We start from the raw sequence: 53,783 nt of genomic DNA, 5'->3' as shown, positions 1-53,783 counted from the left end.
TTCGCCCTGCAGAGGGTACAACAACAACTGACGTAAAATTGTTTGTAGAAGGATATATTCATAAAAATATCCAATATGTTGAAGACTGTGACGGATATGTTAAAGACTATATGGTAAATGTTCCATTCAAGTGTTTCACTCGTGTAACTTTGCCTGTTGCTATTCCGATTCCTGCTTTAAGTTCAAAGAATAGTGATGCCAGAGAAATTAGAGAATTGGCCAAAGACGGTATGGGCGCTAACCGCTGTACTTTTGGTTCCAATACTTTTGAATTCTTGAATGAGCCTATTCGCTGTAAATTGGTAAGCTGGAATTTAACTGAAGCTAACTTTTTAAGTAACTTTGATAAATGGGGAAGATTCAACAAAATTACTGAAAAAGATGATATTAATCTTGTACTCAGATTATCGCAGACTCAATTTACTGCAAATGGGGCTTAATTGCAGAGGTTGGTCATAAACTTATAAAGAAAAAGGCACCGATTTCCGGTGTCTTTTTTCTTTGAAGGACTGCGGGATATATCTGGTAATTGCTAACTAATGATTAGCTAAAAAAAGGGAAACGGTCTTTTTTGGAGTTACCCCCATTTTAAATAGCTTCCGGTGATAATCAACTGTTAAGTCAGCTTTCCACAATTATTCTCAAGCCCTCATCTTTCGATAAATCTCCATACCTGAGTAACCAGGATCGTTTTCAATTTACAAGTAATATCATACAAAGGTTGCTGATAGTATTCTATACCTAATCGAGTTATTTTCACATAATGGAAGCGGCAATTCAGGGTCACAAATCGCATCCAGCTTGATGGACTCTCTATTTAAGATTGCTCTTCTAATGCTTTACGCCGTTTATCCTCATGGAACATAATATTAATAGAGAAGGGAAGGAGAAAGATATGGCGGCGTGTGTGGAAATGGACATATGTTTGACGCTCGATTGTTAGGAGTGAAATAAGATGTGAAAAATCAGCCTTCTCCGCATATGCTGTTTTTATTGCAAAAATGATAAATTGATTATTTGACCTAATGAACTTGTCCATTCAAATCCATTACTCCTTACATATATAAGTAGTAAGTCAGAAGATATTAAGCTTTCTGAAACAGAACAGAGCTTAATTGAATTTGACTAAATAAAATGATAAGGAGTTTATAATATGAAAAAAAATAATAGTTGCGGCTGTGGCAAAGGGCATTCTCATGGTAAATGTCCAGATATGCCAGTTTGCGATACAGCTAAATCACATGATCACTTTTGCGAAGTTTCAGGTGCGGTAGTAGCAGGTACAGAAGTAGATGTTGTAATCGGACAAGTCCCTATTCAAGCTCTTACTGAATCCGATATTCATCTTCCGGATTATGCATCAGAGATTAAAGTGATCAGAAAAAATATTTTCCTTACTCAATGTGAAGCCATTCCTCTTCGCCCTGCAGAGGGTACAACAACAACTGACGTAAAATTGTTTATAGAAGGATATATTCATAAAAATATCCAATATGTTGAAGACTGTGACGGATATGTTAAAGACTATATGGTAAATGTTCCATTCAAGTGTTTCACTCGTGTAACTTTGCCTGTTGCTATTCCGATTCCTGCTTTAAGTTCAAAGAATAGTGATGCCAGAGAAATCAGGGAACTTGCAAAAGATGGTATGGGAGCTGACAGATGCACCTTTGGTTCCAATACGTTTGAGTTCCTGAATGAACCAATTCGCTGCAAATTAGTCAGCTGGAATTTAACAGAAGGCAACTTCTTAGCGAACTTTGATAAATGGGGTAAATTTAACAAATTTACTGAAAAAGATGACATTAACCTTGTAATCAGATTATCGCAGACTCAATTCACTGCAGCTCCCGCCCCAGTTACAGAGGAAGAGTAATAACTTAAAAGGAGAAAAGGTACCGATTACAGGTGCCTTTTTTCTATGAAAAGCAGACAGGGTAATCAGTTAACATGAATTGCTAAGAATGAGGCTGAAAAAAGGAAAGGGTCTCTTTTGAGATACCCTCTTTTAAATTTGTATAAATTGCTTCTGAAAAAAATCGACTGATAAAATAGCTTTACCCAGTATTTCTATACCCGCATCTCCCGATATATCTCCGTGCCAGAGAATATGGATTTTATTCAGGTTACATGTGATTTCCTCGGAAAATTGCTGAAAGTACTCTATATGGTAATCGTGTGCATTTCCATGTTGAAATATGAACTCATTTATACGCGAAGGAAGCGGTAATTCCGGAGTGCAAATCCAATCCAGCTTGATGGATTCATCTATTGAGAGTGGTATCCTGATGCTTTTCACCTGTTTATCAGCAGCGAACATAATATCAGCTATGAGTATCCCTTTAACAAAAACCGTTTGTGAGGGAAGAAGAACCTTACAGCTCAATGATTCTACTGACCATTCCATTTTAGTTATATGCTTTGCATGTATGTTCATTGGAAAGCAATCAAAGATTTGAACCTCCATATCTGTTTTGCCAATTAAAACAGGAAGTTTAACAATAACCCCTTTCCGGAAAGATTCTTTAGTAGATCGCGTGTTTTCTTCTATAATGCTGCTGGAAGAGGACTCCTCCAAATGATCATAGAGCGCATCACTGAGTCGATTTGTACTTTCGCATTCGGCTGAAAATTCATTTTTGCTTACTTCTTCACTCCCAGATTCTGATGGGAGTGAAGTGGGTTCGGCCTTTTCAGAATTGGGAATTTCATTTGAAATAACATCTTGAAGCATAGCCGAAAAGTGTTCAAGCAAAGATGATACTTTATTATATTTCACTTCCTCTCTGTCATAAGGTGATTCGGATTCTCCGCATTCACTGGATGAGAAAAACTCCTCATTTAATAATTCAAGAAACTTATGATTACTATCAGATGACTCCTCCAATAAAGCCAAAAACCTCTCCTGTAGTGGTATTGTGTCTGCGCACTTCTCATCAAGTAAGCTACAGGCTTTTTTCAGAAGGAGGGAGAATTCTCCTTCATAACTGGATGACTCTTCACTGAAATTTCCTTGCCATTTAGGGTTAAGTGAATCTTCTAAAGTTGGATGTGAATCATCTGGTTCAAGTGAATCAACTTCAATTTTATGGCGGTCATAGTCCATGTTTTTATGATTATAGGAGGAAGATTCGCTATGGTTATAAGAGGCATCTAAAAGCAGCGCAAATGCTTCATCTTGACGGTAAGGAATGTTAACTGACTCATTATCCGAAGAAGAAGACTCTTCCAGCATCGCTGCAAAGTCCTCCTCAAAGAAATTCGCGGGTTCTGATAAAATATTGCCGTTTTTAGCAAGAGTACTTACTTCAAGTTTCCCATCTTCTGATTTAAATTTTTCCATTTCAAAGCCGAATGAGAGATCATCCGTGGATTCAGCTTTCTGGAGAGTCTCTGAGGATTCTAGCATACTGATAAATTCCTGAGTCAGGTCCGTGTCTTCTATTAGAGCATTCTCATTTGTTAAATTTTCATGGTTTAATGATGATTTGCTTTCGTTTTCAGATTGTATCAATTCCTGATGAAAACGCATGATTGTTTCTTCAGCTTGAACTGCCTCAGCAGATGATATATTACCTTTTCTTTGAGTGGATTTTGTATCGTTAAGAAAAATATTATGGTTAGTATACGTACTTGGTAAAGAAGGGGTCCAGCTCAGCATAGGTGAAAAGGGCGTCAGCATTTCATTTAGGTATTTAGGCAGTTTTAATTTTTTTTTCTTGGCCATCCTTGCTTCTTCTTTAGCAGGTACAATATTCTTCCCTACATTACCCTTATCGGATGTTTTTTCAGGCAGTATATTAGTTTGGCTTATTTGGCGGGCTTCCACTGCAGGAGGCGGTAAAATTAATGGAAATGATTTTGGTTTTTTTTCGGAAATAGACGTACCATATCCTTTTTGGTTTTCTTCAAAGTCCATTTCTTTTATAGGTTTTTCTAAATTTGGGCTTTTTGATTTATTCCTTGAAAGAAAGATTAACTGCTGATCCGACAAATTTTCTGATTCTGTATCAATACGAAAAATTCGGTTATATGCACTTCTCATATCACTCATCTTCTTAGGAAGGTGCTGCAAATTAAGAGCATCCTCACCAGTCCCCTCCTTACCATGAATCTAGAAAGCTTTATCAATTTTAATTAGGTTTATCAGTATACACTTATGGGCAGATGTCCGGGAGTCTTGTTAACACTGAGAGATTGTGGTTCTCCCGCGACGTTTTTAGAAATTAATGGCTGCTTCATGGGATTAACCGTACTAATATATTTTTAATCGCAGTCGTAACAGTCATCGTGATCATTCGTAGTTGAAGAAACTCGTATTTGCTGTTTTTGAAGGACTTTTATGACTAATTCTAAAACCATTTTTTCTTCCAATTTTGTGAAGACACCTTCACCAATCGGTGAGCAGTTAGGCAGAGGACGGCGATCTATCGCCTCATCCCATTCAATTATTCTGCTTGAAATCAGTTCACAGAAGGGCAATTTGTTGTAGTGCTGCATGCTCTCCTGATGAAATTTGGAAAGGTCATTCGATTGAAGCTCATCTTTTTCAGGAAACCCGCAGTGCATTGGCTTTGATACATGAAAATCGAAATTGTATCGCTTGTTTATTTCCGGCATGATTGGGCAGGTAAGGAATTTCTTTATTTCAGTAACGCATTGAAAAGGCACATCGACTGTATAAGAATGTATATCAGATGCTACACTTTTATCAGAATGCATTTCAATTTCTGGACAAGGGGCAGCATATTGAATATTTTTTCGAACGAATCCTTTGACAAATAACTGGTTTGCAGGGAGTAATAGCCTGCATTGTGTCAACTTTACTGATTTTTTTATATCTTTAATTTCTAATACAGGTTCCGGAAACTTTATAATGGCATTTACGTTTAGGTGGAGTGAAAGTTCAGCTAGCACTACAGGAACCTCAGCTGTGATTTTTCCAATACTTACATGAGGATGATGGAAGGTACTCTCACACTCACAGTTTTGAGCAGAAATCTGGCATTCCGCTATATCTCGATCTTTTTGTTCTTCTGACATTTGGGCTCCTCCTGAAATCATGATAATCCCATCCTATGCATGATAATCGTCTATGTTTGGGCGTTTACCTATAAAAATCGGAAGAACTGAAAATACGAAAAATGGGTATTTAGATTTTGTTATATATGGATGAGGCAAATGAGGATAAAGTGAAATCTTTTTCAGCGTTTTTTTCACACTGCTATTTAGTTCAACTCAGGTATTTGAGTCCTTCAAATCCTCTGTTCCCTGCAATAAAGCTCTTACTGACTTGTAAAACGAGATAAAAACTAAATAGTACGGGCACAATTGGACTTCTATCACGCATAAGATTCAAAAGGAGGAGTGAGGAGAAATGGATAGACACAATTTTCTTGCTGTAGATATCGGAAACAGCTGGTATAAGGCATTAGCTTCTGAAAATGGTATTCTGTCAGAATATCAAATTCCAAATGCTATTGCTCTTTTTGATGAAGAATTTTACGAAAAGCCATACGATGATGATGATATAGTGTTTGAAGATAATTTAATTGTGGAGGTAAAGAGCCAGGCCGTTGTGGATAGAAGGGAAATTTTCTATATCGGAAAAGCAGCGGCTAAACAGCGGGACGTGAGCCTGACTGCATTCAATAACCAGAAAGTTGATGAAGACAGAACCTATTTGCTGCTGTTCGGCCTGGCAGGCTATCATGCAGTTCTTCAGCATCCGGAAGAAACAGAAATCACTTATTCTATTGATCAATTAGCTGTTTCTCTTCCGACAACACAGTATAAAGAAAGAAAAACCCGCCTAAAAGACAAACTGGCTGGAACACATACGATCATCTTTCATAAAGTTCCCGGGCTTTCTGAGCCTAAGGAGTTAACCGTTAAAGTTATAATCAATGATGTCATTGTCGGTGCAGAAGGTGCTTGTGCCTATTTGGGATTAACAAGAGATCAGGAAACTTTGGGAATCAAGGATGAAGAACTTGTTAAAGAATCACAAAAAGGGATTATCATCGGAGACCTTGGGGGAGACTCTGTCGACTTTGTCGGAATAAAAAATAATAAGCCTGTCGCATCTGTAGAGGGCGAGCCTTTCGGGATCAATCAGTTTCTTGATCACATCATTCAAAGGGTGAGTAAAAAGGAAATGTACCGATTTGACTCCCGTGCCGAACTGGAGGAAAAGTTGGCAGAAGGACCCGCAGGGTGGTATGTCGAGCCTTTTGCAGGGGTCAGAAAGGATATCAGCAAATACATTTTGCCGCAGCTGAAGTCAATGGCAATTAAATACCTGGAGCATTTTGATCGGGTGAGGAGCAGTTCATCAGAGATTAAAGGAGCTGTCCGTTATATTGCTGTTGGAGGAGCAGCCAAACTCGCCCAAAAGCAAATTCAGGAAGCTGCAGCAAAATGGTCGGATAGAGGAAGGCCAATTGAATTAACGTTTCCTGAAAATATGGAGAAATTAAATGTCCTTGGTCTTATGATTCTGGCAAAAATGAATCAGCTAAAAAGAGATAAAGGAAGTAATCATATTATGACAACCAAAGGTTAAGGATGATGGAAATGTTCAGAACCTATACCGACTATGTTAATAAGACCGCATTAACAATCCCAGATCAGTTCATTGATGTCAAAACTGGGGCATCTGTAAAAGTCTCAAAGAAGATACAGGATCAAGTCGACTATCATTCCAATAATAATACGCTGATCCATTTAGTTTTATCAGCTTTAAACAGCTATCTCCATCCCAAAAATATGAACAGCGACATCATACTCGCAGAAATTAATGAAATTAAGAAAATGATGCAATCAGGCTATGTTCCAGTCCAGACGCCAGCATATAAAGAGAAGAAGGCTCTTCATGAGTCAATTTCAGATGAGGTTGATATAAAAGAAGTAGAGGATGTGCTGGAGGCTTTTGGAGGCTAATCTGCTTAATGCAAAAAAGGTGCGCCATGCCAGAATGGTGCACCTTTTTTACTGGGCTATTCATAGTGTTAGGAATCGGCGAATCATTTAGCAAAGCCCATAATACAAGCAGGAATAGTAAAGTTCTATAAGCGGATGGCAGGCAGACAGGTTACAGCACAAAAACAGGAAAGATCCACATTTATGCATATACCTGTAGGAATGAGATCTTCTACGTTTTCACAATCGATTTGGCTGCAAGGTGAACAAAAATCTTTTGTATGTGATTTAAACGGGTCTTTAGAAGTTTTACATTGCTTGAAAGTCAACAATTCCAATACAGCACATTTGCCATCAAATTCTTTAATTCTAAAAATGAATGATGTTATACAAGCAAATTTCTTTTCCTTGGAATGATGAGTGAATGTGGTCACACCTGTAGCTTTAAATGGTTCACAGCTCCCGCAATATAAAAGGAATGGAATTGTATTCTTTTTTGGTTTCTTTTGTCCTCCCATGAGGTCATCAATGGATTCCCGGCAGGAACTTCTGCATTCATCATCTAACCCTGCTTTTTTCTGGGCTTTAAAAATGGCCTCCAAAACCTCTTCAACACAATTTTCATAGAAATTTTTCCGGTGTTTACCTTCGTCCCAGTCTGGTTTTATATGACATTCACAGTCGCAATCATGCTCATGGCAAAAATCATGCCTCTCAAACTCTTTATTGTTTTTCTTCCCGCACAAACCCATGATTTTTCACTCCCCGAAAAATTAGTTCCACCATTAGCATACGGCTGCACCTAAGTTTTTGAATGAGAATGTCGCCTATTAAAAGACAATTTTTTATGATTCCTGCTATGGAAATCAATATTGCCTGGTCATGCGTACAAGCCATTTCTGCTTTTAAACATACACTATTACATGCAAGTACTTGCTGTGTTAAATTGATTTATAATGAACTGGGAAGCTCCAAACTTTGAAATATAAGACTTCAATAATAAAGGAGTGAGGACCATGAAGCTTTATTTAGACCCTGGACACGGAGGTACTGATCCAGGAGCACAGGGAAACGGAATAAGAGAGAAAGATATTGCGCTTGATATCGCAAAAAATATAAAAAATATCTTATTGGCCGGCTATCAGAATATAGAAGTTAGAATGAGCCGTGAAAATGATACGACTAAGAGTTTGAGCCAAAGGACATCTGAAGCTAATAGCTGGGGGGCTGATTTTTACCTCTCCATACACTGTAATGCCGCGAATGGTGCAGCGAGGGGCTATGAAGATTTTATTCATAACAGCCTTGGCAGCACTTCCCAGACAGCCAGCTATCAGAATATTATCCATGCTGAAGTCACTAAACTGAATAAGCTCATCGATAGAGGTAAGAAGAAAGCTGACTTTCATGTACTGCGTGAATCAGCCATGCCAGCCCTTTTAACAGAAAATGGGTTTATTGATAATTCTGCAGATGCCGCTTTAATGAAAGATCCGCTGTGGAGACAAAGGGTGGCACAGGGACATGTTAATGGAATTGCAAAAGCCTTTAGCCTTAAAGCGAAACCGGCAGTCCCGCCGCAGCCGCCAAAGCCAGTCGATCCCAGTAATCTATACAGAGTGATTGCCGGTTCATTTACAAATAGAAAAAATGCTGAGGAAAGGTCTGCCGCTCTAAAAAATAAAAGCATTGAATCGGTTATAGCCACTGCTGAAATTTCAGGCACGGTCTGGTACAGGGTACAGGCCGGTGCTTTCAGTACGAAGGAAAATGCAGAAAAACAACTGGAAACAGTAAAAAAAGCGGGAATAACAGATGCCTATATACTGTCAGACGCTCCGCCGGCAGTGCCTTCTGAACCCAAAGGCTATTCCATTCTGGGAGTAACGCATTTGTCACCAGAGCATATGAATCAATATGCAAAACAGGTAAACCCGAATGCTGCCAATTTAGATTCATTCTATTCGGCTATTGGAGAATATTATGGTATCAGAGGGGATATAGCTTTTGCACAGGCCATGCATGAAACCAACTTTCTCCGATTCACTGGTGATGTTAAACCTGGCCAGAATAATTTTGCAGGAATCGGCGCAACAGGGAATGGTGCGGCAGGAGCAAGCTTTTCCACACAGGAAGAAGGCGTTTTGGCACATATTCAGCATTTATATGCCTATGCTTCTACACAGCCCCTGCCTCCTAAATATCCACTGGCGGATCCGCGTTTCAGCCTTGTGAAAAGAGGTTCGGCAAAGCTATGGCAGGAACTGAATGGCAAATGGGCTGTGCCTGGAACCAATTATGCTGAATCTATCCTGAACATCTACAAAAACATGGTCAGATTTTCTGATCAGAAATTAGAAGCCGTTTTGAAGGATGTAGAAGGCAGCTAATCAAAAAAAGCGGACATGAGGGTGTCCGCTTTTTTAACTATCTGTCAGATCACATACATGAACACACAAAGAAAGTGTGCCATGCTTCCCATCATAATGAAAATATGAAAAATCTCATGAAAACCCAAATGTTTGAACTCCAGGAACTTTGGTTTAATCGCATAAATCACTCCGCCGACCGTGTATAGGATGCCTCCCAGCAGAAGAAGCATTACACCAGTACTGCTTAAAGACTCGGAAAGCGGCGAAAAAGCAAAAACAATAATCCATCCCATTGCAATGTATAAGGCTGTTGATAGCCACCGGGGACAGCTGAACCAGATCATCTTAAACAGAATCCCCGATAAAGCAACAGCAGAAACAATGGAAAACAGAACCCAGCCGGTCACACCATTTAAAGTAATAAGGCAAAAAGGTGTATAGGAACCTGCAATCAATACATAAATCATGGAATGATCAAGCTTTCTTAAAAAGGCAATGACTTTATCTTTAGCTATCACCATATGATAGGTAGCTGAAGCTGAATAGAGCAGCATCAAACTGATTCCAAAAATAGCAACAGCAGTAATGGCAAGCGGTGAAGATGTCGTCAGTGAGGCTTTGATAACCATGGCAAGCAATCCGGCAAAGGATAAAATGGCTCCTGCTAAATGGGTCAGTCCATTTATGGGCTCCCGGATGTATGAATTCATAATATCTCCTCCTAATGTTATTTTATGTAGTTTTAATAACTACTTAATATAATATATACAAAACGTCATCTAGTCAATATTTACAACTTATGCTTTTTTAAGTAGAATTTATATAATAACAGGTGAGGATTTGAGGGATAAATATGGAAATGGGAAAACTCATTGCGGATAATCAAATTCAATTGGAAGATATCCCGCAGATAGATTTATATATGGATCAGGTAATCCAGCTATTTGAAAATACTTTTGGCAGCACGACGAGAAACGAAGAGGAAAAAGTGCTAACTAAGACAATGATAAATAACTATGCAAAAGGGAAATTGTTTTTTCCTGTCAAAAATAAAAAATATTCAAAGGAGCATCTTATTTTAATTGCTTTCATTTATCAGCTTAAAGGGGCTCTATCCATAAACGATATTAAAAGCCTATTAAATGGCGTCAACACCCGAACTGCAGAAGGAAAGATGGATCTGGACCATTTTTATCAGCTATATCTCGATTTAACTAAACTTAATGTTGATGCATTTGTGAACGATCTGGAAAATCAGGCATCCAGGGCAGCAGAGGAAGCAAAAGAGCTTAATGAAGATCAGCCAGCTGAGCTTGAAAAAGTCCTGCTGGCAACATCACTGGTTCACATGAGCAACTTGTACCGAAAAGCAGCTGAACGCATTGTAGACGATGTAAAAAATGAAGCGGATCAAAAATAGGAAGGCGGGAAACTCCATTAAGAAAAGCGAAAAACGAAAACCAGGGCTGCTGCGTGAGATTTTGAATGAATTCCTGGATTCCATTGTGATCTCAATATTTATTCGGATCGTACTGTGGATTCCGAGGGTAATTTTCAACTTCCTTAAAAATTTGTTTTAAAGATAAGCAATTGGTTCGGACAGGAGAAAACGACATGACGCTCATAGAGTCCGTACCTGCCACAACTTCGGATAGAAAAAGGTGTAACTCACGTGCCAGAGTCCGAACCCGCTACGACTTCGGACAGAAAAAGGAAAAATCCCTGTGCCAGAGTCCGAACCTGCCACGACTTCGGACAGAAAAAGGGAAAATCCCTGTGCCAGAGTCCGAACCTGCCACGACTTCGACAGAAAAAGGGAAAATCCCTGTGCCAGAGTCCGAACCTGCCACGACTTCGGACAGTAAAAGGAGAAATCCCGTACCAGAGTCCGAACCTGCCACGACTTCGGACAGTAAAAGGAGAAATCCCCGGGCCAGAGTCCAAACCACTCCCGTCTTCGGACAATAAACCAAAACAAAACCCGGGCTGTAAAGGCCCGGGTTCATTTTTTAAAGGAATATGAAATATATAACCCCTGCCAGTACAATTCTGTAAATGGCAAAAGGAATAAGTTTAACTTTATTGATCATTTTCAAAAAGAAGCGGATTGAAATCAAGGCAAAAACAAATGCACTGATGAAGCCTGCAATAAAGAAAGGAAGCGCATCGACTGAAAAGTACTCAAGATTTTTTATTAAGGATAGAAAGCTCGCGCCAGCCATGATGGGCACAGCCATGATAAAAGTAAAATCAGCTGCAGCACGGTGTGACAGGCCGAGCAGCACGCCGCCTGAAATGGTTGAACCTGAACGTGAGAACCCGGGCCAAAGTGAGAAGCACTGAATCAATCCAATAGATAGAGCCTGTTTATAGGTGATTTGATCAACTGAAACTGTTTTCGGGTCTTTGCCTCCAAAAATATCAGCAAAAATCATCAGAAATGCACCAATTACCAAGCCAATCAGTACTGTCTCAGTTGAAAACAGGTGTTCATCAATATAATCCTCAAATAAAACGCCAAGAATCCCGGCAGGAATTAATCCGACAATCACTTGAGACAATTTCAGACGGCTCTGTTTTTCTTCAGAGTTTTTGCTCTTTCCCCCAAGACCGAGCATTTCCATGAACCGTTCCTTAAAAATAATTACAACCGCTAAAATGGAACCGAGCTGAATGACAACTTTAAAAGTATTAGCTTCATATTTTGACAAAAACTCTTTTGTATTGAGCCACATATCATCCACAATAATCATATGTCCAGTAGATGACACTGGAGCAAACTCCGTCATTCCTTCAACAAATCCCAAAATAATCGCTTTTAAAATCATAATAAAATCCATCTTTTAATTAATTCTCCTTTTATTCTATCTGATTCAACTAAACTCCATTTAATGATTATAAACCATTTAAGATAGATAGGAACAATTTTTTACAAAGTAATATAGATGTAAAGTGTCCATTAATTAGCTGAGACGCACTTATGGAGCCGGCATGATTGAAACACCTGGCGATTAAAGTAATAACTCTTCTATCCTTTTAAACAATAGAAAAGTGATCACTAATTCACAAACTCTTCACAGAATTTCAAAGTCTTGTGAGAAAAATCACCAAAATCGGTCCATATTTACCATATGATAAAAGCAGATAAACCAATCAATTATAAGGAGGAAATCAAGATGAAAAAAGGAGTAAAATATCTGCTTACTTCGGCTATAGGCATAGGGTTAATATCGGGATGCAGCCAGGGGGCATCACAGGAAAGTTCCCTTCAGCCTGAAGAAAAGGTTCTGGCAGCAGAAACAGCTCAGCCCGAGGCAATCGCACCGCATAAAGACTTAAATCAGGAGCCCATTCCATTGAAAATTGATAGAGTCGGGCCAAAAGAAGTAAATGTAGAAATGACTTCCCAAATCACGGATATTGAAATCGACAAAGGAAAATTCTATAAAGCATGGACGTTTAATGGTGAAGCGCCAGGTCCTGTAGTTGTCGTTAATGAAGGGGACACAATCAATTTCACCTTAAAAAACATGGATCCGGCAATACCGCACAGCATGGACTTTCACGCTGTACACGCAGCTCCTTCAAAAGACTTCTCCAACGTTCAGCCAGATGAGACGGGAACATTCAGTTATCCTGCAAATAAACCAGGAGTGTTTATGTATCATTGCGGAACTTCACCGGTATTATCACATATAGCAAATGGAATGCACGGAACTATAATTGTAAAGCCTAAAGACGGCTATCCGACTGATAAAGAGATTGATAGAGAATATACAATTATTCAAAACGAGTGGTATAAGTACAACGATCTGGAGGATTTTACAAACGGCGTTCCCAGTCATGTGGTTTTCTCCACAAAAGCTTTAAAAAAAGGAGACCCTAATACTAATGGGGATACGTTCACACTTAAGGATAATCCGCTTCTGGCTAAAGTAGGGGATAAGGTGAGGATATATATAAATAATGTAGGGCCAAATGAAGTTAGCTCTTTCCATGTGGTGGGTACTGTGTTCGATGATGTTTACATTGATGGCAACCCTTATAACCGCTATAAAGGTCTCCAAACGGTCATGCTCCCGGCAAGCGGCGGTGCAGTAGTGGAATTTACAGTTACCAAGGCAGGCAGCTATCCAATTGTTACTCATCAGTTTAACCATGCACAAAAAGGAGCCGTCGCCATCCTGAAGGTAACTGAGACCGGAGAAGACGACGGTAAGGCTACAATGAGCCATTAAATATAAATAAAAACTCAACTTAAAATAAATTATACAAGATACAAATTAAAAATGGAATCCTTTTTCCGGCGGTCTATTTAGAATTAATAGGCGGCGGCCAGAAATCATATTTCCGGGCAGGTGAGCGCTGAGTGTATAAAAAAATCGGATGGTTCCTATTATTTTTAAGTTTGATCCTTGCCGGAAAAGCTTCCGCTCAGGAAATGACAGCAGCTTCATCAAAAGAGCTGAAAGCGGCCTTGTCAGACCCACAGGTATCAGTCATAAAATTACAATCCGGAATATATGAAGGAAACATACTTATAGAGAGAAAGGTTCACATAATTGGGGATAAAGGAACAAGAATATTGGGAACAGAAAAAGGCCATGTGCTGACGATTGCAGCAGATGATGTCATTGTGGAAAATCTGGAAGTGGAGGGAAGCGGATCACAGAATGCTGGAATATATGTGAAAGGAGACCGTGCCTATCTCCATCATATTGCCCTAAGAAATGTATTTCACGGCATCTATGCAAGGAATTCCTATGGACACAGGTTTGAAAATAACCTCATTACCAGCTTCCATGGCAGGAATCGGCACAGCGGCTTTGGCATTTATTTAGTTGAAGCACCCAATACTGCAGTAAAGGAGAATTACTTCTATCACACACAGGATGGTGTTTATGTGTCCTATTCAGATTTTTGTGAAGTCACAGGGAACATCATGTTTAAAGCACGGTATGGTGTTCACACGATGGATTCGCGAAATATATTAATAGCTGACAATCAGGTAACCGAAAGTATCAACGGCCTTATGATCATGCAAAGCTATGAAGTTTTTATACTTGAAAACTACTTCTTTAAAAATACAGAGATTGACGGAGCAGGAATTTTTATTTATGACACATTCGATTCCAAAATATCCTCCAATATTGTAAAAGGCAATTTCAGAGGGATTATTCTTGAACATGCAAAAAGAAACAGACTTGAATTTAACAATGTTCTGAGAAATGATACCGGACTTGAAATTGGGAAGAATTCAAATGATAATACCATTTATTTAAATAATTTTTCAGGGAATACAAGACAAGTCATCTCGGAAAAAGATAACAGGAATCTATTCAGTAAAGACAATTATGGAAACTATTTTGATGATCATCATTTATTAAATTTGGATAATGACCATAAAGTGGACTTTGCCTATAAAAGCGGAGATGTATTTTATCAGATGGCAGATGATGAGCCTTTATTGCAGGTCTTTTATCAAAGTCCATCCGTAGAGCTATGGAATATGATTGAACAATACACCCCAATTCCATCACAAGCATTTATCATAGATGAATCGCCGCTTGCTGAACCTGTGCCTGTGAAACAGAAAAAATTCATTTCAGAAAAAAATCATATCAATCATAGCCGTGAATTTCCTATAATCCTATTCTTTTTCCTGATCACTTTGGCAAGTTTGCTTATATTTAATTTTGGGAGGAAGCACAATGAAATATAGAACTATTCTCCTAATGGCGATTCTGGTGATATTGTTAAGTGCCTGCTCATCATCAGCGACGGAACCGACAGAAATTAAACACAATCGTGATAGCTGCGATAACTGCAATATGGGTATTGCAGAGCTGGAGTCAGCAGCACAGCTCATTTTGAAAAGCGGGGAGCCTGTTTTGTTCGATGACATTGGCTGCATGACTCAATATATACAGACTGAGAATCCTGAATATGATGCTGCCTTTGTGCATGATTATCTCAGCAGGGAATGGATATCGTTTGAAACAAGCTCTTTTATACAGAACGGCCATATAGAAAGTCCCATGAGCTATGGAATTGCAGCCTTTGAATCATTAGAAAAAGCCGAGGAATTTCAGAAAAAAAACGGAGGTACAGCGTATTCGAAAGATGAGCTTCTAAAAGCAGATATTAAGAGCTTTAAAGGAGAAGGAATGAAACACAGCCATTAAAGCTTAATTTTCCCTCAGCATGAGGAGGAAACGATATGAATCCCAAACTATTGTATTCTATGACTAAATATGAGCTTCGGCTGCTGTTAAGAAGCAGGTGGCTTTTAAATTTTATGATTCATTTTTTCTTTCTGGCAGGCCTTCTTTACTTGTATGGTCTTCAATCTGTCAAATCAGAACCAGCTGAAGTTTCCTATGGACTGGAAGGTGTGAATGCCAATATCGAAACCATGGGTGTTAACCCGGAATATTACGGCCTCAAAGAAATAAAGCCGGAAGAGGGGGATACGGCCGATTTTAGCCAGTCTGCCTACAATCGTTCAATTGCCATGCTGATGAATCTTTCTCTTTGGATGCTGCCCATCATATGTATGATCCTTGGCGGCAGTTCCATTATTGCCGATAAAGAAAATGGAAGATTATCCTTATACAGAACCTATCATGAATCTTCAGGATATTACCTGATCAGCAAATTCCTTTCTTTGGTTCTCTCATTATTCTTTGTGATAGGCCTATCATATGGTCTCTTCGGCTTCATTTTCTCTTTGGCGGGCAGTTCCATTGTAGCACATATTTTTCAAGTATTTTTATTGGTTAATATGTTTTTAATCCTTGTATTCTCAGCAGTATCTTTACTGATAGGAGCAATTTCCAAATCAAGGATGCAAGGACTGTCAGCAGCAATCATTTTATGGATCCTTATGGTGTTTGTATATGAATTCATCATCTTTTCAGTCACCGGGTGGATTCCTTATTCATTGAAGCAAATCAGTCTATTCTTTTTAATCCTTCTAAACCCTGTGGAATCCGTTCGCGTCTGGTCGATTTCAAAACTGAATTCCGAATATGTATTTGGTCCGGAATACTTAATGATCGAGAAGTGGGGGGCAAATGGATCTCTCACACTTGCCCTGACATTATCCATTATCCTCATTATTTTTATAACTTTCATAACATCAGCCCGGCTTTTAACGAAGAGAGGTGTGTAAAATGATTTTGGAATTGAAGGATTTATCCAAATCATATAAAAAAAAGACAGCATTGGCACCGTTGAATCTCCACATTGAAAAGGGGGAATGTATTGTTTTGTGCGGAGGGAATGGAGCCGGAAAAAGTACGATGATTAAAATGCTTACAGGCGTTGATAGTCCTTCCAAAGGAAGTGTCGTATTCCATTCGAAACAGCAAAAAACATTTGCTTACATGCCTGACCAATTGATTTTCCCATCTGAACTTACACCTTACGAAATCCTTGATTATTACAGGCGATTTCTAAATAAAAACAAGGAATCCATCAAATGGGTATTACAAAAAACAGGCCTTTGGAGCGAACGGAACCAAAAAGCTGGAGGATTCTCAAAAGGGATGTCCCAGCGGCTTAATCTTGCTCAGTGTCTGCTTGCGGAAACGGACATTTATATTCTCGATGAACCGACAGACGGATTGGACCCCTATTGGGTAATTCAGCTAAAAAAAATAATAAAGGAACTGAAAGAGCAGAATAAAACAATCATTGTCAGCAGTCATATTATGAGAGACGCCATTGAGATCGCAGACAAGGTAATCATTTTATTTAATGGGAAGTTAAAATTCTATGGAGCACTTAAACAGGTGTATAAGGAATACGGATGCACATCATTGGAGGAAATATTCCTTTTCATTCACAAGAATGAACAGCTATCAGGATAAGTCCAAAAGGCGATTCCAATTAGGAACCGCTTTTTGGCCAGCTTTTTATTTTACATAAAACGAATATTGTTCAACATCCTTTGCCCACACCTTCGCATTTTTACCGTTGAGATCTGCAATCCATAAATCTCCTTTTTGCTGGGCAAGCTTTTTTCGGACCCATATTAATTTACGGGCATCCTTAATATAAAGAGGTTCATAATCCCCAATTGTTTTTTTGGGATAGGTGATTCTGGTTTGCTGGGTCTTGTTTAGCTGAATCAAACAAAGTGTTGGTTCGGGCCGCCTCTGAGGATCATTGGACCATTCACTTTCATCCACCCGTGATGCAACCAGCCTCTCATTATCCACCCAGGTAAAGCCCATTTCCGCAGATTTTGCTGGTGTAAGGTTCATAGTTTTAAAAGCAGGCAATTCAGTCACCTTCAATTTTTTGTTTTTAAAGCCCATCACAATTCTGCCCCCGCCAGCAATATAGCCCAATAAATTTCTGCCGGGTGCCCATTTAGGGACGTCCAAATGAAGGATCATCTCATCAAGAACTTCAAAATTTTTTCCATTTGCAGAGATGACACAGACCATATCACTGTCCATGGACCATGATGCAGTTGGATTAACAATGAATGAGATCCATTTTCCATCTGGTGAAAATTTAAATGTGGTTGCATTAATGGACATAATGGAAGCTTTGCCGTTGCCAATTTCCTTAGGAATCGTGAAAAGAGGTTCAACGTAATCGGTCAAATTTAGCTTTTCAAGATCGTTGGGCAGCTGAACCTTATATAGGATAGGACTTGTCCAGCCATCAGGCCTTAAGACAGCGCTTGAAGACACAATAAAGCCTTTTCCGTCAGGATACCAATTAAAATCATCTACTCCTAAAGCTACGTTATGGAATTCTTTCAAATCTGAAATATTTAAAACACTGTTGCTGGTAAAAGCAATCTTATTATCGGACGGTGCCCATTTAGCATTCCCGCCACCTTGAAAGATCTTTATATGCTTTTTTACCTTTACATTGTATACCCATATCTCTGTGCTTTTTTCAATCGAAGGCAGTTCTTTCGCTTCCTTTTCATATAAAAGCCATTGGCCGTCATAGGACCACTTTGGCGTATGATTGAACTTAGCAGGGTCAGCTGTAATCTGTTCTTCGATATTTCCTGTTTTTAACCACAAATAGCCATTGCGTATAAAAGCTGCCTGCACATTATTTTCTCCCGTATCTCCCCATGCAGCTGACGGAATAATAAACAGGAAGCACCAAAGAATCAAAAAAACCTTGCGCATATCTTATCCTTCTTCCTTTAGGTAATTTGCTCAAAGTATATTATGGGCAACGAGACTTATTTTATTGAAATAGGTTCAGCCTATTCGAAAATGCTTATTATTTTCGATAAGCTTTCATTTACCTTATAATGAATGGATAATTATTCAATTTTGCAAGGCACAGTTTTTGCGTGTGCAAATTGGGTAAAAACAATTACAAATGAATGTATATAAAAAATGGAGGAAACCAAATTTGTTTATTGCTATTATGTTTTTTATGTTTATGTCTTTTTTCCTGTCGGGAAGTGAAACGGCACTGACTGCCGTTAACAAAATGAAATTAAAATCCAGAGCTGATAACAACGATAAGAAATCGCAAAGAATATTAGAGGTTGTCTCGAAACCTGATGAGATGATTACTTCAATTTTAATCGGCAATAATATTGCAAATATCATGCTGCCTACACTGGTTACCATCATTGCGCTTGATTACGGATTTAACGTGGGTGTGGCAACAGGTATTTTGACTGTAGCACTTATCTTATTTGCAGAAGTTCTGCCAAAATCAGTTGCTGCAAGCTTTGCCGATAAAATTGCCTATCTAGTGTTTCCTGTAATTCGAGTCCTCATGATTATCTTAAAGCCGGTCACTTTTTTAATATCCAAATTCACTAGAGGCATCATTAAATTCCTTTCTAAAAATCAGGCAGATTCTGTTTCTGTATCAAAAGAAGAGCTCATTACCATGGTTGATATCGCTACAAGCGAAGGGACCTTCCATGAAGAAGAAACACAACGAATTAAAGGGATCATTGATTTTTATAACTTAGATGTCAGCGACGCACTGAAAACCCCTCGAATGGAAATTGAAGGAATTCCTTATGACGCGACAATAGAAGAGGCAAAAGATATTGTAATGAATAACCGTTTTACAAGGTATCCAGTATATAAAGACAATATGGATAATATTGTCGGAGTATTTCATTCAAAAATATTGCTCGCCTGGTCCAGTCAGCCTGAAAAAACATTGAAAGATTTTACTGACCTGGAGCCCTTGTTTGTATATGAATTTCATAGCATAGACAAGGTCTTCAAAATGATGATGAAAGAAAGGAAGCACCTCGCAATCGTTCTTGATGAATATGGCGGAACAAAAGGGATCATCTCACATGAAGATATTCTTGAAGCCATGCTGGGGCAGGAAATAGAGGATGAAACGGATGAAGGCAGCGAAATCCTTATTGATGAATTAACTGAAAACCATATTATTGTACACGCAAAACTCTCAATCCGCAGAATTAATGAAGCTTTTAAAACAAAAATCCCTGAAGATGAGGATATCCTTGCCGGATTCTTATTGAAAGAAATAGGTCATTTTCCTGCAGAAGGGGAAACACTGGATTATCATCACCTGCATTTTGAAATAAAATCAATTGAAGACAACAGGCTTAAACTGGTGGAAATCAAGAAAAAGACGCCCTGATGAAATTTGAGCATTATTTCCTATTGGAAATAATGCTTTTTTATTTTTTAAGAAATCAGAATAAAAATGGATGTTCAATAGGGACAATAGAACCAGGAAAATAAAGATATAATTTTTATATTTTTCTGACAAAATAGGTCCTTTTCAGTATATAATAAATTAAAACAAACTATTAGGAGTGATCTTCGCATGGAAAATAAGCCATTCCATTATGATGGAAGTGTGCAAATCAATTATGAAAAAGATGATAAAGCAAGTTTAAGCATTCCTTTTGAACTGACAGACGAAATGAGAAAAAATATCGGAACCAATCCATACTCAACTGAAGAACAAGAATAATGGGAGGACCCGTAGTGGGTCTTTTTTATTTTTGATGGATAAGCATGAGCAGATAATTTGAATTTCTTTTTTATTTTGAATATGATTATCTCGGATTAAGAATAAAAATGTTCATACTGCAGATGAATACATACTTTATTTCTGATTCAAACTAAAATGTCAACTCAAAATGGAAAGGTGATTGAATTATGGCTCAAGTTTTGTATATTACAGCACACCCTCATGACGATAAGGTGTCATATAGTATGGCAGCAGGAAAGGCTTTTATTGATTCCTACAAGGAAGCCAATCCAAATGATGAAGTAGTTCATATTGATTTATACAAGGAAAATATCCCGCAAATTGATGTGGATGTATTCAGCGGATGGGGTAAACTTCAGTCCGGCAAAGGTTTTGAGGAACTATCAGAAGATGAAAAGGCGAAAGTAGGCCGCTTATCCGAATTAAGCGAACAATTCGTTGCAGCCGATAAATATGTTTTCGTTACACCGCTTTGGAACTTCTCGTTCCCTCCAGTAATGAAAGCGTATCTTGATTCTGTGGCAGTAGCCGGCAAAGCTTTTAAGTATACGGCAGAAGGTCCAATTGGATTATTGTCTGATAAAAAAGCGATTCACATCCAGGCTCGCGGAGGCATTTATTCCGAAGGACCTGCAGCAGAGATGGAAATGGGTCACCGCTATTTGACAGTATTAATGCAATTCTTCGGTGTCCCTTCATTCGAAGGACTTTTTGTGGAAGGGCACAACGCAATGCCTGATAAAGCCGAAGAAATCAAAGCAGATGCTATTGCACGTGCAAAAGACAAAGCGAAAACATTCTAAACTAAAAGCAGCGGATTCCGCTGCTTTTTATTTTTTTCTAGGCATGTGTATGAAGAGCTCTTGTCCGTGATGAATAGTATAATAAAGGTAAATATTAGCTAGGGTGAAAGGGGGGGAGATGTGTGAAAATCTCAGAATTCAGCCCCAGTCATTTAAGTGAAGATGATATATCCAGGCTTCTGTACTATGGCATTGAGGATAATCTTCAAAAAGGGGATTTGATCTTTGTGCCAGGAAGCAGCAAGGCAGCAGAATATCGTCTTCCTGAGGCCATCAGACTTTATCAAAAAGGCAGGGCAAATAAATTACTTTTCTCCGGCGGTGTAAAGTGGTCTGGACATGAATTGACTGAAGCAGAAATGCTAATGAAAAAAGCAATAGGGTTCGGAATTCCTCCAAAAGACCTTTTCATTGAAAATATCTCTCTTCATACGAAAGAAAATGTACTTGCCTCGATGCTGGTTATGGATCGGATGTGCGGGCTGGAGAATATCTCCAATATCATCATTGTGACTGCTCCTTTTCATATGAGAAGGCTGCACATGACATTGTTGACGTATATGCCGAAGTGGATTCACTATTCTCTTGTATGTTCTGATGATGGTGCAACAGGGAAGGAACAATGGATGCAGGATCCTTATGGGAGAAAAAGAGCATTTGATGAAGCCCGGAAAATAATTGACTACGTGAAAAAGGGCATTCTAATGGATTTGGAAATCTAATCTCCCGGACTAACCCCCGCCAAAATCAAGTAGCAGTGATAATTTTTAAACGTCGATAACTTACTAGCACCTTGCCCCCCCTTGAGGAGGCCCCCAGGATGGGGGTCATGCAGATGTTGCCACAGGACGTGGCGTTCTTAGTCTGCGATCCTTTAGTGGGCAAGGCGCTTCCGCTTTTCTTAAAAAGTATTGTAAATGTTCTCGCATTCTTCCGCTGTTGGCTCATAAAAGCAATGAAGCTTGAATCTTCCTACTAAAGGCTGATTATACCATGTAGCTGGACAATCCCCAGGAGGCCTGAAATACCATAGAGCAAATTTGGCCGGCCAAATCCGTTCCCCTCTTACAGCCCTCCTTGCGAGTCTTCTTTCCACTTCTCTTGGCCTCTGATAAAAATAGCCTTTCTGGACAGCTTCAAAAGCATGCGGCTGATAAATCATTTCAGGTATAGTACGAATTCCAATGAAATCCGAACAATTGCCCCTGACTCTGTTAATTCCCACATTACCCACCATTAACATGCCCTGCTGGCCTTCCCCTTCTGCTTCAGCCCGAAGGAGGCGGGCCAGCAAATCTATATCTTGTTCACGTGCCTTCACAACTGCCATCTGTATCACCCTCGTCTCCCTAATTTTATATAGGCTGATATATGGTATGCACTGAAGGGGGGAAAGGTTAAATGCGGGATTTTGCCATAAGGCTGAGGAATATAATAATTTAGAGGGGAACAACTATAACAGCCACGAAAAAAAGCTCCTGCAGAAGCGGGAGCTTTTATTTGGCATAAAAGTTTTCTGTATAATAAGGCTGTGACTTTGAATTAAAAGCAACGCCAACACCTAAAAATTCATAATCGGCACGCAGAATATTTTTGCGGTGGCCAAGTGAGTTCATTAATCCTTCATGAGCAAAGATACTGCTGAATTGACCGGAAGCAAGGTTTTCCCCGGCGACCATAAATGAAACTTCATCCGCCTGCATTCTGTCAAAAGGGGATAGGCCCTGCAGGTTGGTATGATCAAAATAATTGTTCTGCGCCATGTCGCTGCTGTGCTTTCGCGCCGTTTCCTTAACAGTATCATCCCATTCCATAACTGGAACTCCGTGATTTACTCTCTCGGCATTTGTAATATCGAAAAGCTGATATTCAAATCCTTCCTTTAGAGAGCTGCTGGCATTGGCATAAAAGGAATCTTTTTGCTCTTCAAGTGATTGACTGATTATTTGTATTGAAGTTACCGTATTGTCACGATGCTTATCATAGAATATGGTTACATAATTCCCATCCAATTCGTATAGATCATAATCCCGATTCTCTTCGAGCTGATAGATAACAAATCCCTTTCTCATTTTGTCCAGCGGTTCTCCAAGCTGCTCCCTAACTGAAGACTTTGGCGTTCCATAGGCAATCTCTTTTGATGAAGAAATCAAATCCTGATTTGTATAGATGCCGGCAGCTTTCTCTTGCTTGTCATAAGCGACCATTACAAAATTTTGATATTGATCATGATAAGCATGCCAGTCTGTTCCAAATTCATTTGCGGAGGAACGTTTCGAGGAGCCAAGCTTGCTCTCGATTTCAGACTTGTCATCGCCTATTTCTATATTATGAATAGAAAAGGTTTGCTCTTCTGGGGCTTCTAAAACCGGCTTTTCGGCTTTATCCTCTGGTGTATGATTTTTATCGCCGGTATATTGCCTGATTGTAAGAAGGAATTCATCTGCCCAGTTTTGTGCCTCTTCCATCACACCGTTTATTATAGCCAGCACTTCTTCATTGTCTTTAAAAAGCTGAATATCAGATTTTATGTTATCAATTACAGTTCCTGAACTAGATTCATCTGCCAATTTCCCTTCAGGCTGTGAAAAGGCGAAACCGATAAATAACAGGATAAAAATAAATAAAAACTTCCTCAATAAATCTCCTCCCATATACCTTTCAACCCCTATCAAAGGTATGCCCATTCATTATAAGATTTAAAAATGCGGAATTGCAAAATATTGATGCCTTCCTTATTTTTCTACCCTGTTTACCATATTCTCTAACTCTTTTGGCTGCGTGATTAGATATTTTCCGTTTTTAAAAGGATAGTTTGGGTAACATAATTATAAAAATGAACAGATGCATAGCTGCTGCAAAGGGGGAAGCATGTTGAAATTAACACCGGAACAAAGAATTGAACTCCATGGTTTTAATAATTTGACGAAATCACTAAGCTTTAATATGTATGATGTCTGTTATACAAAGACGAGGGAAGAGCGTGAAGCCTATATAGATTATATTGATGAGCAATACAGTGCGGAGCGGCTTACAAAAATATTAAAGAATGTTTCCGACATCATTGGTGCCCATGTCTTAAATGTGGCACAGCAGGATTATGTCCCACAAGGTGCAAGTGTGACCGTCCTGGTATCTGAAGGACCGGTAGTGGAAGTCCCGGATGAATCCTATGATGAATCTCCTGGCCCGCTGCCTGATAATGTAGTCATGCAGCTGGATAAAAGCCATATTACCGTCCATACCTATCCTGAATATCATCCGGACGAAGGAATCAGCACATTCAGGGCCGATATTGATGTATCCACATGCGGTGAAATCTCCCCGCTAAAAGCCCTTAATTACCTCATCCATTCCTTTGATACGGACATCATGACAATCGACTACAGAGTCAGGGGATTTACACGGGACACGGACGGAAGAAAACTTTATATCGACCATGACATCAGTTCAATCCAAAATTATATTCCTGAAGAAGTAAAAGAAGATTTTGATATGATCGATGTGAATATTTATCAGGCACATACCTTTCACACCAAATGTAAAATAAGGGATTTTGACTTAGATAATTATTTATTCGGATACACGAAGGAAAAGCTGGATCCTAAGGAAGCTGAAGAGATCACTGAGCGGCTTACAACGGAGATGGACGAAATTTTTTACGGAAAAAATATTAACCCCGGATCTTTATCAGAGTGATCCTGAAGGCTCTCAGTTAATCGGCCTCTATTAAACCAAAACCAAATAGTACCAGATGGCGGGGAACATTAAAAGAACCAGGAGAAGTTTATATTCTCCTGGTTCTTTTAATAAATGTACATACATTAACGGCACAAACTTAAAAATAATTACATAATCTATTTCCAGAACTCCCACCATTTTTTCTCGGGTTCCTGTGCTGCAGCCGCGCTTCGGAAGGAGACGATCATATCCTGAAAAATCTCTTCCCGCTGCTTTACTTCATGCCAGTATTGTTCACGTTCTTTATTAATGGTATCGATATAAATTTCTCTGTCTGTGTTTAACGTTTCTATCAGCGAGCTGATTTCGGTGCTGGTCACCTCAGCTGAAGATGAAATGTAATGAATCATGGTTTTGAACTCTTCAGAAGACGCTTCCGAGGATTCTGCCAGCTTGTTTGTCAAATGGTGAATTTGATCAGAAGTACGCTTCGTACTTTTCGCCACCCTTTTTGAAAGGGTTCCGAACGCTTCGGAAGTATTCTCAGAAGACTGCTCAATCCTTGCGCCAAGTGATTCAATTTCCGCTTTGGTTTTTTCTCCTGATTTATAGATCGAATCCGACAGGCTTTTAACAGTATGCAATGATCCTTTGCTAATTTCTTTCTTCACTTCGTCTAAAACTTCCTTTCGAACACCGCTGCGAATTTCATTTCTGACATCTGCAATTAAACTGTCCCTGAAACCATCCATCAATGCCATGAACTGTTCGGCGTTCATGACAGCCTGTTGCTCTGTATGTAATGCTGTTTCCTGATTGACTGCCGCCAAGGATGTTTCATTTGCTTCAATACCAGTTTCAGAAGCAAAGTCCATATGTTTTTGCATTAATTCGCGGATCATATCCTTGCTTAAATTTTTATCGCGCATCTGCTTTACCTTTTCAAGCAATGCGATTTCATGGTCTGTATAAAAGCGGGCTCCCTGTTTTGAACGGGGAATTAGCAGAAGTCCGTTTAAATCCTTTTCCCATTGCCTTAATGTTCCAGGAGGCACATTCAGCATTTTCGAAACCTCTTTGATTGTATAAGCTTTCATATATTGCGTATCCATTTTACTCAGCCCTTTCATATAAAATAGATTCTGAAACTTTCGGATGCCAGTTCCGAAACAACTTCTAACTAACTATTCAGCATGATATCCCGTGTTTTCCTGCCGCTTGACAAAAGCTATCAAAAGAAGACGATATTCATCAGAAAAAAGCAAAAAGGAGCCATTCTGACAAAAAACATGAAGAATTTGACAGCCAGCAAGTTATTTGTCATATACGGACGTGTATGTCACAATGAAAGCTGTGTTTAGCAAACTAGAATATTGAAAAACTGCAAGTATTTAAAGGGAGTAGGTAAAGTGGCTAATAGAATTATTGCTTTGTCTGTTGCTGCAGGGGTTGGATTGACGCTGACCTTTGGAAGCATAAAGATGGGGAGCAGTGAACCTTCAAAAAAAAATGAAATACACTATAGTGCAATTCCGCATGCGGAGGCAAACCATGTACCGATTGTGAAGCAGGAAATTCAAAAGAAATCCGTTCTCCTGGATGTGCCATTGTACAATCAAATGGATAGTCCCCGTCTGTATAATGGATGTGAGATTACTAGTTTAGCAATGATTATAAATTATGAAGGCATTCAAGTATCTAAAAATAAATTAGCACAGGAAATTAACCGGGTGCCGCTTAGATATAGCGGAGGTGAATACGGGAATCCAAATGAAGGCTTTGTCGGCAACATGGAGGATGGACCAGGATTAGGCGTTTATCAGGGGCCAATTTTCGAACTCGCGAAAAAGTATTTTCCTGAACGTGCAGAGAATCTGACTGGCAAGCCCTTTCAAGTGCTCCTTGAAAAAATTGCAGAAGGTTCGCCGGTCTGGATTATAACAACTGCAAGCCTATCACCCGCAGCATCCTTCGAAACCTGGAATACACCGGGCGGACCAGTTGATGTGACATTCCAGATGCATAGTGTTGCAATTACCGGATATGACGAGGACTATATCTATATTAACGACCCGTATGGCACAAAAAATAAAAAGGTGCCCAAACAGCAGTTTATTGAAGCCTGGGAGCTGATGGGTTCACAGGCCATTGTCATTAACTAGAATAATAGCAAAAGAAGGGGCTGCCGCTTGCAGTCCCTTCTTTTTAGCTTGAGGATGCTAATTTCTTAAACTTTACAAAGATCCATTTTAAAAATGGAGGTACTACAAAGAATATAAAAAACAGCCGAAATAGTTGATAGCCTGTTACTATGGCTAAGTCTGCGCCGGTTTCATGGGCGATTATGGCCATTTGGTCCATGCCTCCGGGTGCAAGACTCAAAAAGCTGGTGGCAGGGGAAAGGTGAAAAAAGTGCATAATCATAAAACTAAGCAGCACCGAACCCGTAATGAGAAGCAGGCCGCTTAAGGCAGCCAGTGAAATGGTTTTAAATTTATTTGCCAGCTTTTCAGGCTTCATCATCATGCCGATGTGAGCCCCGATTAATAGCTGTGATAAATCCAAAACAGGTGGCGGGAGTTCGGGTCCGTTTATACCGGAAATGACAAGGGCCGCTGTTCCCATAATCGGACCAAGAAGGTACGGGGTAGGGAGCTTCAGGCGTTTGCTTAGGATAATGCCGGTAAAAGAAACGAAGACAAAGAGTAAAATACCAGGGAATAAATCACCCCATAAAGGTTCTGCAGCTTCAAAACCGGGACCGACAGAGACATTCAGCCAAGGTCCGAATACTAGGATAGGGACGATGAAGATAATCATGGTCAGCCGTGCGACCTGCATAAAGGTAACAACCGTGATATCGATTCCTTTGACTTCCTCTGCCAGAAGAATCATTTGGGACAGACCTCCGGGAATACTGCCGATCAAAACTGTGGGATAGTCGATGCCCATTAATTTCGCAATAAGAAGTGCAGATATGGCGCTAAAGAGAACCATGCAAACGGTAATGAGCAAAATAAAAGGGAGCTTCTGCAGGATAAGCAGGACCGCTTCCTGTGTAAAAGAAAGGCCGATGCTGTATCCGACGATGATAATCCCGGCATCGCGAAATCCTGCTGGCCAATAAAACGGAATCCTGCTGAGCCGGCTCCCAATCATAACGGCAGTCAATGCACCAAGCAAAAAGGCGACCGGAATATGCAATAAAGAAAATAATACTGCACCAAATACAGCAGATAGAAAGGTGATCAATAAATTCTTATTCACAAAACAACCTTCTTTTTATTTAGTATACCTAAAGATATTTATACCATATAAAAACAATGAATGAATTACAAGTTTTATATAATCAAATGTTTTCATACAATTTATTAAAGAGAAGATCATTTTAGAGAAGGGGGACTAACCATGCCGGAAAAATTAAGCCATTTTGTTTTCATCTTATCGTTTATATGTCTCGGGTTATTTTTGATGCTGGGTTTTTCGCCTCTGTATGATATTTATCTGAATAAAATAGGTCATCGTCCATTTACGCTCCTCCTGCTCCTGACAGTCCTTGTCTTCTTCGTGAGTGTTTTTGTCTTAAAGAAAGTCCAAAACTGGCAGGCGGGCTTTCATGTATTATTTTCCATTATCCTCACCCTGTTTCTTTCATCCGTATTAGCCATCATCGTATTCTTTGGAGGCCTATTTAGGTAAATGTAAAGAGCCTGCACCATCAGAGGTACAAGCTCAGCCAATTTATTGGATTGGCATCCAGTTTACTTTCCATATTCCTTCACTGTTTTTGCTTAGGCCGAAGCCAAACCCATCCTCTTCAGATATGGAAATATAAGCTGAAGAGTCATCGATAATGACTTCTTCTAAACGGGCGTTCTTCACTCGATGCAATAATGTCTGTTTTTCTGGGATAGATGAAGACTCGTTTATAGCATCAAGGTAATGATTCAGGGAAGGAAACGGTTTTCCGATATCCTGATCATGGTTAAACAATGCATATTGAGTATAATAATCCTCAATTTCCTCTGCAAACAGATAGAGCTGGAATACTTCTGCCGGGCTTAAACCTCTTAAGATTTCATCCGTTCCTCTTAAAGAAAATTCTTTAAACACATGGTTTAATGGCTCCCGAAGGACCAGTTCCGTATTATTATTTAGGGCCAGCTGAAATGGAACAGCTTCCACTTGAGGATCTTTTGGAGTTGCCACCTCTAAGACTTCAGCCTGATGTACAGAGCCTTCCCCAGCGCGATATCCACCTATAATTAAAGAAGCATTCTCTTCTGTAATTGGTTCGGTTACACCGAACACCTTTTTTAGCTTCTCCTGATCCGTCTCATTAAAAGTTATTTTTATGTTCTTGCCATCCATGAGCGGCAGTACTTTTAAGGAATCATGATCAGGCAGAAAGTATACAATTTCTTCCTGGAAATCCAGAGTGCCTGTGACCTCTGCCTTCCCAGTAAAAGCTGCAGAAAGGTGCCCGTATGAGTCCTTCTCGAAACTGTTCAATTTCCAGTTGTTTAGCATAGCGCCATCTGCAAGGCCGGGATAAAAACCTTTATCTGCAATGGCGGTCTCCTGTCCATTTTGCTTGTTCAATACATCTGTCTGAATCCCGGCAATCCCGCCTATCAGTATGACAAACCCGGCAGCTGCAGCTGCAGAAAGAAGTTTTGGAACATAGTCTTTTTTTCTGGTTCTAACAGCAGAAGTGCCGATCCGGTTTCTAACTCTCTGTTTTTCCTCTTCTGTGAAAACAGATTCTTTCGTCCATGCAGCCTTCAATACTTTCTTCACTTCCTGATTCAGTTCAGCCATGCTGTTCACCTCTTTCTGAAGCAGATAGTATCTTCTTCACTTTTTCCTGTCCTCTGTACAGCCTTGTTTTAACAGTAGAAATAGGGATATTAAGGGTCTCACTTATTTCTGCCAGACTGAGATCCTGGTAATAATGGAGAAGGAAGACTTCCCGGTATTTTACTGTGAGGGATTCAATCGTTTTCAGCAATTCTTGATGTTCATCCCGTTCAAGAAATGATGCTTCCGGATCTTTTTCTCTAGCCTTTTTCAGGAAAAAAACCTTTTCATTCATGACCATATTGCGGTAATGCCAGCTTTTCAGATAGTCTTTGCTTTTATTAATAGCAATTGTGAAAATCCATGTTTTAAAGGAGGATCTTTGCTGGAAACTTTCCAGCTTTTCATAAACAGTAATAAAGGTATCCTGTGTTAAATCACTGGCCGCATTCCAATCATTCACATAGCTGTATATCAATCTTTTCAAAACGGTACCATACTCATCCATGATCATTTCAAGAACGAGAGCACGGTCTACTTGATCAGCAATTGACCGCTTTACATACTCATCAGAGCTCACATGACTGCCTCCTTGCTAAAATGCCAGCTGCCTATTCCGGCTGCCTTTTGTTTGACTGACAGTTAGACGACAGATGCAAGAAAATCGCTTCAACTTTTTGGCATTTATTAAGCTTATACAAAAAAAGCGGAAACCATTAAGTAGGCTCCTATATAAATAAATCTACATCAATGCATAGGTTAAGAACAGTAGGAGCAAAAATAGTATGGGAGGCATTCATCATCACCTCATTTATTGAGTAATTCCAGCCTTTACATTTAGATTGGGAATAATAATCCCTATATTGAAAAAATGATTCTGCTCAAGTGCTTTGTTTTTGATGGAAGGATTGTTTATTTATATAATGGCTATATTGTGCAAGAAAGAAGGGAGATTATTATGTCACAATTAAATATTACTCCACAGATCAAATTAATCGCTCTTGATATGGATGGAACCTTGTTGAATTCCAGAGGGGAAATTCCTGATGAAAACCGTAAGGCCATACGAGAGGCAAAGGAAAAAGGAATTGAAGTTATTTTGAGCACTGGAAGATCCAGGCTTACGGCAGGCGACCATTCCGATTCTTTGGAATTGAACTCCTACTTGATCACAGTCAACGGCAGTGAAATATTTGGCCCTGATGGTGAATCAATCTCAAGGACTCCAGTTGATTCAAAAATAATGGAGTGGATGTGGAACCTATCCCAGTCACATAAGACTAATTTCTGGGCAACAAGCTGCGAACGGGTTTGGACGAATGAAATGCCTGAAAATATTCATGACCATGAATGGCTTAAATTTGGATTTGATATATCAGATGATGAAATCAGGGAACTCATTCATAAAGAGCTTCAAACAAAAGGGGATCTGGAGATTACAAATTCCAGCTTAACTAATATTGAGGTAAATGCTCTTGGAATCAATAAAGCCAAAGGTATCCAGAAGGTAACAGAGCTTCTTGGCATTTCGATGGAAAATGTAATGGCGATGGGTGACAGCTTAAATGATATTGCCATGATCGAGGAATCAGGCTGGGGTGTAGCAATGGGAAATGCGCAGGATATTGTGAAAGAAACAGCGAATGCTATTACGGGAACTAATGATGAAGCTGGTGTTGCACAGGCAATCCGGAAGTGGGCTCTTTAAAGAATAAAAACCGGCAATCATGCCGGTTTTTGGTTATTTCGAAGGATTTTTGGCAGTTAGAATCGTTTCTTCCAATTCTACCTCTACATTACCTTTAATCGCCCTGGAAATCATACAGGATGCTTCAGCTTTTTGCGCCAGCTTGCGCGCAAGTGAATGATCCTTTTCAGTCGCATCCCCCTGTAACAAGATAACAGGGCGATGAATAATTTTCTTGTATGTAATCACACCTTTAGTTACATCTACAATACCGGTTGATTCCATCGTAAGGTTTTCTTTCTCGAGTTTACTTCGTTCCATCATAGCTGCCAGGGTAATAATATAACAAGTTGCCGCTGCCCCCAGCAGCATTTCATCCGGATTTGTTCCGATTCCGGGTCCTTCCATTTCTGGCGGAATGGAAACCTTTGTTTTAAGCCCGCCTGTTTCAATTTCTCCAACATCATTCCGAAGTCCTGGCCAATATGCTTTTAATTGGAATTGGTGTTCAGCCATTCTTTAATTCCTCCAAGTTATGTATTTCTATTTACACCTTAAAGAGGAACAGGCAGAATTGCAAGACTTTACAGATTTAACGTTTCAGGCTAAGATGAAAACAGCCAACTTAATAGTTTTACTGCTAGGGGTGCCCGATGCGCGGGCTGAGAAAGAAACCGGACTGTTTTTTACCCTTCGGACCTGATCTGGATCATACCAGCGTAGGAAAGTAGTAATTGCGGGGAACGACTAATTCTCTTAGATTATTCAGCCAGGTCCAATTGCGGATCTGGTTTTTATTTTGTTCTCTAAAACAGATGAATTGGCTATCAATAAGGGGGATTTTCTATGAATCTTAACGATCAGATTGTCATTATTACAGGCAGCAGCAGAGGGCTGGGCAAAGAAACCGCAAAAGCATTCGCGAGAGAAGGAGCGAAAGTTGTCATTAACTATTTCCATAGCGAGGAAAAAGCCCATGCTTTGCAGAAGGAAATTGGCGAAAAAGCCATTGCCATTCGTGCTGATATTCGGGACAGTGTTCAAGTGAACTCCATGTTTCAAGAGACGAAGGAACACTTTGGAGCTCCCATTACAACCATAGTCAATAATGCACTGGTAAACTTTCAATTTGACCCTATTTCGAAAAAAGATGCAGAAACAATTAAATGGGACGATTACAAAAGCCAGCTGGAAGGTGCAATTCTGGGAGCATTGAACACAGTTCAGGCAGGTCTTGAAGATATGAAAAAACTGGAGTTTGGCAGGGTAATCTCGGTCGGCACCAATCTATTCCAGCATCCAGTTGTACCCTATCATGACTATACGACCAGCAAAGCTGCTTTATTAGGCTTCACCAGAAATATGGCGAATGAGCTGGGCCAATATGGAATTACGGCAAATATGGTATCGGGAGGTTTGTTAAAAACGACAGATGCCAGTGCTTCGACCTCTAAGGAAGTCTTTAAAATTATCGAAAACTCGACTCCATTAAGAAAAGTCACAGATCCTCAAGAAGTGGCTGATGCGATAGTCTTCTTCGCTTCTCCATGGGCAAGGGCAGTTACTGGACAAAATCTGGTTGTAGATGGCGGATTAGTTATGAATTAAAGGAGGATTTTAGATGAACATTCAGGAGTTTAGCAGTCTATTGGAAAAAGTAAGAGTGTCAAACCCTCTTGTACATAACATTACAAATGTGGTGGTAACAAACTTTACTGCAAATGGCCTGCTGGCAATTGGGGCATCACCAGTAATGGCATATGCACATGAAGAGGCAGCTGAAATGGCTAAAATAGCTGGTGCATTGGTTCTCAATATGGGAACACTGACAGAAAAAGAAGTAAAAAGTATGCTCATAGCGGGTAAATCAGCAAATCAGCATGGGGTTCCAGTCATTTTTGACCCGGTTGGTGTCGGGGCCACGGCTTATCGCACAGATACAGCTAAAAGAATATTAGAAGAGTTAGATATTACCATCATAAGAGGGAATGCTGCAGAAATTGCCAACGCGGCAGGACAGAAATGGAGTATAAAGGGCGTAGATGCAGTTGAAGCAGCAGGTAACACTTCAGAGCTTGCTAAGTCGGCAGCAAAAGAACTTGGTGCAGTAACCGTTATTACAGGAAAACAGGATATCGTTTCAGATGGAAGATCCACTTTTGCCATTAACAATGGCCATCCTCTTCTAACGAAAGTAACGGGTGCCGGATGTCTTCTTACTTCAATAATAGGAGCTTTCGCTGCTATTGAAAAGGATCCTGTAAAAGCGGCAGTAACTTCATTGGTCGTTTATGGCTCTGCAGCCGAAATCGCAGCAGAAAAATCGGATGGCAAAGGACCAGGCACTTTCCAAATAGAGTTTTTGAATAGCTTATATAACATTTCAGCTGCAGATGTTGAATCATATGGCTCTTTTGAAAAACACCAGTTAGGAGGCAATATAAATGAAAGTGAACAAAGCTTTAACCATAGCGGGTTCTGATAGCGGCGGCGGCGCGGGCATTCAAGCTGACTTAAAAACATTTCAGGAACTCGGTGTTTTCGGCATGTCTGCTTTAACTGCGGTAACGGCTCAAAACACCAAGGGTGTTCAAGGAGTTTATCCAATGACAGCAGAGGCAGTTTCTGCTCAAATTCAGTCGATAGGAGAAGACCTCAGACCTGACGCTGTGAAGACAGGAATGCTTTTTAGTGCAGTTATAATCGAGAGTGTTTCCAATGAAATTGTGAGATACGGCTGGAAAAATGTCGTCATAGATCCAGTAATGATTGCAAAGGGAGGAGCAAGTCTTCTTCAGAATGAAGCGATATTAGCGATGAAAAAGCATCTTATACCTCTCTCTCTGGTGATTACCCCGAATATTCCAGAAGCAGAGGTTTTAACGGACATAAGAATTCGTTCACTAGAGGATAAAAGAGAAGCAGCAAAAAAACTGCATCACCTTGGAGCGAAAAATGTCATCATAAAAGGCGGCCATGATGAAGCAAAAGACATAGCAGCAGACCTTCTTTTTGACGGAGAAAGGTTTTCGGAATTTAAAAGCAGCAGAATACAAACAGCCAACACACATGGAACAGGCTGCACTTACTCGGCTGCCATAACCGCTGGCCTCGCTGACGGTCTTACCGTGCCAGAGGCTGTTGATCGGGCAAAAAAATTCATCCAGGCAGCAATTGAAAATGATTTAGGAATTGGCAGCGGTCATGGACCTACCAATCACTGGGCGTTCAATAAAAGGAAGAAGGAGGCTGAAGGATATGGCTGTTAATCCGCAGGCAATGAGAAGCTTATTAAAAGTATACTTCATAATGGGCAGCACAAATTGCTGCCAGAATCCTGAAAATGTCCTTCAAGCAGCCATCAAGGGAGGCATTACGTTATTTCAATTCCGTGAAAAAGGAGCAGGATGCCTTCATGGTAAAGAAAAGGAATCGCTCGCAAAAAAGCTTCAAGCAATCTGCAAACAGAGCAATATCCCTTTTATTGTCAATGATGATATTGAATTGGCAGTTAAAATAAATGCAGATGGTGTCCATATAGGCCAGGACGATGAAGCAGCCGATGTGGTCCGCAGGAAAATTGGCAGCAAAATCCTGGGAGTCTCAGTGCACAGCATGCAGGAAGCGGAAACAGCGATCCGTCAAGGCGCAGATTACATTGGCATAGGGCCTATTTATCCGACATCCACAAAGGCAGATGCCAAAGCAGTACAGGGACTTACTTTTTTGACAGAATTAAGATCTGCCGACATCCAAATTCCTGTTGTAGGAATAGGCGGAATTACTTCTGAAAATGCATCTCCCCTAATTGAGGCAGGAGCAGACGGTGTTTCTGTCATTTCTGCAATCAGCCAGGCGGATTCACCAGAAAAAGCAGCCGCCAAGTTATATGATTCAGTAAATAGAATAATGAGAAATGCCCATTGATTTGGGCATTTTTTATTGTATGCATGTTTGAAATTCTAAGGTTTATCCCAATCTATTGAGGATAGCTCACTAACAAACAATAGAAACAGAGGGATGAACAATTGAAAAAGTGGATGGAATCAGGCCTCTATGTTCAAGTGGCAGCTTTCATGCTGGTCGTCTATTATGGCTTCATTTCAGGTCTTGTGGCTGAGGAAACTCATATCGCAGAATTCGAAGGTAGAATAGAGGAAAAATATCGGCAGACCTCGGTTGATAATTACTTGAGCAACTTCAGCACGCATGAAGAATATTGGATTCGGCTGGATAATGGCAAAGCCTTTGAGCTGACGGCATCATTATATGAAAGTATTAAGCGGGGTGAAAAGGTCAAATTAGTGCAAATGAATGCCGGTACCATGATATTCAGGCAATAGAGCACCGCTAATTAAAGTATGCTGCATTTGCCAGTAATTTTTGTTGTTTGCCATTCCCGTTACAGTACTTTAACTGTGCAAGTATTGAATATCCGTGGTAATGTTGTATTCAGACAGAGTTTTTAACATAAGGAGATATAATAGCAATGAAACTCGTTTCATGGAATGTGAATGGCATAAGGGCATGTGTGAAAAAAGGATTCATGGATTACTTCAAAGAAGTGGATGCAGACATATTTTGCATTCAGGAATCCAAACTGCAGGAAGGACAGATCGAGCTCATACTGGAAGGCTATCACCAATACTGGAATTATGCGATAAAAAAAGGATATTCCGGTACAGCTGTATTTACAAAAAAAGAGCCGCTCTCTGTTCGCTATGGATTGGGCGATGACGAAACAGAACCTGAAGGCAGGATTCTCACGCTTGAGTATGAAGGCTTTTATCTTGTTAATGTCTATACTCCGAATTCACAGCGTGACCTGGCCCGGCTTCCATACCGTCTTGAGTGGGAAGAGCGGATCCGGGAGTATTTACTCGGCCTGGATCAGATTAAGCCTGTGATCATGTGCGGGGACTTAAACGTGGCTCATTTCGAAATAGATTTAAAAAATGCTAAATCCAACAGGGGCAACTCAGGCTTTACTGATGAAGAACGTGGAAAAATGACCAGACTGCTTGGATCCGGGTTTGTTGATGCATTCCGCTATAAATATCCCGAAGCGGAAGGAGCATATACCTGGTGGTCCTACATGGCCAAGGTAAGAGAGCGGAATATCGGCTGGCGGATTGATTATTTTATTGTGTCCGAAAAGCTAAAAGAAAGAATACTAGATTCACAGATCCACTGCGACATTATGGGCAGCGATCATTGCCCGGTAGCTCTTGAATTGGAAATATAAAGCGAAACCCCTGCCAGTTGCAGGGGTATTGTTTTAGTAAAAAAGGCAATAATTGAATTAACGTTATCATAAAGGATGGGGTAAATGAACAAAACAGAGATGCTGAAGCTTTTTGTTCTTATTGAAAGAATATATCCGCCTTTTCGGATCAAAAACGAAATCGTTAATTATTATTTTAATTATTGCCAGCAATTCGACTATGAGATGGCTCTGAGCTGCATAATAGGTCATATAAGAAAAAGCCCCTATCCGCCATCACTCAGTCATATTGCATCGAGATGCTCATTGCATTCTTTATCAGCTGAAATATCAGACAGCCGGAATTGGGAAAAAGAATATGTCCTTGCTAATCATGTGTCTTGATATCTATTTCCATTCATTATTATGGAAAAGGGGCTTTTATTTTGTTATAATGCCAGTAAATCTAATAAAAAGGTTTTCTAGGGTTCCGCAGCAGCTGCTGGCCTGGTCCGAGAGAAAACTCATAGCTATAAAAGCTATGCCACGGAAGGATAAAAGCCTGGGAGATACTGTTCATCAGATATCTTCCGGGCTTTTTTCTTTTTTCCGGGAATAATATTCGTAAAAAAGGGGCTGATTTCATGCAGTGGCTGAAGGTATTTATAGCCGCATTTTTTGAAGTGTTTTGGGTGATTGGGTTAAAGCATGCGGATGATCCATTATCATGGGCAGGGACCATCCTATGCATAGCAGTCAGTTTTTATTTGATGATAATGGCTGGCAAAGTCCTGCCTGTGGGAACGGTATATGCGGTCTTTGTGGGCTTGGGCACTGCTGGTACAGTTTTATCTGAAATTGTATTTTTCGGAGAGCCTTTGAAATTATCTAAAATAATTCTTGTTCTTATTTTGTTATTAGGTGTTTTAGGCTTAAAGCTGGTGACAAACGAAGATAAAGGAGCTGAAGCTTCATGAGCTGGGTGTTTCTTATTCTGGCTGGGCTTTTTGAAATGACAGGTGTCACCATGATTAACAGCTGGCACAAAAAAAGGAATTGGCAATCATTTTTCCTGCTGATTGGCGGTTTTGGCGCCAGCTTCATATTTCTTGCGCTGGCCATGAAAGAACTGCCGATGGGGACAGCCTATGCGGTCTGGACTGGAATTGGTGCCGCTGGAGGAGCCATTCTTGGCATGATTCTGTACGGAGAGCCCAAAGATGTAAAACGGATATTTTTTATTGCAATGGTATTAAGTGCTGCAATCGGACTTAAACTTGTATCTTAGATGTATAATGTAATTAAAATTGGTTTAGGCAGGTAGGAAATGAAAAAAAATACAATTGTTTTTACAGGGGGCGGCTCTGCCGGCCATGTGACTCCAAATATCGCCATAATAAATGAACTTTCCCAAGGAGAATGGGATATTCACTATATCGGCTCAATAAAGGGAATCGAAAAAGAATTGATTTCTGAAATGAACATACCTTATTACGGAATTAACAGCGGAAAACTCCGCCGCTACATGGATAAAGAAAATATAAAAGATCTTTTTCGTGTATTAAAAGGGATTATCGAAGCACGAAAGCTGCTTAAAAAGCTGAAGCCAAAGCTTGTATTTTCAAAAGGCGGATTTGTATCGGTCCCTGTTATAATTGCGGCAAGCTCATTAAAAATACCAATATATATTCATGAAAGTGACCTGACTCCAGGACTTGCAAACAAAATTTCTCAGCGGTTTGCAGACAGGATTTTTACTTCATTCGATGAAGCTGCGTCGCATTTTCCTGCAAGAAAGACTACGGCTATAGGATCTCCGATCAGAAGGGAAATCTTCTCCGGTGAAAAGGAGAGGGGAAGGGCGCTTCTAGGGTTCACGGATGAAAGGCCAATCTTGACTGTAATGGGCGGCAGTCTGGGGGCTAAGAAAATGAATGAAACGATCCGGGAATCCCTTCAGGAGCTGACTTCTATATACCAAATTGTTCATCTATGCGGCAAAGGTCAAAAGGATGAGAGTTTAATAAACATTAAAGGCTACAGACAATTTGAGTACATCAGCAACGAGCTTGCTGATATCCTCGCTGCTACAGATACAGTCGTCACCAGAGGAGGATCCAATGCCATTTTTGAATTTCTTGCTTTGAAGCTTCCTATGCTCATCATCCCGCTAACCAAAAAACAAAGCAGGGGGGACCAAATACAAAATGCAGAATCCTTCTTAAAAAAAGGATTCTCCCTTACATTGGAAGAGGAGAAATTAACAAAAGAAAGCCTTCTTGAATCCCTGGATAAACTTGAAAAAAGACGAGGACAAATCATCAATAACATGCAAGCCTCGCCAATGAGCGATGCACTAACGGTTTTGATAAAGGAAATTAACAAACACCGCAGATAATTTTGAGTGCAGGCTTTTATATGATCTTGGCGACGAAAATTCAGTGGCTTATTACTGAATGGGCGACATAGAACCTTCATGAAGACGAAAATTCAGTGACGCACCTTAAAATGGTTCACATAGAGCGTTTATGAAGACGAAAATTCAGTGGCTCATTAAAAAATGGGCGACATAGAACCTTCATGAAGACGAAAATTCAATGGCTTATCAAAAAATGGTCGACATGGACCATTCATAAAGACGAAAATTCAATGGCTCACCAACAAATGGGACCATAGAGCCTTTATGAAGACGAAAATTCAGTGGCTCACCAACAAATGGTCGCCATAGAGCTTTCATGAAGACGAAAATTTAATGCTTCACCAACAAATGGTCGCCATAGAACCTTCATGAAGACGAAAATTTCAGTGGCTCACCTTAAAAAGGTCTCAATGAAGTGTTCATAAAAAAACAAAATTTAGTGCCACACAAAAAAAGGTCGACATAGTCCGTTTATGGCGACAAAAACTGGTGGGCTCACCAAAAAGCTATTAATATCCAAGACAATTTCCCATAAAAAAATTCAGCAATAAAATAAACCTCTTCCAAACGACAAACAGTTAATAATGCTGTTTGTTTTTCTTTTTATGCATTACAATAGAATGCGAATTCTAAATATTGTGAAGGTGATTCGATGGATACAAAATTAATTTTAATCGAGGGTCTGCCTGGTTCAGGCAAATCTACTACTGCAAGATTGGTTCATGAAATTTTGATGCAAAACGGTATTGAGTCAGAGCTGTACTGCGAAGGGGATCTGAATCATCCGGCAGATTATGAGAGCGTCGCCTATTTTGAAAATGACCAGTGGCATCGATTACTGGAAGAATATAGTGCATTCAGAGACCAAATTATCGAAAATTGCATTCCGGAAGATAATGGCTATTTATTGCCTTATAAAAAGCTTGTACCTGACATTCCAGACACATTTTATGAGAAAGTATCTAAAAAGGATATCTATGAGCTTCCTTTGGATCAAAATATGAAACTTATAATCAATAATTGGGAACGATTTTCAACGCGAGCTGCCAGCGGCAAAAAAGTACATATTTTTGAATGCTGTTTTATACAGAATCCTGTTACAGTCGGTATGATTAAATATGGAGCTCCGCTTACAAAGGTTCGGAATTATGTATTGGCATTGGAAAATTCCGTGAAAAAGCTGAATCCGATATTAATTTATATCAGTCAGGATAACCTTGACTACTCTTTCAGGAAAGCGATAAAAGAACGGCCGCAATCCTGGTCTGAAGGTTTTATCCATTATTATACCGATCAAGGATATGGAAAGAAAAATCATTTAAGCGGGGAAGATGGCACTTTAAAGGTTCTTAAAGCCAGGAGGCAGGCAGAAGAGGAAATCTTGAAGAAGCTGTCCATTCGAAAGGCTGTAATCAATAACTCTGCATTTGATGAGCATTCACATAAAGCCGCTTTGGAGAAGTTGTTGATAAATCACCCCGCAAAGAAAGGAAAAAATTAAATGCCGCATCAGGATCATTGTCCTTTTTGCAGTCCGCACAAGGACCCTCTTCAAAATATCATTTTTGAAAACAGCACTTGTTATTTTCTTCAGCACGATAAAGAACAGGACGTATTGGAGGGTTGTGGGGTCATAGTGCCAAAAGCGCACCATTCCGATGCTTTTCACCTGACAGCGGAAGAATGGAATGATACATATGTACTTTTGCAAAAAGCTAAGGATTATTTAGATAAAAAGTATGCACCAGATGGATATACGCTTGGCTGGAATGTGGGCGATGCTTCAAATCAATCCATTCTTCACAGCCATCTGCACGTCATTCCCAGATATAATGATGAACCACACGCAGGAAAAGGGCTCAGGCATTGGCTGAAGCAGCCCGATAATAAAAGGGGGATTCTGAAAAGATGAAAAAACACACAGCGGGACTGTGTGTTTTTAAATTACTGAATTTTCGGCGGATTGCTCTTGACTTCAAGAACATCCAGCATAAATACAAACACTGGTATACCGACGATTAATCCCCAAACACCGAAGAAATGTTCAGAGAAAATCAGGACAATAAAGGTATAAAAGACCGGCAAATCCGTTTTGGAAGACATAAGCTTCGGATTTAAAATATACGCTTCAATGGCGTGGATCACCATAATGACCAGTACTATATAAAATACTTGGATGAATCCGCCGAGAGAATAGGCGATTGTACAGAGCGGGACAAGCGAAATAATGACACCTGCTACAGGAATTAATCCCAGCAGGAAAATCAGAATTGACAATCCCATCAGCTGTGGAAAGTCCATGATCCATAGAGCAAGTGTTGTCAGGATGCAATTGACTGTGGCAATGACAAACTGCGCCTCGATTACTTTCCCGAATGTTTGCACAAATTTACTTCCAAAATACTCGATTTCATTATAAAAGTCAGCGATTTTGCTGTGCTTAAATTTCAAGGTGAATTCAATCAGTTTCGGTTTTTCAAGCAGGAAAAACAAGCTAAGGATTAGAGACAGCAATACCTGTACGGCAATATGACTAATATCGGAAAAATATTGAAGCAGGAACGCAAAGCCCTGTTCAAGATATTTCGTAATTTCATTTGTTTCGAGCATTTGAACAATATATGTAATTACGATATTGTCATGTTTTTGGGTGTAAAAGCTTTCAACCTGTTTAAACAGCTGTGATATTTCAGATACAATTAAAGGGAGGTACTTGATAATCCCTATAGAAAGCAGGCCGATAATTCCCATATAAAGGGTTATGACCGTCAGTTTCCTATTCAGTTTAAATCTCGAGAGGACAAGCTTCACAAGCCTATCCATCAAAAATGAAAATATAAATGTAATCAGAATTAAATTAATCATGCTCCTCAGCAGGTAAAGAGCCAGGACAATAATTCCAAAAATAATGAATCGTTTGATGCTGTTATTATTTAAAAATGATTTTATCGTTTCCAATTTCATTCCTCCACACTTTTTAAGTTTCTTTAAAATTTCATGAAATGCGGAGATAGTTACTCTGGAACATATATGGGATCATGTATTCATTGCTTCTGTGAATTGCATGGGAGTTTAGCGCCTGAAAATGGATCCGGTATTCTTTATAATAGGTCAGCTTCGCCGTAAATTTTACTGCAGCTGCTAATGTGCTGCTCAATGCAGGGCTTTTAAGGGCAGGTGAATCAATAACAATGGCATTTCCCTTCAAATGCACATTTAAATCAATCGGCTCCTGGCTTTGCTGCAATGATGAAGACAAACCGGATACAAGCAGGAAAATGCTGAAAAATATGTGTGCCACCTTGTTCATCCTCTTATTATCAATATATTTACTATTTTATAATACTTTTTCATTTAATTATATATCTATTTACAGTCGAATTGGAAAAAATCATTACGAAGAAAGGATGATGATAGTTGGATAGGAAATATGCTGCCGTTACAGGCTGTTCCAGCGGGTTTGGAACCTTGATGGCCATTGAGCTGGCTAAGAATGATTTTCAAGTTATTGCAACAATGAGAAATACGAATAAAAGCAAATTATTAATGGAGAAAGCTAGACGAGAGGGAGTTCATGAACAGATATCCATTCACGAATTGGATGTCACCTCGTCCTCATCCATAGAAGTTTTTAAAAACCTGATCCTTCAATTGCCTTCAATTGATGTTTTAATCAATAATGCAGGCTATGCAGGAGCAGGATTTGCGGAAGAAATACCGCTGGAGGAGTATAGAAATCAATTTGAGACAAACGTTTTTGGAACGTTTGCAGTAACACAAGCGGTTCTGCCATTTATGCGAAAACAAAGAACAGGAACCATCTTAAATGTAAGTTCCATCAGCGGAAGAATCGGGTTTCCAGGCTTATCGCCATATGCCGCATCAAAATTTGCTGTAGAAGGGTGGAGTGAATCACTTAGACTTGAAATGAAACCGTTTGGCGTAAATGTTGTCCTGATTGAGCCAGGATCTTTCAGGACTGGCATCTGGACAACAGGGAAAAAGATAGCGGAACCATCCTTGAAAAAAGATTCACCTTATTATCCATATATGACAAAAATTCAAAATTACCTTGAACAAGGCGAGCCCTTTTATGAAGATCCGCTAATCGTAGCGAAAAAAGCAGTGAGCATTCTCAGGGAAAAAGAACCTTCACTCAGGTACCCGGTAGGAAAGGGTGTACGCACAAGAATACGCCTGAAAAACGTACTGAACTGGAAAAGCTGGGAGAAAATCATAATAAAAACTCTTTACAAAAAATAGAAGTTTTTTTCAAAGTTTGTTGTTTTTTTTACTCCAAATTTTATTTAATCTGCTGAGTTGATCTTCGCTGTGGGCACTTGATCCTTGAAAATGCATACGCATTTTCTTCGTGCGGTGATGATTCAAGGAAGACAATTCAAAGTCCTTCGGGAGGAGAGGGAGTAAGAGACCCCACAAGCGAAGCAAAGGAGGCTCTCATGCCTCCCCGCGGAAAGCAACGGACATCATTAAACACTAAAACAACAACAAATTAACTTATAAACAAATACACCGTAATTATTATCCCAACGATAAAAAAAGCAAATGTCCCTGAAAGAAACGGATTGATATGAATGAAAAATTCAGCTCTTTCTTCTTCATTCATATGAGTCATCATATTTAGCTTAATCAGCAATCACATTATTTGTCCAGGCATCATCCTGTGAAAAAGCAAATAGGCTTAATGCAAAAAGAATAAAGCTGCTGTAGGCAATGGTATCAAGCAGAGGGAAGTGAAGAAAAAACGAAATACCCGCTGCTAAAATTGATTCTAAAATAAAGAACAACAATGCCCAAACCCAGAATTTTTTTTGTCTAACCATGCAGGACCTCCTATTTTTGTTTTCTTTTATAACGAATAGGATGATAAAAAGTTTCAAAATTTTCCTTTTTTTCTTCTTTTTTCTTAAGCCCCCAATCTCTGATTAATTTTCATGTATCGAGAGAAAATAAGAAAACTTATCTTAGATCATCTGGGGGAGATGGAATGAAAAAGGGAATGAAAAAATACTTAATCACGCTGTTATTATTCATAGCCCTGCTGATTGTCTGGAACCAGACGGAAGCTGAAGTCTCCGGACCGCCAACCATCCATCTGCGCCTGATGGAAACAACGGATTTGCATGGAAATATGATTGGTTATGATTACGAAGACCGCAAGAAAACAGTGGAGTTTGGGCTTTCAAGAACGGCCAGCTTAATTAAACAGGCAAGAAATGAGTCTCCTAATTCCCTTCTATTTGATAATGGGGACATTCTTGAAGGCAACGGACTCGATGAGTATGCCTATAGAAGCCATCCGCTTGACATGGCTAATGTCCATCCTGTTTTTAAAGCCATGAATACTCTGCTTTATGATGCTGCTACGGTGGGAAATCATGAATTTAATTACGGAATTGATTTTATGGAAGAAAGCCTCAGGGGGGCTAACTTTCCTTATGTCAATGCCAATATATATGTTGAAGACAGCAATCAGCTCGATGAGGATGATTTGAATTATTTTAATCCCTATACCATTATAGAGAAAGAAGTGACAGATACAGCCGGGGAGAAGCATAAGCTGAAAGTTGGAGTCATCGGCTTTATCACACCGATTGTTGCGGAATGGAATAAGGAGTATTTTCACGGAAACCTTAAAGTGAAAAATATAAAGGAAACTGCCGAGCATTTTATCCCTATTATGAAAAGCAAAGGGGCAGATATTATTGTGGCTCTTGCCCATACAGGTCTAGAGTCCGATAAAGGACTGGATGAAAAAAAGGGCAACTCAGTTCATGCCCTCAGCAAGGTTAAAGGATTAGATGCCATTCTATTCGGGCACAGCCATTCTGTTTTTCCTGTCAAAGATGAACTGCAAAAGCTGCCTGGAATCGACTTAAAGACTGGCACCATTAACGGAACTGCTGCAGTCCAAGCTGGATATTGGGGCAATCATCTTGGTCTCATCGATTTGAAAATTGTTTTCCAGGATAGCGAATGGAAAGTTAAAAGCAGTCTTTCGTCGATCAGGCCCGTTTACCGGACAATCAATAAAAAAAGCAGGGAAGTAATACCCGCAGACCCAATAATTGAGCAGATTATGAAAAAAGATCATCATGATGCCCTGAATTATTTGAAAAATAAAAAGTAAAAGGCGCCCATGGGACGCCTTTTTCCTATAAAACCGAAAACTCCTCATTTTTCAAATCAGTAATAAACATATGTCCCGGAGCATGTGTAATCATAATTTCCGGCTTCACATGCATGGCAACTGCCTGGGGTGTTACCCCGCAGGCCCAGAAAACCGGTACCTCTCCATCTTTAATGGTCACAGGGTCCCCAAAATCTGGGCGTTGGATATTGCTAATGCCGATTGCTTCTGGATTTCCAATATGGACAGGGGCCCCATGGACAGATGGGAAGCGGCTTGTCACCTGTACAGCCCTAATGGCTTCCTTTTCTGTCATCGGACGCATACTCACTACCATCGGGCCTTCAAACCGGCCTGCACCCACACAGCCAATATTGGTTTTATACATCGGGACATTCCGATTTTCCTCAATATGGCGGATAGGGATATTATTTTTGAGCAATGCGTCTTCGAATGTAAAACTGCATCCGAGCAGAAATGCTACCATATCATCATTCCAATAAGATGTTATATCTGAAAGTTCCTCAGCGAGCTCTCCGTTTTTATATACCCTGTATTTTGGCAGGTCGGTTCTAATATCAGCATTTGGAGCTGACAGCATTGGCACTGGTGAACCTGGTTCAGTCACATCAATGATTGGACATGATTTAGGATTACGCTGGCAGAAGAGCAGAAATTCAAAGGCCAGCTCCTTTGGCAATATAGCCAGATTAGCTTGAATAAAGCCATTAGCCATTCCTGCAGTTGGATCATCCCAATCCTTTACACGGATTAATTTGCGCGCCTCTTCGGGATTCAATTGAGAAGGGGTGATCATATGAAAATCTCCTTTCATGCTTATTTAAATAGCTCGGGGATACCATTGATTAATGAATAAACCCCCATGTAAGACATGGCTATCACGATAATGACTCCGAAAATCGTCATCCAAAGGGGATGTTTATAATCACCGACAATTTTGGTTTTATAGGCAGCAATCAGCATTACACCTAATGCAATCGGCAGGATAAGCCCGTTTAATGAACCAACTAAAACCAATATTTTTACCGGTTTTCCAATCAAAACAAAAACAAATGTAGAAATGGCGATAAAACCGACAATGACCCATTTATGATATTTCTCGACAGCAGGGCTCAATGTCCGAATGAATGAGACCGATGTATAAGCTGCACCGACAACAGAAGTTATGGCAGCTGCCCACATAACTACTCCAAACATCTTATATCCAATATTCCCCGCTGCCAGCTGGAAGACAGAAGCAGGAGGGTTGGATGGATCGAGTGCAAGGCCCTGTGAAACCACACCCAGTGCGGCAAGGAACAGGAAGATACGCATAATGGAAGCAATCCCGATTGCACTGACAGAGCTCTTTGTGACTTCCGGCAGAGCTTCTTTTCCTTTGACTCCAGCATCAATTAAACGATGCCCGCCAGCGAAGGTAATATAACCGCCAACCGTTCCGCCGACTAGTGTAATAATGGCCAGAATATCAATTTTATCCGGCACGAACGTTTTGACAACAGCTTCACCAACAGGAGGCTGTGCAGTAAACATTACATAAAGAGTTAATCCAATCATGACAAATCCTAAAATCTGTGTGAAACGGTCCATTAATCTGCCCGCTTCTTTTACAAGAAAGATGCCGATTGCCAAAATTCCGCTTAGAAGGGCGCCCAATTCAGGGGATATACCGAAAATAACATTTGTACCTAACCCGGCACCGGCAATATTCCCAATATTAAAAGCAAGACCGCCCATGACAATCAGGGCAGCAAGGAAATATCCCAGTCCCGGAAGGACATCGTTGGCAATATCCTGTGCGCGCTTTTCAGAAACGGCTATGATTCGCCAGATATTCATCTGTGCCCCAATATCGATAATAATAGAAATTAAAATTACAAATCCAAAACTCGCAAGCAGGGTTTCTGTAAATACTGTCGTTTGTGTCAGAAAGCCTGGTCCAATGGCAGAAGTGGCCATAAGGAATGCGGCACCCAGCAAAAGACTGGCATTAGATTGCTTTTTCATTCATTTTCCCCCAATAATTCTATTTGTGGTTATCTTTCGTGCTTCTTTTACCTTGCATCAGCACTATTTGTAATGATTGAGTTCCATTCGCGCTAGAGTATTCTTCTTCAACAGAACTATTCCCGACAATCGCCCCTAAAAGCCTGCACGCTATTTTTTAAAACCTCATATGCACTATTTCAACCCGATGAGAACATCGGAATCCCCGCAAGATAAATAAGTCTCCTTAAAGGGGCACCAACTTTTCATTACTTCCACGAATATCGGTTTTATTTCAAAAACTCGCTGATTTTCGCTACCTGGATTCCTGCTTCATTCAGTGCCTTCGGAATATATTGGGCAAATTCAAGTGCGCTTTCCCCGTCACCATGGATGCATATCGTATTGGCCTCAATGGAAACGTCAGTACCCTGGACAGAATGAACCTTTCCTTCCTTGACCATGCGGATTACCTGATTTACAGCTTCGCTATGATCTGTAATAAGTGCATTGTGTTCCCTTCTTGAAGTAAGAGTTCCATCCTCCTGGTACGTGCGGTCTGAGAACACCTCATTTGCAGAGCGGAGTCCAATTTTCCTGCCGGCTTTTACTAATTCGCTTCCTGAGAGCCCGAAAAGAATCAGTTCAGGATCCACTTTATAAACCGCTTCTGCGATTGCTTCTGATAATGGTGCGCTTTTTGAGGCCATGTTGAATAATGCACCGTGCGGTTTTACATGCTGAAGCTTTCCGCCTTCAGATTTAACAAAGGCATACAAAGCACCAATTTGATAGACCACTAAGTCATAAGCTTCCTGAGGGGTTATGTTTATATCCCTCCGGCCGAATCCATGCAGATCCTGGAGTCCCGGATGGACACCCAGGCCAACATTCTTCTCAAGTGCCATCTTAACTGTTTTTCGCATGGTCGCAGGGTCGCCGGCATGAAAGCCGCATGCAATATTGGCAGAAGTAATATAATCAAGTATTTCCTCATCGCTCCCCATCTTGTATGAACCAAAGCTTTCTCCCATATCACAATTAATGTCTACAATGTGCATCTTAATTTCCTCCTCTTGTTTTTAAAAATATGCCTTGCTTTAATTCCCTTAATTTCATTTCTCTATTAATTAATAACTGCTGCGCCTGTTCATTTGATATTTCTGCAAAACTTAAGGAGTCTCCGGGTTTGGCCTGCGCCAGAAGGGGGAGGTCGACAGCAGCAACCTGTCCAATTTTTGGATAACCTCCAGTTGTTTGCCGGTCAGCCAGCAATACAATCGGATTTCCATCCGGAGGAACTTGAATGGAACCAAAATTTACGGCTTCAGATATTTGCTCAGCATGTTCTGACAGCGAAAGAGCAGGGCCTTTCAGTCTATATCCCATCCTGTCCGATTGTGAGGTAACTTCAAAGGCATGTTTGAAAAGCTGAACCTGGCTTGCTTCGGAAAATAAATCAAATTGGCGGCCCCTTGTTATTCTGATTTCTGGATTTGCCGCTGTGTCCGGTATGAGTTCTGATGCAATACCCCAGTCGTTTTCAACAAAAGTCCTATCAAGAATCTGTTTTGTCAAATACTCCGTTATTTTCAATGATTGGAGAGAAGGTTTGCCGGTTTCCAGCAGGTCTCCTGACTTTAATGCTCTGCCTTTATAACCGCCAATTCCTGCACGCAGGTAGGTGGATTTGCTGTTCATTACATCAGGTACGGCAAATCCGCCCGCAGCAGCCAGATAGGCTCGGCACCCTTTACGGCACCGGCCGAATTTAAGTTCACTGCCTTTTTTCACAAAAACGGATCTCCATGTCCGAACAGGCTGGCCATTGATGGAAGGGGAAAGGTCACCGCCGCAAATCGAAATGAGGGTATCTTTTTCAAATGTTAAAATTGGACCCATCATCGTTATTTCTAAAACAGGATCATTTTCTTCGTTTCCAGCCAGCAGATTGGCCATCCGGTGTGAAAATGGGTCCATGGCCCCGCTGGAAATCACGCCAAACTTTTGATAGCCGGTTCTCCCCAGGTCCTGAATGCTAGAAAGGAGTCCAGGCTTTAAAACGTTAATCATTGTTCCGTCTCCTCCCAATGATGGTATTCTTCCAGACTGATTGGCTTGAATTTGATTTGGTCGCCTGCTTTGAGTAGGGTAGGGGAGTCATCCGTCGGCCGAAACAATTTAACAGGAGTACGCCCAATCAGCTGCCAGCCGCCTGGCGTCTCGATGGGGTAAATACCCGTCTGCATCCCGGCAATCCCCACTGTTCTCTCGGGAATCTTTAGACGCGGCGTATCCCGTCTTGGTGCGGCAATTTGTTCTGACATTCCGCCAATAAAAGGGAATCCTGGTGCAAATCCAATCATATAGACCAGGTAGCTGCCTGAGGAGTGAATTTCAATAACTTCTTCGGGGGTAATCCCATTATGCTCTGCCACAAAATCAAGATCCGGCCCAAATTCTCCTCCATAGCATACCGGGATTTCAACAATTTCAGGTTCCGGCATATTATTTTCCGTCATCTCTTCAACAAGCGGTTTAATCAGTGAACACACGAAATTAAACGGGAGCTGGCCATTTGAAAGCTGATAGGCCTTAAATGGATTATAAAAAATGGTTACAGTTGTGTAAGCAGGTATGTATTCAATCATCCATTCGGGAGGGTACTTTTCAAGAAAGGCAGTCAGCGACTGAACTTTCTGATGAGTTTCCTTGCTGATTTCTTTCCCAAGCTCAACAAGAACAGCATCATCCCCTAATGGGTGAAGGGTGTATCTCATCATTTCACCAGCTTTCGCAGTAAATTTGTTTGTACTGAGGAATAAAATATTATTTGGTAATAATAAATCTTCATTTTTATTCAAAAGAATTTCATTCATTATTCTTTCTGAAAAAAGGGAAAATCATGTCTTCTAATGCTTGAATGAAAAACATTTATTAGTAATGTTATATATTTATGCAATGTCCTTAGCAGAAGAATATAATATTATATAATAGACTGAAAATTCTATTTGTGCAAATTATTCTGCTAGAAGGCGTACCAATAACTTCAAAGTTTAGTTTGTCCATCATTTTGGGAATAGAGGAGGTACATCACCATTTAGGGAGAGATCATATTGGAAGCAGATTTAGAAATGAACTTATCAGAAAGATTTGAGGCTGCCTTTAACCGTATTCACAAAGCCTTAAAACAATCTGCTAAAAACGCCAGAACAGATAGATTTTATAAACTTATAGAAATACAGAAAAATCATTCGCTGATTCGATTATATGAAGATGATTTGCATCAGTTTGCCAAGCTGCGAAATGCCATTGTCCATGAAAAAATAGACCTTGATTATTATATTGCGGAGCCTCATCTCGAGACGGTAGAAAAGATTGAAAGGATTGCCGGCCATTTTGAAAAGCCAAAAACCGCACTTTCCATAGCTGCAACTCCGGTATTTTATTTTTATGAAGATGGCAAGCTAACGGATGTACTGGCCATAATTAATAAATTTTCACACTCCCAATTCCCCATTTACTCGAGAAAAGAGGAATACTCATGGCTATTAACTTCGGCAGATATCGTGAAATGGATGGCAGAGCACTTTACAGAAGAAACAATCCAGTTGAAAAAGGTGAGAATTAAAGAGCTTTTCAGCAAGAAATCAAAGCATCAAATCTCGTTTGCAGGCAAACATACATCTATCTTTGAATTAGAGGATATGTTTGAGGACTGCCGAAATAAAAATGAAAAGCTTGAAGGGATCATAGTTACCGAGAACGGAAAGCCGACTGAAAAACCAAAAGGCATCATAACAGCGTGGGACCTCCTGGAAGCCGATTCAGAAAATTAAAACGCAAAAAAGGTGCAAGCAATAGCTGCACCTTTTTTGCCGGTTCCGATTATTGCAGCAGTCCCAGACGCATCAGAGTAGACCTATCCTGAATATTCATTCCTGCAGACTTTCTTATAAATGTCCCTTTTTTTGCAATGCCAAAGGAATAGCGTGAAGTCGATGTAAACCTGATCATGGCTTCAGTCCCTCCTTATGAAATTGGCGCTGCATTATTACTTTCCCGCGATTTTGAATAATAAAACTTTTTTACTGTATAAATTTAAGCCTTCTAAAAAGCCAATAAAGATGATAATATAAACTGATAGTTCAATAGCAAAATCCGTGTACACGGTAGAGGTTCTAGCTACCCTCTTTAAAAAACTAAGGAAAACAGGTCTGCTTTCTTAGTGGTCCTGTTTTTCTATTTAAAGGAGAATTTTTATATGAAAAATGATAAAGCCCTCGTTGTGTTCAGTGGCGGTCAGGATAGTACAACTTGCTTATTCTGGGCAAAGGAACGTTTTGAAGAAGTGGAAGCCGTCACTTTTAATTATAATCAGCGTCATAAGCTGGAGATCGAATGTGCACAGCAAATAGCAAAAGAACTGGGGATCAGGCACCACATTCTAGATATGTCCCTATTGAATCAGCTGGCACCAAATGCACTAACCCGTGATGAGATTAAAGTAAAGGATGGGGAGGAAGGCGGGCTTCCATCCACATTTGTGCCTGGGAGAAACCTTTTATTCCTGTCATTTGCTGGTGTGCTGGCCAGTCAGATTAATGCAAAGCATATTATAACCGGGGTGTGTGAAACAGATTTCAGCGGCTACCCAGACTGCAGGGATATTTTTATAAAATCATTGAATGTCACCCTTAATCTATCAATGGATGAACAGTTTGTGATCCATACACCATTAATGTGGCTCAACAAAGCAGAGACATGGAAGCTGGCAGATGAATTAAATGCCCTTGATTATGTGCGTGAGAAAACACTGACATGCTATAACGGAATTCCGGCTGATGGCTGCGGGGAGTGTCCAGCATGCCATTTAAGGAAAAATGGCCTTGAAGAATACCTCAAGGAAAAGGAGGAGCTTTAAGCCATGTACGGTTTCAGGATTGTTGATAAACTGCAGAAGATAAATGAGGATATCAAACCCGATCAGCTGAAATACCACCATAAGCGTGTAATGGTCAGCAAGGAATTCACTTTTGATTCAGCCCATCATCTGCATTGCTATGAAGGCAAATGCAAAAACCTGCATGGGCACACCTACAAGGTGATTTTTGGCATAAGCGGATTCGTGGATGACAGAGGATTAATGATTGATTTCGGCGACATTAAAAAAATTTGGAAAAACGAAATTGAAATATTCCTTGACCACAAGTATCTGAATGAAACGCTGCCGCCAATGAATACGACAGCAGAGAATATGGTTGTCTGGATTTATGAAAAAATGGCACAAAGCCTCCAAAACAGAAAAGAGCAATATGTTGGTGCAAGAGTAGAATTTGTGCGCCTTTTTGAAACTCCTACAAGCTATGCGGAAGCAAGAAGGGAGTGGATGGAGGTTGAGTAAGATTCCTGTTCTCGAAATATTCGGACCAACCATTCAGGGTGAAGGAATGGTGATCGGCCAGAAAACGATGTTCGTCCGTACAGCAGGATGTGATTATTCATGCAGCTGGTGTGATTCATCCTTTACCTGGGATGGAAGTGCGAAAGACAGCATCCGCCAAATGGAACCGGATGAAATTTGGAAAGAGCTTAAAGAGCTGGGTGGGGATGGATTTTCCTTTGTGACCATATCCGGGGGTAATCCTGCACTTTTAAAAAATTTGAGTGAACTCATTTCTTTGCTCAAAGCAGAAAAAATTAAGATCTGCCTGGAAACACAGGGGAGCCGCTGGCAGGATTGGTTTTATGAAATTGATGAACTGACCCTATCCCCAAAACCGCCGAGCTCAGGCATGAAAACAGACTTCGATGTGCTCGGTTATATTGTGAATAATCTTCAGACCAAAAGAAAGGCAGAACAGCAGGTCTCACTGAAGATTGTTGTTTTTGATGATAAGGATTATGAATACGCTAAAAACATTCATAAGCGCTATCCCGGTGTTCCGTTTTATCTGCAGGTGGGAAATGATGACACTGTTACAGCTGACGACCGAAATTTATTGCAGAAACTGCTTGACAAATATGATTGGCTCATTGAAAAAACGATACATGACAATGATTTGACAGATGTTAAAGTACTTCCGCAGCTGCATACATATGTATGGGGCAATAAGCGGGGAGTGTAGTATCTGCTAATCCCGCACCAATTGGTGCGGTTTTTTTTGTAAAGGATGTTCAACAATTTATGACAGATTCCGAGAAATTTATGATATTATACGTTTGAACTTAACAATACATAAGCGCTGTAAATTTCTATAGATAGGGAGAGTTAGATGACAGATAACACCATTATTCGATTTAATTCCGTTACAAAAAGATATGATAATGATCCGCCAGTTTTAAAAAATGTCAGCTTTGAAATTGAGCGCGGGAAGTTCTATACCCTTTTAGGGCCATCGGGCTGCGGGAAAACGACCATATTGCGATTGATTGCCGGATTTACTGAACCTTCCGAAGGGGACATTTATTTTAATGGGCGAATAATAAATAATGTTCCAGCCAACAAAAGGCAAGTAAACACCGTTTTTCAGGATTACGCTCTATTTCCGCATTTGAATGTGTATGAAAATATTGCATTCGGTTTAAAAATCAAAAAAATGAAGAATGCCGATATTGAGAGGAAAGTAAAGGAAGCGCTAAGATTTGTAAACCTTGAAGGCTACGAAAATCGTGAAATCAAAGAAATGTCAGGTGGACAGCGCCAGCGTGTTGCCATCGCGCGTGCCATTGTCAATGAACCAGAGGTTATTC

Annotated in this window: 61 protein-coding genes, 1 pseudogene and 3 riboswitches (1 of these 65 running past the window's edge); of the genes and pseudogenes, 39 read left to right on the top strand and 23 right to left on the bottom strand. The window is 40.1% G+C overall.

Translation table 11 applies throughout. The features are described 5' to 3' along the window. Window positions 1-440: pseudogene (locus NR125_RS18780) on the top strand (CsxC family protein); the annotation flags it as partial. A 377-nt stretch (window positions 441-817) separates the two neighbouring features. On the opposite strand, the gene NR125_RS18775 reads toward NR125_RS18780, so the two are convergent. Continuing rightward, the gene (locus NR125_RS18775; RefSeq protein ID WP_019381059.1) at window positions 818-1,039 is read right to left on the bottom strand and encodes a hypothetical protein; all 222 of its coding nucleotides are present in this window, start codon (window positions 1,037-1,039) and stop codon (window positions 818-820) included. Window positions 1,040-1,153: 114 nt separating this feature from the next. Here NR125_RS18775 and NR125_RS18770 point away from each other — a divergent pair, with 114 nt between their 5' ends. After that, window positions 1,154-1,876, top strand: coding sequence for a CsxC family protein (locus tag NR125_RS18770; RefSeq protein ID WP_009334438.1), 723 nt, complete (start codon window positions 1,154-1,156; stop codon window positions 1,874-1,876). Window positions 1,877-2,008: 132 nt separating this feature from the next. Here NR125_RS18770 and NR125_RS18765 read toward each other — a convergent pair whose 3' ends face one another. Then, window positions 2,009-4,054 (bottom strand): hypothetical protein, encoded by a 2,046-nt coding sequence (locus tag NR125_RS18765; RefSeq protein WP_251264495.1) that lies wholly within the window; start codon window positions 4,052-4,054, stop codon window positions 2,009-2,011. A gap of 212 nt (window positions 4,055-4,266) precedes the next feature. Then, window positions 4,267-5,043 carry a CsxC family protein gene (locus tag NR125_RS18760; protein ID WP_019381057.1) on the bottom strand — a complete coding sequence of 259 codons (777 nt, stop codon included), beginning with the start codon at window positions 5,041-5,043 and terminating at the stop codon, window positions 4,267-4,269. Window positions 5,044-5,377: 334 nt separating this feature from the next. Here NR125_RS18760 and NR125_RS18755 point away from each other — a divergent pair, with 334 nt between their 5' ends. Next, complete coding sequence (locus NR125_RS18755) at window positions 5,378-6,565, top strand: ParM/StbA family protein (protein WP_217024716.1); 1,188 nt, start codon at window positions 5,378-5,380, stop codon at window positions 6,563-6,565. Between the two features lie 11 nt (window positions 6,566-6,576). Further along, a complete protein-coding gene (locus NR125_RS18750; RefSeq protein WP_019381055.1) occupies window positions 6,577-6,942 on the top strand; it encodes a hypothetical protein in 366 nt (121 codons plus the stop codon). Window positions 6,943-7,067: 125 nt separating this feature from the next. On the opposite strand, the gene NR125_RS18745 is transcribed toward NR125_RS18750, so the two are convergent. Continuing rightward, window positions 7,068-7,673 (bottom strand): CotY/CotZ family spore coat protein, encoded by a 606-nt coding sequence (locus tag NR125_RS18745; RefSeq protein ID WP_256815898.1) that lies wholly within the window; start codon window positions 7,671-7,673, stop codon window positions 7,068-7,070. Between the two features lie 264 nt (window positions 7,674-7,937). Here NR125_RS18745 and NR125_RS18740 point away from each other — a divergent pair, with 264 nt between their 5' ends. After that, a complete protein-coding gene (locus NR125_RS18740) occupies window positions 7,938-9,311 on the top strand; it encodes an N-acetylmuramoyl-L-alanine amidase (RefSeq protein WP_256815897.1) in 1,374 nt (457 codons plus the stop codon). Window positions 9,312-9,355: 44 nt separating this feature from the next. Here NR125_RS18740 and trhA read toward each other — a convergent pair whose 3' ends face one another. Beyond that, complete coding sequence (trhA, locus tag NR125_RS18735; RefSeq protein WP_251174552.1) at window positions 9,356-10,003, bottom strand: PAQR family membrane homeostasis protein TrhA; 648 nt, start codon at window positions 10,001-10,003, stop codon at window positions 9,356-9,358. Window positions 10,004-10,146: 143 nt separating this feature from the next. Between trhA and NR125_RS18730 the strand changes: the two genes are divergently transcribed. Beyond that, on the top strand, window positions 10,147-10,713 hold the full coding sequence (locus tag NR125_RS18730; protein WP_192908641.1) for a DUF1836 domain-containing protein: 567 nt from the start codon (window positions 10,147-10,149) through the stop codon (window positions 10,711-10,713). 589 nt (window positions 10,714-11,302) lie between these two features. On the opposite strand, the gene NR125_RS18725 is transcribed toward NR125_RS18730, so the two are convergent. Next, window positions 11,303-12,133: an undecaprenyl-diphosphate phosphatase gene (locus NR125_RS18725; protein WP_019379772.1), complete on the bottom strand. Its 831-nt coding sequence runs from the start codon at window positions 12,131-12,133 to the stop codon at window positions 11,303-11,305. A 336-nt stretch (window positions 12,134-12,469) separates the two neighbouring features. Between NR125_RS18725 and NR125_RS18720 the strand changes: the two genes are divergently transcribed. From NR125_RS18720 to NR125_RS18700, 5 genes are all read left to right on the top strand, one after another. Next, on the top strand, window positions 12,470-13,531 hold the full coding sequence (locus tag NR125_RS18720; protein WP_019379773.1) for a multicopper oxidase domain-containing protein: 1,062 nt from the start codon (window positions 12,470-12,472) through the stop codon (window positions 13,529-13,531). 131 nt (window positions 13,532-13,662) lie between these two features. Beyond that, window positions 13,663-15,015, top strand: coding sequence for a right-handed parallel beta-helix repeat-containing protein (locus tag NR125_RS18715; RefSeq protein WP_256815895.1), 1,353 nt, complete (start codon window positions 13,663-13,665; stop codon window positions 15,013-15,015). After that, the gene (locus NR125_RS18710; protein ID WP_019379775.1) at window positions 15,005-15,478 is read left to right on the top strand and encodes a nitrous oxide reductase accessory protein NosL; all 474 of its coding nucleotides are present in this window, start codon (window positions 15,005-15,007) and stop codon (window positions 15,476-15,478) included. The genes NR125_RS18715 and NR125_RS18710 overlap by 11 nt, the downstream gene beginning before the upstream one ends. A gap of 35 nt (window positions 15,479-15,513) precedes the next feature. Then, on the top strand, window positions 15,514-16,467 hold the full coding sequence (locus NR125_RS18705; RefSeq protein ID WP_256815893.1) for an ABC transporter permease: 954 nt from the start codon (window positions 15,514-15,516) through the stop codon (window positions 16,465-16,467). 1 nt (window position 16,468) lies between these two features. Then, window positions 16,469-17,167, top strand: coding sequence for an ABC transporter ATP-binding protein (locus tag NR125_RS18700; protein WP_019379777.1), 699 nt, complete (start codon window positions 16,469-16,471; stop codon window positions 17,165-17,167). A gap of 45 nt (window positions 17,168-17,212) precedes the next feature. Here the strand turns inward: NR125_RS18700 and NR125_RS18695 are convergent, their stop codons facing one another. Further along, a complete protein-coding gene (locus tag NR125_RS18695; RefSeq protein WP_256815892.1) occupies window positions 17,213-18,457 on the bottom strand; it encodes a TolB family protein in 1,245 nt (414 codons plus the stop codon). Window positions 18,458-18,689: 232 nt separating this feature from the next. Here NR125_RS18695 and NR125_RS18690 point away from each other — a divergent pair, with 232 nt between their 5' ends. The 4 genes from NR125_RS18690 (at window position 18,690) to NR125_RS18675 (ending at window position 21,804) form a co-directional block, all read left to right on the top strand. After that, window positions 18,690-19,919: a CNNM domain-containing protein gene (locus tag NR125_RS18690; RefSeq protein ID WP_009334455.1), complete on the top strand. Its 1,230-nt coding sequence runs from the start codon at window positions 18,690-18,692 to the stop codon at window positions 19,917-19,919. Window positions 19,920-20,108: 189 nt separating this feature from the next. Continuing rightward, window positions 20,109-20,258 carry a hypothetical protein gene (locus NR125_RS18685; protein WP_009334457.1) on the top strand — a complete coding sequence of 50 codons (150 nt, stop codon included), beginning with the start codon at window positions 20,109-20,111 and terminating at the stop codon, window positions 20,256-20,258. Between the two features lie 188 nt (window positions 20,259-20,446). After that, a complete protein-coding gene (locus NR125_RS18680) occupies window positions 20,447-21,082 on the top strand; it encodes an FMN-dependent NADH-azoreductase (RefSeq protein ID WP_009334459.1) in 636 nt (211 codons plus the stop codon). Between the two features lie 122 nt (window positions 21,083-21,204). Beyond that, window positions 21,205-21,804, top strand: a complete 600-nt coding sequence (locus tag NR125_RS18675) for a YdcF family protein (protein WP_071158914.1) — start codon at window positions 21,205-21,207, stop codon at window positions 21,802-21,804. Window positions 21,805-21,983: 179 nt separating this feature from the next. Here the strand turns inward: NR125_RS18675 and NR125_RS18670 are convergent, their stop codons facing one another. Next, window positions 21,984-22,412 (bottom strand): cell wall hydrolase, encoded by a 429-nt coding sequence (locus tag NR125_RS18670; RefSeq protein ID WP_019379782.1) that lies wholly within the window; start codon window positions 22,410-22,412, stop codon window positions 21,984-21,986. 166 nt (window positions 22,413-22,578) lie between these two features. Then, window positions 22,579-23,721, bottom strand: coding sequence for a CAP domain-containing protein (locus NR125_RS18665; protein ID WP_285838806.1), 1,143 nt, complete (start codon window positions 23,719-23,721; stop codon window positions 22,579-22,581). 235 nt (window positions 23,722-23,956) lie between these two features. On the opposite strand from NR125_RS18665, the gene speD reads away from it, so the two are divergent. Further along, a complete protein-coding gene (speD, locus tag NR125_RS18660; RefSeq protein ID WP_019379784.1) occupies window positions 23,957-24,781 on the top strand; it encodes an adenosylmethionine decarboxylase in 825 nt (274 codons plus the stop codon). A gap of 158 nt (window positions 24,782-24,939) precedes the next feature. On the opposite strand, the gene NR125_RS18655 is transcribed toward speD, so the two are convergent. Further along, window positions 24,940-25,875 carry a MerR family transcriptional regulator gene (locus NR125_RS18655; protein WP_034297034.1) on the bottom strand — a complete coding sequence of 312 codons (936 nt, stop codon included), beginning with the start codon at window positions 25,873-25,875 and terminating at the stop codon, window positions 24,940-24,942. An 81-nt stretch (window positions 25,876-25,956) separates the two neighbouring features. Between NR125_RS18655 and NR125_RS18650 the strand changes: the two genes are divergently transcribed. Then, window positions 25,957-26,124 (top strand): hypothetical protein, encoded by a 168-nt coding sequence (locus tag NR125_RS18650; RefSeq protein ID WP_251264487.1) that lies wholly within the window; start codon window positions 25,957-25,959, stop codon window positions 26,122-26,124. Between the two features lie 48 nt (window positions 26,125-26,172). Further along, a complete protein-coding gene (locus NR125_RS18645; protein WP_009334470.1) occupies window positions 26,173-26,925 on the top strand; it encodes a C39 family peptidase in 753 nt (250 codons plus the stop codon). Between the two features lie 43 nt (window positions 26,926-26,968). On the opposite strand, the gene NR125_RS18640 is transcribed toward NR125_RS18645, so the two are convergent. Next, window positions 26,969-28,030, bottom strand: a complete 1,062-nt coding sequence (locus NR125_RS18640; RefSeq protein ID WP_009334471.1) for an AbrB family transcriptional regulator — start codon at window positions 28,028-28,030, stop codon at window positions 26,969-26,971. Between the two features lie 141 nt (window positions 28,031-28,171). On the opposite strand from NR125_RS18640, the gene NR125_RS18635 reads away from it, so the two are divergent. After that, complete coding sequence (locus tag NR125_RS18635) at window positions 28,172-28,462, top strand: hypothetical protein (RefSeq protein WP_009334472.1); 291 nt, start codon at window positions 28,172-28,174, stop codon at window positions 28,460-28,462. 42 nt (window positions 28,463-28,504) lie between these two features. Here NR125_RS18635 and NR125_RS18630 read toward each other — a convergent pair whose 3' ends face one another. Together NR125_RS18630 and NR125_RS18625 are read right to left on the bottom strand one after the other, a co-directional pair. Then, window positions 28,505-29,584, bottom strand: a complete 1,080-nt coding sequence (locus NR125_RS18630) for a hypothetical protein (RefSeq protein ID WP_009334473.1) — start codon at window positions 29,582-29,584, stop codon at window positions 28,505-28,507. Then, window positions 29,577-30,143 (bottom strand): sigma-70 family RNA polymerase sigma factor, encoded by a 567-nt coding sequence (locus tag NR125_RS18625; protein WP_009334474.1) that lies wholly within the window; start codon window positions 30,141-30,143, stop codon window positions 29,577-29,579. The genes NR125_RS18630 and NR125_RS18625 overlap by 8 nt, the downstream gene beginning before the upstream one ends. A 378-nt stretch (window positions 30,144-30,521) precedes the next feature. On the opposite strand from NR125_RS18625, the gene NR125_RS18620 reads away from it, so the two are divergent. Then, on the top strand, window positions 30,522-31,271 hold the full coding sequence (locus NR125_RS18620; RefSeq protein WP_256815889.1) for a Cof-type HAD-IIB family hydrolase: 750 nt from the start codon (window positions 30,522-30,524) through the stop codon (window positions 31,269-31,271). Between the two features lie 33 nt (window positions 31,272-31,304). On the opposite strand, the gene NR125_RS18615 is transcribed toward NR125_RS18620, so the two are convergent. Continuing rightward, complete coding sequence (locus NR125_RS18615; RefSeq protein ID WP_251267222.1) at window positions 31,305-31,766, bottom strand: OsmC family protein; 462 nt, start codon at window positions 31,764-31,766, stop codon at window positions 31,305-31,307. Window positions 31,767-31,882: 116 nt separating this feature from the next. Beyond that, window positions 31,883-31,993, top strand: a riboswitch (TPP riboswitch). 103 nt (window positions 31,994-32,096) lie between these two features. Here NR125_RS18615 and NR125_RS18610 point away from each other — a divergent pair. The 12 genes from NR125_RS18610 to NR125_RS18555 all read left to right on the top strand — a co-directional run bounded on the left by NR125_RS18610 (window position 32,097) and on the right by NR125_RS18555 (window position 40,784). Continuing rightward, entirely contained in the window at window positions 32,097-32,858 is a 762-nt protein-coding gene (locus NR125_RS18610; protein ID WP_009334478.1) for a 3-oxoacyl-ACP reductase, read from the top strand. 13 nt (window positions 32,859-32,871) lie between these two features. Beyond that, the gene (gene thiM / locus NR125_RS18605; protein ID WP_009334479.1) at window positions 32,872-33,732 is read left to right on the top strand and encodes a hydroxyethylthiazole kinase; all 861 of its coding nucleotides are present in this window, start codon (window positions 32,872-32,874) and stop codon (window positions 33,730-33,732) included. After that, window positions 33,695-34,519, top strand: coding sequence for a bifunctional hydroxymethylpyrimidine kinase/phosphomethylpyrimidine kinase (thiD, locus tag NR125_RS18600; protein ID WP_251264483.1), 825 nt, complete (start codon window positions 33,695-33,697; stop codon window positions 34,517-34,519). The genes thiM and thiD overlap by 38 nt, the downstream gene beginning before the upstream one ends. Then, window positions 34,509-35,177 (top strand): thiamine phosphate synthase, encoded by a 669-nt coding sequence (gene thiE, locus NR125_RS18595; protein ID WP_251174565.1) that lies wholly within the window; start codon window positions 34,509-34,511, stop codon window positions 35,175-35,177. The genes thiD and thiE overlap by 11 nt, the downstream gene beginning before the upstream one ends. A gap of 101 nt (window positions 35,178-35,278) precedes the next feature. Beyond that, complete coding sequence (locus tag NR125_RS18590) at window positions 35,279-35,593, top strand: hypothetical protein (protein WP_019379795.1); 315 nt, start codon at window positions 35,279-35,281, stop codon at window positions 35,591-35,593. Between the two features lie 146 nt (window positions 35,594-35,739). Further along, window positions 35,740-36,495, top strand: coding sequence for an exodeoxyribonuclease III (xth, locus tag NR125_RS18585; RefSeq protein ID WP_251174566.1), 756 nt, complete (start codon window positions 35,740-35,742; stop codon window positions 36,493-36,495). An 84-nt stretch (window positions 36,496-36,579) separates the two neighbouring features. Continuing rightward, a complete protein-coding gene (locus tag NR125_RS18580) occupies window positions 36,580-36,858 on the top strand; it encodes a hypothetical protein (protein ID WP_217031096.1) in 279 nt (92 codons plus the stop codon). Between the two features lie 66 nt (window positions 36,859-36,924). Beyond that, a riboswitch (guanidine-I (ykkC/yxkD leader) is annotated at window positions 36,925-37,024 on the top strand. Window positions 37,025-37,097: 73 nt separating this feature from the next. Then, window positions 37,098-37,430, top strand: a complete 333-nt coding sequence (locus NR125_RS18575) for a DMT family transporter (RefSeq protein ID WP_009334485.1) — start codon at window positions 37,098-37,100, stop codon at window positions 37,428-37,430. Then, a complete protein-coding gene (locus NR125_RS18570) occupies window positions 37,427-37,741 on the top strand; it encodes a DMT family transporter (RefSeq protein WP_009334486.1) in 315 nt (104 codons plus the stop codon). The genes NR125_RS18575 and NR125_RS18570 overlap by 4 nt, the downstream gene beginning before the upstream one ends. 39 nt (window positions 37,742-37,780) lie before the next feature. Next, the gene (locus NR125_RS18565; protein WP_251264480.1) at window positions 37,781-38,851 is read left to right on the top strand and encodes an undecaprenyldiphospho-muramoylpentapeptide beta-N-acetylglucosaminyltransferase; all 1,071 of its coding nucleotides are present in this window, start codon (window positions 37,781-37,783) and stop codon (window positions 38,849-38,851) included. A gap of 673 nt (window positions 38,852-39,524) precedes the next feature. Then, a complete protein-coding gene (locus NR125_RS18560; RefSeq protein ID WP_019379800.1) occupies window positions 39,525-40,373 on the top strand; it encodes a P-loop NTPase family protein in 849 nt (282 codons plus the stop codon). Next, entirely contained in the window at window positions 40,374-40,784 is a 411-nt protein-coding gene (locus NR125_RS18555; RefSeq protein ID WP_009334489.1) for an HIT family protein, read from the top strand. Window positions 40,785-40,816: 32 nt separating this feature from the next. Here NR125_RS18555 and NR125_RS18550 read toward each other — a convergent pair whose 3' ends face one another. Next, a complete protein-coding gene (locus NR125_RS18550; RefSeq protein ID WP_009334490.1) occupies window positions 40,817-41,830 on the bottom strand; it encodes an AI-2E family transporter in 1,014 nt (337 codons plus the stop codon). A gap of 37 nt (window positions 41,831-41,867) precedes the next feature. Beyond that, window positions 41,868-42,182 carry a hypothetical protein gene (locus NR125_RS18545; RefSeq protein WP_236888038.1) on the bottom strand — a complete coding sequence of 105 codons (315 nt, stop codon included), beginning with the start codon at window positions 42,180-42,182 and terminating at the stop codon, window positions 41,868-41,870. Between the two features lie 107 nt (window positions 42,183-42,289). On the opposite strand from NR125_RS18545, the gene NR125_RS18540 reads away from it, so the two are divergent. Next, window positions 42,290-43,135, top strand: coding sequence for an SDR family oxidoreductase (locus NR125_RS18540; protein ID WP_019379802.1), 846 nt, complete (start codon window positions 42,290-42,292; stop codon window positions 43,133-43,135). Between the two features lie 383 nt (window positions 43,136-43,518). Here NR125_RS18540 and NR125_RS18535 read toward each other — a convergent pair whose 3' ends face one another. Further along, window positions 43,519-43,716 carry a hypothetical protein gene (locus NR125_RS18535; RefSeq protein ID WP_009334494.1) on the bottom strand — a complete coding sequence of 66 codons (198 nt, stop codon included), beginning with the start codon at window positions 43,714-43,716 and terminating at the stop codon, window positions 43,519-43,521. A gap of 164 nt (window positions 43,717-43,880) precedes the next feature. Here NR125_RS18535 and NR125_RS18530 point away from each other — a divergent pair, with 164 nt between their 5' ends. Continuing rightward, window positions 43,881-45,023 carry a metallophosphoesterase gene (locus tag NR125_RS18530; protein WP_009334495.1) on the top strand — a complete coding sequence of 381 codons (1,143 nt, stop codon included), beginning with the start codon at window positions 43,881-43,883 and terminating at the stop codon, window positions 45,021-45,023. Between the two features lie 25 nt (window positions 45,024-45,048). Here the strand turns inward: NR125_RS18530 and NR125_RS18525 are convergent, their stop codons facing one another. The 5 genes from NR125_RS18525 to pxpB all read right to left on the bottom strand — a co-directional run bounded on the left by NR125_RS18525 (window position 45,049) and on the right by pxpB (window position 49,810). After that, on the bottom strand, window positions 45,049-45,840 hold the full coding sequence (locus NR125_RS18525) for a putative hydro-lyase (RefSeq protein WP_009334496.1): 792 nt from the start codon (window positions 45,838-45,840) through the stop codon (window positions 45,049-45,051). Between the two features lie 20 nt (window positions 45,841-45,860). Then, on the bottom strand, window positions 45,861-47,051 hold the full coding sequence (locus tag NR125_RS18520; RefSeq protein ID WP_009334497.1) for an NRAMP family divalent metal transporter: 1,191 nt from the start codon (window positions 47,049-47,051) through the stop codon (window positions 45,861-45,863). 269 nt (window positions 47,052-47,320) lie between these two features. Beyond that, on the bottom strand, window positions 47,321-48,091 hold the full coding sequence (locus tag NR125_RS18515; protein WP_019379805.1) for a LamB/YcsF family protein: 771 nt from the start codon (window positions 48,089-48,091) through the stop codon (window positions 47,321-47,323). A 1-nt stretch (window position 48,092) separates the two neighbouring features. Continuing rightward, window positions 48,093-49,103 (bottom strand): 5-oxoprolinase subunit C family protein, encoded by a 1,011-nt coding sequence (locus NR125_RS18510; protein ID WP_009334499.1) that lies wholly within the window; start codon window positions 49,101-49,103, stop codon window positions 48,093-48,095. Beyond that, a complete protein-coding gene (gene pxpB, locus NR125_RS18505; protein WP_256815901.1) occupies window positions 49,100-49,810 on the bottom strand; it encodes a 5-oxoprolinase subunit PxpB in 711 nt (236 codons plus the stop codon). The genes NR125_RS18510 and pxpB overlap by 4 nt, the downstream gene beginning before the upstream one ends. Window positions 49,811-50,146: 336 nt before the next feature. On the opposite strand from pxpB, the gene NR125_RS18500 reads away from it, so the two are divergent. Then, window positions 50,147-50,869: a CBS domain-containing protein gene (locus NR125_RS18500; RefSeq protein WP_157380238.1), complete on the top strand. Its 723-nt coding sequence runs from the start codon at window positions 50,147-50,149 to the stop codon at window positions 50,867-50,869. 49 nt (window positions 50,870-50,918) lie between these two features. Here NR125_RS18500 and NR125_RS18495 read toward each other — a convergent pair whose 3' ends face one another. Further along, on the bottom strand, window positions 50,919-51,047 hold the full coding sequence (locus NR125_RS18495) for a hypothetical protein (RefSeq protein WP_256815886.1): 129 nt from the start codon (window positions 51,045-51,047) through the stop codon (window positions 50,919-50,921). 152 nt (window positions 51,048-51,199) lie between these two features. Further along, window positions 51,200-51,242, top strand: a riboswitch (PreQ1 riboswitch). Window positions 51,243-51,294: 52 nt separating this feature from the next. On the opposite strand from NR125_RS18495, the gene queC reads away from it, so the two are divergent. The 4 genes from queC to NR125_RS18475 all read left to right on the top strand — a co-directional run. Continuing rightward, window positions 51,295-51,954, top strand: coding sequence for a 7-cyano-7-deazaguanine synthase QueC (queC, locus tag NR125_RS18490; RefSeq protein ID WP_009334502.1), 660 nt, complete (start codon window positions 51,295-51,297; stop codon window positions 51,952-51,954). Between the two features lie 3 nt (window positions 51,955-51,957). Next, window positions 51,958-52,434, top strand: coding sequence for a 6-carboxytetrahydropterin synthase QueD (queD, locus tag NR125_RS18485; RefSeq protein WP_009334503.1), 477 nt, complete (start codon window positions 51,958-51,960; stop codon window positions 52,432-52,434). After that, a complete protein-coding gene (gene queE / locus NR125_RS18480) occupies window positions 52,427-53,158 on the top strand; it encodes a 7-carboxy-7-deazaguanine synthase QueE (RefSeq protein ID WP_009334504.1) in 732 nt (243 codons plus the stop codon). Before queD ends, queE begins: the two co-directional genes overlap by 8 nt. A gap of 147 nt (window positions 53,159-53,305) precedes the next feature. Beyond that, a protein-coding gene (locus tag NR125_RS18475; protein ID WP_009334505.1) for an ABC transporter ATP-binding protein crosses the window boundary here: on the top strand, window positions 53,306-53,783 show its beginning. The gene runs 629 nt beyond the window's last position; the window shows 478 of its 1,107 coding nt (coding positions 1-478); its start codon is at window positions 53,306-53,308; its stop codon lies off the right edge, out of view.

Origin of the sequence: Cytobacillus sp. Bac17 (assembly GCF_024519925.1) — a bacterium.
Lineage (GTDB): Bacteria > Bacillota > Bacilli > Bacillales > Cytobacillaceae > Cytobacillus > Cytobacillus pseudoceanisediminis.
Note: the sequence above shows the minus strand (reverse complement) of the source record. Positions and strands in the feature narration are given on the sequence as shown.

What these genes read in the sequence shown, in the direction of transcription:
- NR125_RS18680 (WP_009334459.1), top strand. Translation starts at nt 20,447, where the DNA reads ATGGCTCAAGTTTTGTATATTACAGCACACCCTCATGACGATAAGGTG.
- thiE (WP_251174565.1), top strand. Translation starts at nt 34,509, where the DNA reads ATGGCTGTTAATCCGCAGGCAATGAGAAGCTTATTAAAAGTATACTTC.
- NR125_RS18635 (WP_009334472.1), top strand. Translation starts at nt 28,172, where the DNA reads ATGCCGGAAAAATTAAGCCATTTTGTTTTCATCTTATCGTTTATATGT.
- NR125_RS18730 (WP_192908641.1), top strand. Translation starts at nt 10,147, where the DNA reads ATGGAAATGGGAAAACTCATTGCGGATAATCAAATTCAATTGGAAGAT.
- NR125_RS18685 (WP_009334457.1), top strand. Translation starts at nt 20,109, where the DNA reads ATGGAAAATAAGCCATTCCATTATGATGGAAGTGTGCAAATCAATTAT.
- NR125_RS18565 (WP_251264480.1), top strand. Translation starts at nt 37,781, where the DNA reads ATGAAAAAAAATACAATTGTTTTTACAGGGGGCGGCTCTGCCGGCCAT.
- queD (WP_009334503.1), top strand. Translation starts at nt 51,958, where the DNA reads ATGTACGGTTTCAGGATTGTTGATAAACTGCAGAAGATAAATGAGGAT.
- NR125_RS18745 (WP_256815898.1), bottom strand. Translation starts at nt 7,673, where the DNA reads ATGGGTTTGTGCGGGAAGAAAAACAATAAAGAGTTTGAGAGGCATGAT.
- NR125_RS18495 (WP_256815886.1), bottom strand. Translation starts at nt 51,047, where the DNA reads ATGATCAGGTTTACATCGACTTCACGCTATTCCTTTGGCATTGCAAAA.
- NR125_RS18760 (WP_019381057.1), bottom strand. Translation starts at nt 5,043, where the DNA reads ATGTCAGAAGAACAAAAAGATCGAGATATAGCGGAATGCCAGATTTCT.
- thiM (WP_009334479.1), top strand. Translation starts at nt 32,872, where the DNA reads ATGAACATTCAGGAGTTTAGCAGTCTATTGGAAAAAGTAAGAGTGTCA.
- NR125_RS18655 (WP_034297034.1), bottom strand. Translation starts at nt 25,875, where the DNA reads ATGGATACGCAATATATGAAAGCTTATACAATCAAAGAGGTTTCGAAA.
- NR125_RS18570 (WP_009334486.1), top strand. Translation starts at nt 37,427, where the DNA reads ATGAGCTGGGTGTTTCTTATTCTGGCTGGGCTTTTTGAAATGACAGGT.
- NR125_RS18705 (WP_256815893.1), top strand. Translation starts at nt 15,514, where the DNA reads ATGAATCCCAAACTATTGTATTCTATGACTAAATATGAGCTTCGGCTG.
- NR125_RS18610 (WP_009334478.1), top strand. Translation starts at nt 32,097, where the DNA reads ATGAATCTTAACGATCAGATTGTCATTATTACAGGCAGCAGCAGAGGG.
- NR125_RS18555 (WP_009334489.1), top strand. Translation starts at nt 40,374, where the DNA reads ATGCCGCATCAGGATCATTGTCCTTTTTGCAGTCCGCACAAGGACCCT.
- NR125_RS18770 (WP_009334438.1), top strand. Translation starts at nt 1,154, where the DNA reads ATGAAAAAAAATAATAGTTGCGGCTGTGGCAAAGGGCATTCTCATGGT.
- NR125_RS18650 (WP_251264487.1), top strand. Translation starts at nt 25,957, where the DNA reads ATGATATCCCGTGTTTTCCTGCCGCTTGACAAAAGCTATCAAAAGAAG.
- NR125_RS18670 (WP_019379782.1), bottom strand. Translation starts at nt 22,412, where the DNA reads ATGGCAGTTGTGAAGGCACGTGAACAAGATATAGATTTGCTGGCCCGC.
- thiD (WP_251264483.1), top strand. Translation starts at nt 33,695, where the DNA reads ATGAAAGTGAACAAAGCTTTAACCATAGCGGGTTCTGATAGCGGCGGC.
- NR125_RS18700 (WP_019379777.1), top strand. Translation starts at nt 16,469, where the DNA reads ATGATTTTGGAATTGAAGGATTTATCCAAATCATATAAAAAAAAGACA.
- NR125_RS18630 (WP_009334473.1), bottom strand. Translation starts at nt 29,584, where the DNA reads ATGGCTGAACTGAATCAGGAAGTGAAGAAAGTATTGAAGGCTGCATGG.
- NR125_RS18775 (WP_019381059.1), bottom strand. Translation starts at nt 1,039, where the DNA reads ATGGACAAGTTCATTAGGTCAAATAATCAATTTATCATTTTTGCAATA.
- NR125_RS18545 (WP_236888038.1), bottom strand. Translation starts at nt 42,182, where the DNA reads ATGAACAAGGTGGCACACATATTTTTCAGCATTTTCCTGCTTGTATCC.
- NR125_RS18515 (WP_019379805.1), bottom strand. Translation starts at nt 48,091, where the DNA reads ATGCACATTGTAGACATTAATTGTGATATGGGAGAAAGCTTTGGTTCA.
- NR125_RS18620 (WP_256815889.1), top strand. Translation starts at nt 30,522, where the DNA reads ATGTCACAATTAAATATTACTCCACAGATCAAATTAATCGCTCTTGAT.
- NR125_RS18740 (WP_256815897.1), top strand. Translation starts at nt 7,938, where the DNA reads ATGAAGCTTTATTTAGACCCTGGACACGGAGGTACTGATCCAGGAGCA.
- NR125_RS18525 (WP_009334496.1), bottom strand. Translation starts at nt 45,840, where the DNA reads ATGATCACCCCTTCTCAATTGAATCCCGAAGAGGCGCGCAAATTAATC.
- NR125_RS18535 (WP_009334494.1), bottom strand. Translation starts at nt 43,716, where the DNA reads ATGGTTAGACAAAAAAAATTCTGGGTTTGGGCATTGTTGTTCTTTATT.
- NR125_RS18695 (WP_256815892.1), bottom strand. Translation starts at nt 18,457, where the DNA reads ATGCGCAAGGTTTTTTTGATTCTTTGGTGCTTCCTGTTTATTATTCCG.
- NR125_RS18520 (WP_009334497.1), bottom strand. Translation starts at nt 47,051, where the DNA reads ATGAAAAAGCAATCTAATGCCAGTCTTTTGCTGGGTGCCGCATTCCTT.
- pxpB (WP_256815901.1), bottom strand. Translation starts at nt 49,810, where the DNA reads ATGAGATACACCCTTCACCCATTAGGGGATGATGCTGTTCTTGTTGAG.
- NR125_RS18725 (WP_019379772.1), bottom strand. Translation starts at nt 12,133, where the DNA reads ATGGATTTTATTATGATTTTAAAAGCGATTATTTTGGGATTTGTTGAA.
- NR125_RS18765 (WP_251264495.1), bottom strand. Translation starts at nt 4,054, where the DNA reads ATGAGTGATATGAGAAGTGCATATAACCGAATTTTTCGTATTGATACA.
- NR125_RS18510 (WP_009334499.1), bottom strand. Translation starts at nt 49,103, where the DNA reads ATGATTAACGTTTTAAAGCCTGGACTCCTTTCTAGCATTCAGGACCTG.
- NR125_RS18530 (WP_009334495.1), top strand. Translation starts at nt 43,881, where the DNA reads ATGAAAAAGGGAATGAAAAAATACTTAATCACGCTGTTATTATTCATA.
- trhA (WP_251174552.1), bottom strand. Translation starts at nt 10,003, where the DNA reads ATGAATTCATACATCCGGGAGCCCATAAATGGACTGACCCATTTAGCA.
- NR125_RS18750 (WP_019381055.1), top strand. Translation starts at nt 6,577, where the DNA reads ATGTTCAGAACCTATACCGACTATGTTAATAAGACCGCATTAACAATC.
- xth (WP_251174566.1), top strand. Translation starts at nt 35,740, where the DNA reads ATGAAACTCGTTTCATGGAATGTGAATGGCATAAGGGCATGTGTGAAA.
- NR125_RS18560 (WP_019379800.1), top strand. Translation starts at nt 39,525, where the DNA reads ATGGATACAAAATTAATTTTAATCGAGGGTCTGCCTGGTTCAGGCAAA.
- NR125_RS18615 (WP_251267222.1), bottom strand. Translation starts at nt 31,766, where the DNA reads ATGGCTGAACACCAATTCCAATTAAAAGCATATTGGCCAGGACTTCGG.
- NR125_RS18720 (WP_019379773.1), top strand. Translation starts at nt 12,470, where the DNA reads ATGAAAAAAGGAGTAAAATATCTGCTTACTTCGGCTATAGGCATAGGG.
- NR125_RS18580 (WP_217031096.1), top strand. Translation starts at nt 36,580, where the DNA reads ATGAACAAAACAGAGATGCTGAAGCTTTTTGTTCTTATTGAAAGAATA.
- NR125_RS18755 (WP_217024716.1), top strand. Translation starts at nt 5,378, where the DNA reads ATGGATAGACACAATTTTCTTGCTGTAGATATCGGAAACAGCTGGTAT.
- NR125_RS18710 (WP_019379775.1), top strand. Translation starts at nt 15,005, where the DNA reads ATGAAATATAGAACTATTCTCCTAATGGCGATTCTGGTGATATTGTTA.
- queC (WP_009334502.1), top strand. Translation starts at nt 51,295, where the DNA reads ATGAAAAATGATAAAGCCCTCGTTGTGTTCAGTGGCGGTCAGGATAGT.
- NR125_RS18575 (WP_009334485.1), top strand. Translation starts at nt 37,098, where the DNA reads ATGCAGTGGCTGAAGGTATTTATAGCCGCATTTTTTGAAGTGTTTTGG.